The 56234-nt window shown below is 64.5% G+C and carries 57 protein-coding genes (2 of these 57 running past the window's edge); 19 read left to right on the forward strand and 38 right to left on the reverse strand.

Annotation, left to right across the window (positions count from 1 at the left end):
* The 7 genes from ubiE to dapF form a co-directional block, all read right to left on the reverse strand.
* A protein-coding gene (gene ubiE / locus ACLF6L_RS15360; protein ID WP_008930785.1) for a bifunctional demethylmenaquinone methyltransferase/2-methoxy-6-polyprenyl-1,4-benzoquinol methylase UbiE crosses the window boundary here: on the reverse strand, nt 1-32 show its start. It extends 718 nt beyond the left edge of the window; 32 of the gene's 750 nt are visible here — the first part of the coding sequence; the start codon lies at nt 30-32; its stop codon lies beyond the left edge, outside the window.
* Nucleotides 33-46: 14 nt separating this feature from the next.
* Entirely contained in the window at nt 47-358 is a 312-nt protein-coding gene (locus ACLF6L_RS15365; RefSeq protein WP_050814180.1) for a gamma-butyrobetaine hydroxylase-like domain-containing protein, read from the reverse strand.
* A gap of 66 nt (nt 359-424) precedes the next feature.
* Nucleotides 425-1765, reverse strand: a complete 1341-nt coding sequence (gene hslU / locus ACLF6L_RS15370) for an ATP-dependent protease ATPase subunit HslU (RefSeq protein ID WP_008930783.1) — start codon at nt 1763-1765, stop codon at nt 425-427.
* A 44-nt stretch (nt 1766-1809) separates the two neighbouring features.
* On the reverse strand, nt 1810-2343 hold the full coding sequence (gene hslV / locus ACLF6L_RS15375; protein ID WP_238617100.1) for an ATP-dependent protease subunit HslV: 534 nt from the start codon (nt 2341-2343) through the stop codon (nt 1810-1812).
* A gap of 78 nt (nt 2344-2421) precedes the next feature.
* Nucleotides 2422-3348 carry a tyrosine recombinase XerC gene (gene xerC, locus ACLF6L_RS15380; RefSeq protein WP_050814178.1) on the reverse strand — a complete coding sequence of 309 codons (927 nt, stop codon included), beginning with the start codon at nt 3346-3348 and terminating at the stop codon, nt 2422-2424.
* Nucleotides 3345-4043, reverse strand: a complete 699-nt coding sequence (locus ACLF6L_RS15385) for a DUF484 family protein (protein ID WP_238617101.1) — start codon at nt 4041-4043, stop codon at nt 3345-3347. The genes xerC and ACLF6L_RS15385 overlap by 4 nt, the downstream gene beginning before the upstream one ends.
* Nucleotides 4040-4876: a diaminopimelate epimerase gene (gene dapF, locus ACLF6L_RS15390; RefSeq protein ID WP_238617102.1), complete on the reverse strand. Its 837-nt coding sequence runs from the start codon at nt 4874-4876 to the stop codon at nt 4040-4042. The genes ACLF6L_RS15385 and dapF overlap by 4 nt, the downstream gene beginning before the upstream one ends.
* A 116-nt stretch (nt 4877-4992) precedes the next feature.
* On the opposite strand from dapF, the gene ACLF6L_RS15395 reads away from it, so the two are divergent.
* From ACLF6L_RS15395 to ACLF6L_RS15420, 6 genes are all read left to right on the forward strand, one after another.
* Nucleotides 4993-5997: an amidoligase family protein gene (locus ACLF6L_RS15395; protein WP_008930778.1), complete on the forward strand. Its 1005-nt coding sequence runs from the start codon at nt 4993-4995 to the stop codon at nt 5995-5997.
* Complete coding sequence (locus ACLF6L_RS15400; RefSeq protein ID WP_412852049.1) at nt 5994-6776, forward strand: gamma-glutamyl-gamma-aminobutyrate hydrolase family protein; 783 nt, start codon at nt 5994-5996, stop codon at nt 6774-6776. The genes ACLF6L_RS15395 and ACLF6L_RS15400 overlap by 4 nt, the downstream gene beginning before the upstream one ends.
* A 78-nt stretch (nt 6777-6854) precedes the next feature.
* A complete protein-coding gene (locus ACLF6L_RS15405; RefSeq protein WP_008930776.1) occupies nt 6855-7307 on the forward strand; it encodes a hypothetical protein in 453 nt (150 codons plus the stop codon).
* 9 nt (nt 7308-7316) lie between these two features.
* Nucleotides 7317-8441 (forward strand): hypothetical protein, encoded by a 1125-nt coding sequence (locus ACLF6L_RS15410; RefSeq protein ID WP_412852050.1) that lies wholly within the window; start codon nt 7317-7319, stop codon nt 8439-8441.
* Nucleotides 8431-9309 carry a DUF2169 domain-containing protein gene (locus tag ACLF6L_RS15415; RefSeq protein ID WP_412852051.1) on the forward strand — a complete coding sequence of 293 codons (879 nt, stop codon included), beginning with the start codon at nt 8431-8433 and terminating at the stop codon, nt 9307-9309. Before ACLF6L_RS15410 ends, ACLF6L_RS15415 begins: the two co-directional genes overlap by 11 nt.
* On the forward strand, nt 9306-10385 hold the full coding sequence (locus ACLF6L_RS15420) for a hypothetical protein (RefSeq protein ID WP_412852052.1): 1080 nt from the start codon (nt 9306-9308) through the stop codon (nt 10383-10385). The genes ACLF6L_RS15415 and ACLF6L_RS15420 overlap by 4 nt, the downstream gene beginning before the upstream one ends.
* Here the strand turns inward: ACLF6L_RS15420 and msrA are convergent.
* From msrA to ACLF6L_RS15450, 6 genes are all read right to left on the reverse strand, one after another.
* Complete coding sequence (msrA, locus tag ACLF6L_RS15425) at nt 10382-11047, reverse strand: peptide-methionine (S)-S-oxide reductase MsrA (protein ID WP_238617245.1); 666 nt, start codon at nt 11045-11047, stop codon at nt 10382-10384. The two genes, ACLF6L_RS15420 and msrA, sit on opposite strands and share 4 nt — an antisense overlap.
* A 66-nt stretch (nt 11048-11113) precedes the next feature.
* Nucleotides 11114-11665, reverse strand: a complete 552-nt coding sequence (locus tag ACLF6L_RS15430; protein WP_238617107.1) for a hypothetical protein — start codon at nt 11663-11665, stop codon at nt 11114-11116.
* Between the two features lie 94 nt (nt 11666-11759).
* Nucleotides 11760-13919: a TRAP transporter permease gene (locus ACLF6L_RS15435; RefSeq protein ID WP_412852053.1), complete on the reverse strand. Its 2160-nt coding sequence runs from the start codon at nt 13917-13919 to the stop codon at nt 11760-11762.
* A 117-nt stretch (nt 13920-14036) separates the two neighbouring features.
* The gene (locus tag ACLF6L_RS15440; protein WP_412852054.1) at nt 14037-15035 is read right to left on the reverse strand and encodes a TAXI family TRAP transporter solute-binding subunit; all 999 of its coding nucleotides are present in this window, start codon (nt 15033-15035) and stop codon (nt 14037-14039) included.
* A gap of 258 nt (nt 15036-15293) precedes the next feature.
* A complete protein-coding gene (locus ACLF6L_RS15445; protein ID WP_412852055.1) occupies nt 15294-15995 on the reverse strand; it encodes a M48 family metallopeptidase in 702 nt (233 codons plus the stop codon).
* Entirely contained in the window at nt 15992-19357 is a 3366-nt protein-coding gene (locus ACLF6L_RS15450) for a type I restriction endonuclease subunit R (RefSeq protein WP_412852056.1), read from the reverse strand. Before ACLF6L_RS15450 ends, ACLF6L_RS15445 begins: the two co-directional genes overlap by 4 nt.
* An 89-nt stretch (nt 19358-19446) precedes the next feature.
* Here ACLF6L_RS15450 and ACLF6L_RS15455 point away from each other — a divergent pair, with 89 nt between their 5' ends.
* Entirely contained in the window at nt 19447-19611 is a 165-nt protein-coding gene (locus ACLF6L_RS15455) for a hypothetical protein (protein WP_169738292.1), read from the forward strand.
* Here the strand turns inward: ACLF6L_RS15455 and ACLF6L_RS15460 are convergent.
* From ACLF6L_RS15460 to ACLF6L_RS15485, 6 genes are all read right to left on the reverse strand, one after another.
* Entirely contained in the window at nt 19589-20203 is a 615-nt protein-coding gene (locus tag ACLF6L_RS15460) for a Fic/DOC family protein (protein ID WP_412852057.1), read from the reverse strand. The genes ACLF6L_RS15455 and ACLF6L_RS15460 overlap by 23 nt on opposite strands.
* A 103-nt stretch (nt 20204-20306) precedes the next feature.
* Complete coding sequence (locus tag ACLF6L_RS15465) at nt 20307-22139, reverse strand: DUF262 domain-containing protein (RefSeq protein ID WP_412852058.1); 1833 nt, start codon at nt 22137-22139, stop codon at nt 20307-20309.
* A gap of 47 nt (nt 22140-22186) precedes the next feature.
* A complete protein-coding gene (locus tag ACLF6L_RS15470) occupies nt 22187-23521 on the reverse strand; it encodes a restriction endonuclease subunit S (RefSeq protein WP_412852059.1) in 1335 nt (444 codons plus the stop codon).
* Nucleotides 23514-25937 carry an N-6 DNA methylase gene (locus ACLF6L_RS15475; RefSeq protein ID WP_412852060.1) on the reverse strand — a complete coding sequence of 808 codons (2424 nt, stop codon included), beginning with the start codon at nt 25935-25937 and terminating at the stop codon, nt 23514-23516. Before ACLF6L_RS15475 ends, ACLF6L_RS15470 begins: the two co-directional genes overlap by 8 nt.
* Before the next feature lie 122 nt (nt 25938-26059).
* The gene (locus ACLF6L_RS15480; RefSeq protein ID WP_412852061.1) at nt 26060-27061 is read right to left on the reverse strand and encodes a CHAD domain-containing protein; all 1002 of its coding nucleotides are present in this window, start codon (nt 27059-27061) and stop codon (nt 26060-26062) included.
* A 159-nt stretch (nt 27062-27220) separates the two neighbouring features.
* Nucleotides 27221-27664, reverse strand: coding sequence for a DoxX family protein (locus tag ACLF6L_RS15485; RefSeq protein WP_238617111.1), 444 nt, complete (start codon nt 27662-27664; stop codon nt 27221-27223).
* Nucleotides 27665-27901: 237 nt separating this feature from the next.
* Between ACLF6L_RS15485 and ACLF6L_RS15490 the strand changes: the two genes are divergently transcribed.
* Nucleotides 27902-28564 (forward strand): hypothetical protein, encoded by a 663-nt coding sequence (locus tag ACLF6L_RS15490; protein ID WP_412852062.1) that lies wholly within the window; start codon nt 27902-27904, stop codon nt 28562-28564.
* Between the two features lie 26 nt (nt 28565-28590).
* Here ACLF6L_RS15490 and nfi read toward each other — a convergent pair whose 3' ends face one another.
* The 6 genes from nfi to greB form a co-directional block, all read right to left on the reverse strand.
* Entirely contained in the window at nt 28591-29280 is a 690-nt protein-coding gene (nfi, locus tag ACLF6L_RS15495) for a deoxyribonuclease V (RefSeq protein ID WP_238617113.1), read from the reverse strand.
* Nucleotides 29264-31324, reverse strand: a complete 2061-nt coding sequence (recG, locus tag ACLF6L_RS15500) for an ATP-dependent DNA helicase RecG (RefSeq protein WP_238617114.1) — start codon at nt 31322-31324, stop codon at nt 29264-29266. Before recG ends, nfi begins: the two co-directional genes overlap by 17 nt.
* 92 nt (nt 31325-31416) lie before the next feature.
* On the reverse strand, nt 31417-31800 hold the full coding sequence (locus tag ACLF6L_RS15505) for a RidA family protein (RefSeq protein ID WP_238617115.1): 384 nt from the start codon (nt 31798-31800) through the stop codon (nt 31417-31419).
* A 32-nt stretch (nt 31801-31832) separates the two neighbouring features.
* Nucleotides 31833-33080, reverse strand: coding sequence for a diaminopimelate decarboxylase (lysA, locus tag ACLF6L_RS15510; RefSeq protein WP_238617116.1), 1248 nt, complete (start codon nt 33078-33080; stop codon nt 31833-31835).
* A gap of 57 nt (nt 33081-33137) precedes the next feature.
* Entirely contained in the window at nt 33138-33269 is a 132-nt protein-coding gene (gene lptM, locus ACLF6L_RS15515) for an LPS translocon maturation chaperone LptM (protein ID WP_008932911.1), read from the reverse strand.
* Between the two features lie 53 nt (nt 33270-33322).
* Nucleotides 33323-33823 (reverse strand): transcription elongation factor GreB, encoded by a 501-nt coding sequence (gene greB, locus ACLF6L_RS15520; RefSeq protein WP_008932910.1) that lies wholly within the window; start codon nt 33821-33823, stop codon nt 33323-33325.
* Between the two features lie 251 nt (nt 33824-34074).
* On the opposite strand from greB, the gene ACLF6L_RS15525 reads away from it, so the two are divergent.
* Genes ACLF6L_RS15525 through ACLF6L_RS15535 form a run of 3 tightly spaced genes read left to right on the forward strand, consistent with a single transcriptional unit; the run spans nt 34075 to nt 37907 of the window.
* Nucleotides 34075-36360, forward strand: coding sequence for a diguanylate cyclase (locus ACLF6L_RS15525; protein WP_238617117.1), 2286 nt, complete (start codon nt 34075-34077; stop codon nt 36358-36360).
* A 40-nt stretch (nt 36361-36400) separates the two neighbouring features.
* Nucleotides 36401-37555, forward strand: a complete 1155-nt coding sequence (locus ACLF6L_RS15530) for an alkaline phosphatase family protein (protein WP_412852063.1) — start codon at nt 36401-36403, stop codon at nt 37553-37555.
* Nucleotides 37556-37607: 52 nt separating this feature from the next.
* Nucleotides 37608-37907: a hypothetical protein gene (locus tag ACLF6L_RS15535; protein WP_238617119.1), complete on the forward strand. Its 300-nt coding sequence runs from the start codon at nt 37608-37610 to the stop codon at nt 37905-37907.
* Between the two features lie 37 nt (nt 37908-37944).
* Here the strand turns inward: ACLF6L_RS15535 and ACLF6L_RS15540 are convergent, their stop codons facing one another.
* The 4 genes from ACLF6L_RS15540 to ACLF6L_RS15555 all read right to left on the reverse strand — a co-directional run bounded on the left by ACLF6L_RS15540 (nt 37945) and on the right by ACLF6L_RS15555 (nt 40714).
* The gene (locus ACLF6L_RS15540; protein WP_238617120.1) at nt 37945-39231 is read right to left on the reverse strand and encodes an ATP-binding protein; all 1287 of its coding nucleotides are present in this window, start codon (nt 39229-39231) and stop codon (nt 37945-37947) included.
* A complete protein-coding gene (locus ACLF6L_RS15545; RefSeq protein WP_008932906.1) occupies nt 39228-39911 on the reverse strand; it encodes a response regulator transcription factor in 684 nt (227 codons plus the stop codon). The genes ACLF6L_RS15540 and ACLF6L_RS15545 overlap by 4 nt, the downstream gene beginning before the upstream one ends.
* A 5-nt stretch (nt 39912-39916) precedes the next feature.
* Entirely contained in the window at nt 39917-40249 is a 333-nt protein-coding gene (locus ACLF6L_RS15550) for a PepSY domain-containing protein (RefSeq protein WP_412852064.1), read from the reverse strand.
* 84 nt (nt 40250-40333) lie between these two features.
* On the reverse strand, nt 40334-40714 hold the full coding sequence (locus ACLF6L_RS15555; RefSeq protein WP_238617122.1) for a hypothetical protein: 381 nt from the start codon (nt 40712-40714) through the stop codon (nt 40334-40336).
* Between the two features lie 156 nt (nt 40715-40870).
* Here ACLF6L_RS15555 and ACLF6L_RS15560 point away from each other — a divergent pair, with 156 nt between their 5' ends.
* The 5 genes from ACLF6L_RS15560 to ACLF6L_RS15580 all read left to right on the forward strand — a co-directional run bounded on the left by ACLF6L_RS15560 (nt 40871) and on the right by ACLF6L_RS15580 (nt 43595).
* Complete coding sequence (locus ACLF6L_RS15560) at nt 40871-41260, forward strand: thioredoxin family protein (protein WP_238617123.1); 390 nt, start codon at nt 40871-40873, stop codon at nt 41258-41260.
* Between the two features lie 27 nt (nt 41261-41287).
* Nucleotides 41288-41590, forward strand: a complete 303-nt coding sequence (locus ACLF6L_RS15565; protein ID WP_008932903.1) for a DUF2288 domain-containing protein — start codon at nt 41288-41290, stop codon at nt 41588-41590.
* Between the two features lie 77 nt (nt 41591-41667).
* A complete protein-coding gene (locus tag ACLF6L_RS15570) occupies nt 41668-42060 on the forward strand; it encodes a DUF3775 domain-containing protein (RefSeq protein ID WP_008932902.1) in 393 nt (130 codons plus the stop codon).
* A 14-nt stretch (nt 42061-42074) separates the two neighbouring features.
* On the forward strand, nt 42075-42581 hold the full coding sequence (locus ACLF6L_RS15575) for a DinB family protein (protein WP_008932901.1): 507 nt from the start codon (nt 42075-42077) through the stop codon (nt 42579-42581).
* A 33-nt stretch (nt 42582-42614) separates the two neighbouring features.
* Nucleotides 42615-43595, forward strand: coding sequence for a succinylglutamate desuccinylase/aspartoacylase family protein (locus tag ACLF6L_RS15580; RefSeq protein ID WP_238617124.1), 981 nt, complete (start codon nt 42615-42617; stop codon nt 43593-43595).
* Here the strand turns inward: ACLF6L_RS15580 and ACLF6L_RS15585 are convergent.
* Nucleotides 43592-44056 (reverse strand): F0F1 ATP synthase subunit epsilon, encoded by a 465-nt coding sequence (locus tag ACLF6L_RS15585; protein ID WP_338081479.1) that lies wholly within the window; start codon nt 44054-44056, stop codon nt 43592-43594. The genes ACLF6L_RS15580 and ACLF6L_RS15585 overlap by 4 nt on opposite strands.
* Nucleotides 44053-44766, reverse strand: coding sequence for an AAA family ATPase (locus tag ACLF6L_RS15590; RefSeq protein WP_238617125.1), 714 nt, complete (start codon nt 44764-44766; stop codon nt 44053-44055). Before ACLF6L_RS15590 ends, ACLF6L_RS15585 begins: the two co-directional genes overlap by 4 nt.
* Nucleotides 44767-44968: 202 nt before the next feature.
* Between ACLF6L_RS15590 and ACLF6L_RS15595 the strand changes: the two genes are divergently transcribed.
* From ACLF6L_RS15595 to ACLF6L_RS15605, 3 genes are read left to right on the forward strand one after another with little or no spacing between them, the layout of a single operon-like run.
* On the forward strand, nt 44969-46411 hold the full coding sequence (locus ACLF6L_RS15595; protein WP_238617126.1) for a DUF294 nucleotidyltransferase-like domain-containing protein: 1443 nt from the start codon (nt 44969-44971) through the stop codon (nt 46409-46411).
* 16 nt (nt 46412-46427) lie between these two features.
* Nucleotides 46428-47372 carry a DUF1028 domain-containing protein gene (locus ACLF6L_RS15600; RefSeq protein WP_412852065.1) on the forward strand — a complete coding sequence of 315 codons (945 nt, stop codon included), beginning with the start codon at nt 46428-46430 and terminating at the stop codon, nt 47370-47372.
* A 53-nt stretch (nt 47373-47425) separates the two neighbouring features.
* Nucleotides 47426-48184: a sulfite exporter TauE/SafE family protein gene (locus tag ACLF6L_RS15605; RefSeq protein ID WP_008932895.1), complete on the forward strand. Its 759-nt coding sequence runs from the start codon at nt 47426-47428 to the stop codon at nt 48182-48184.
* 57 nt (nt 48185-48241) lie between these two features.
* Here the strand turns inward: ACLF6L_RS15605 and phaP are convergent, their stop codons facing one another.
* The 7 genes from phaP to tssB all read right to left on the reverse strand — a co-directional run.
* Nucleotides 48242-48718, reverse strand: coding sequence for a TIGR01841 family phasin (gene phaP, locus ACLF6L_RS15610; protein ID WP_238617128.1), 477 nt, complete (start codon nt 48716-48718; stop codon nt 48242-48244).
* A 375-nt stretch (nt 48719-49093) separates the two neighbouring features.
* Nucleotides 49094-51148 carry a type VI secretion system Vgr family protein gene (locus tag ACLF6L_RS15615; RefSeq protein WP_412852066.1) on the reverse strand — a complete coding sequence of 685 codons (2055 nt, stop codon included), beginning with the start codon at nt 51146-51148 and terminating at the stop codon, nt 49094-49096.
* 14 nt (nt 51149-51162) lie between these two features.
* Nucleotides 51163-52023: a type VI secretion system baseplate subunit TssG gene (locus tag ACLF6L_RS15620; RefSeq protein ID WP_412852067.1), complete on the reverse strand. Its 861-nt coding sequence runs from the start codon at nt 52021-52023 to the stop codon at nt 51163-51165.
* On the reverse strand, nt 52020-53807 hold the full coding sequence (gene tssF, locus ACLF6L_RS15625) for a type VI secretion system baseplate subunit TssF (protein ID WP_412852068.1): 1788 nt from the start codon (nt 53805-53807) through the stop codon (nt 52020-52022). Before tssF ends, ACLF6L_RS15620 begins: the two co-directional genes overlap by 4 nt.
* 71 nt (nt 53808-53878) lie before the next feature.
* On the reverse strand, nt 53879-54364 hold the full coding sequence (locus ACLF6L_RS15630; RefSeq protein ID WP_412852069.1) for an Hcp family type VI secretion system effector: 486 nt from the start codon (nt 54362-54364) through the stop codon (nt 53879-53881).
* A 51-nt stretch (nt 54365-54415) separates the two neighbouring features.
* Nucleotides 54416-55933 carry a type VI secretion system contractile sheath large subunit gene (tssC, locus tag ACLF6L_RS15635; protein ID WP_412852070.1) on the reverse strand — a complete coding sequence of 506 codons (1518 nt, stop codon included), beginning with the start codon at nt 55931-55933 and terminating at the stop codon, nt 54416-54418.
* Nucleotides 55930-56234 carry the 3' portion of a type VI secretion system contractile sheath small subunit gene (tssB, locus tag ACLF6L_RS15640; protein WP_008932888.1) on the reverse strand. The gene runs 232 nt beyond the window's last position, so 305 of the gene's 537 nt are visible here — the last part of the coding sequence; the start codon falls outside the window, past its right edge; its stop codon occupies nt 55930-55932. The genes tssC and tssB overlap by 4 nt, the downstream gene beginning before the upstream one ends.

Here is a 56234-nt window from a genome sequence, read left to right on the forward strand (position 1 = left end):
TAGCCGAAATCAGTGGTTTTGTCGTCGGACATGCATGCTCCAGTTATCAGCCCTGGCGCTGGTGGCCGGCGGCCTCCAGTCGCTCCAGATAGGTTTGCCACAGCCGGGCCTGATCGACGCCCAACCGGTAAAGATATTCCCAATCGTAGATGCCGGTATCGTGCCCATCGGAGAACACCAGCTTGATGCCGTAGTTGCCCACCGGCTCGATGCCGGTGATGGTCACGGCTTCCTTGCCCACCTGCAGCACTTCCTGGCCGGGACCATGGCCGGTCACCTCGGCGGAAGGGGAGTAAACCCGCAGGAATTCGCAGCTGAGCCGGTGGCTCTCACCGTCGGCGTAGACCATTTCCAGCATCCGCGCCTGACGGTGCAGGCGGATGTCGGTGGGGCGATGTTTCACGGCACGTTCCTCCCGCGGGGTTCACAGGATGTAGCGGCTCAGATCCTCGTCCTGCACCAGTTCGCCCAGACGCTCGCTCACATAGGCGGCATCGATGACCAGGGGGCTGCTGCAGTCGGGGGCCTCGTAGGAGATCTTCTCCAGCACCCGCTCCATGACCGTATGCAGGCGCCGGGCACCGATGTTCTCGGTACGCTCGTTCACCTGGAAGGCGATCTCGCCCAGACGGCGCACACCGTCCTCGGTGAATTCCACGGTAACGCCCTCGGTGGCCAGCAGGGCCGCATACTGTTCGGTTAGGGAGGCACGGGGTTCGGTGAGGATGCGCACGAAATCCTCGGCGGTGAGGGCCTCCAGTTCCACCCGGATGGGCAAACGACCCTGCAGTTCCGGGATCAGATCCGAGGGCTTGGCCAGGTGGAAGGCACCGGAAGCGATGAACAGGATGTGGTCGGTATGCACGGAGCCGAACTTGGTGGAGACGGTGCAACCTTCCACCAAGGGCAACAGATCCCGCTGCACCCCTTCCCGGGAGACGTCGGCGCCGCTGTATTCACCGCGACGAACCACCTTGTCGATCTCATCGAGGAAGACGATGCCGTTCTGCTCCACATGGGAGACGGCCCGCAGCTTGATGTCATCCTCGTTCACCAGGCGGGCGGCCTCCTCGTCGGTGATCAGCTTGAAGGCCTCGGCGATCTTCAACTTGCGGGTGCGGGTACGCTGCCCGCCCAGGTTCTGGAACAGGCCCTGCAGCTGACTGGCCATGTCCTCCATCCCCGGCGGGGTCATGATCTCCACGCCCGGCGGCAGGGCCTGAACCTGGATCTCGATCTCCTTGTCATCCAGCTTGCCTTCCCGCAGGCGCTTGCGGAATTTCTGCCGGGTCTCGGAATCGGCGCCCCGGGACGGGGTATCGTCGGCCATGAAGCCGCCGCTGCCGCGCGGCGGCGGCAGCAGGGCATCCAGGATGCGTTCCTCGGCGGCCTCCTCGGCCCGGTGGCGCATCTTGTCCATCTCCTGCTCCCGCAGCATCTTGACGGCGGCATCCACCAGATCCCGGATGATGGATTCCACGTCCCGGCCCACATAGCCCACCTCGGTGAACTTGGTGGCCTCCACCTTGATGAAGGGGGCATTGGCCAGGCGAGCCAGGCGGCGGGCGATCTCGGTCTTGCCCACGCCGGTGGGGCCGATCATGAGGATGTTCTTGGGCGTGACCTCGCGGGCCAGGGCCGCGGGCAACTGCTGGCGGCGCCAGCGGTTGCGCAGGGCAATGGCCACCGCCTTCTTGGCGGCATCCTGACCGACGATGAAACGGTCCAGCTCCTGAACGATTTCGCGGGGAGTCATTTCAGTCATGGCACATCTCTTTACGCTGACACGGGGGCTGCGATCCACCGGGATCACAGTTCCTCGATGGTCAGGTGATGATTGGTGTAGATGCAGATGTCGGCGGCGATGTTGAGGGATTTTTCGGTGATCTCCCGAGCCGACAACTCGGTGTTCTCGTACAGGGCACGGGCGGCGGACTGGGCGAATGGACCGCCGGAGCCGATGGCGATGATGCCGTCTTCCGGCTCGATCACGTCACCGTTGCCGGAAATGATCAGGGAGTTGTCCTTGTCGGCCACCGCCAGCAGGGCCTCCAGGCGGCGCAGGGAACGTTCGGTGCGCCAGTCCTTGGCCAGTTCCACGGCGGCACGCAGCAGGTTGCCGCTGTATTTTTCCAGCTTGCCCTCGAAGCGCTCGAACAGGGTGAAGGCATCGGCGGTGCCCCCGGCAAAACCGGCCACCACCCGATCATGGTGCAGACGCCGGACCTTGCGGGCATTGCCCTTCATGATGGTATTGCCCAGAGAAACCTGCCCGTCCCCACCGAGGGCGACCTGCCCGTTGCGGCGCACGGAGACGATGGTGGTACCACGGAACTGTTCCAAGGGGAGACTCCTCACGTCTTGATGCCGACGACTGAGGGGGCATTGTAACGGAACTGGGGCACGAGGGGAGAAGGGCGGTCAGGAGTTTTGCTTTTGCCGCCGCGCTCGGGGATGGGCGGCATCATAGACCCGGGCCAGGTGCTGGTAATCCAGATGGGTATAGATCTGCGTGGTACCGATGTCCGCATGCCCCAGCAGTTCCTGCACCGCGCGCAGATCCTGGGACGATTCCAGGATGTGGCTGGCAAAGGAATGGCGCAGCAGGTGGGGGTGCACATGCCGCTCCAGTCCCTGGCTCAGGGCGCGGCGTGCCATCCGCTGCTGGATGGTACGGGGCGTCAGGCGCCGTCCATGACGGGCCACGAACAGGGCCGGTTCGTCCACCGCGGCCCACTGGGAGCGCACCCGCAACCAAGCCGCCAACGCCTCCCGCGCCTTGCGGCCCACCGGCACCTGGCGCACCTTGCGACCCTTGCCCAGCACCCGCACCATGCCGTCCTCCAGATCCAGTTGGGTACAGTCCAGGGCGGTCAATTCCGACAGGCGCAGCCCCGAGGAATAGAACAGCTCAAGCACCGCCCGGTCACGCACCGCCGGCAGGCTGTCGCCGGGAATCTCCAGCAATCGCCCCACCTCCTCCACATCCAGCACTTCGGGCAACTTGCGGGGGGTCTTGGGCGCCCTCACCCCCTGGGCCGGATTGGCCCCCACCACGCCCTCGCGGATGAGGAAATTGAAAAATCCCCGCACGGCGGACAGCAGACGTTGCAGACTGCGCCCGGAGGCACCGGCCCGGTGACGGGCCGCCACCAGGGCGCGAATGTCATGGACGGTCACGCGGGACCAGTCCGGCTCGGCACCGGGGAGCAGGACATGACCGCGCAGGGCGATCAGGTCCCGCCGGTAATTGCTCACCGTATGGGGAGAGCAGGCCCGCTCACGGGCCAGATGGTTCAGATAGGCCTGGATGCGGCCATCCATGGGAGCGGTATCGGGCGTGTTCATCCCGCGGCCAGACGATGACCCACCGCGTGGGAGAGGATCTCGCCCAGATAATCCAGGAACAGGGTACCCATGCCGGGATGGAAACGGGCGCCATCCCGGCTGCCCAGCCCCAGCACCCCCAGGGGACGGGTCCCTTCCAGCAGGGGTACGGCAACGGCGGAATGCAGCGACTTGCCCTCGTCCTCGGGGAACAGGGCCTTGAACTGGACGGCGGACAGCCGTCCGCACAGGGGACGACGGGTTTCGAAGAGCTTGTCGAAACTGCGCATGGCCGGGTCATCGGGGGCGGTGAAGTGAAGGCCCCTTTGCGGATCTCCGCACAGGCGCACCACCACCGCGTCGGCCCGGAATTCGTTGCGCAACTGTTCCTGAGTGGTGGCCAGCACCGCATCCAGGCTGTCCGCCTCCATCAGCCCCAGGGCCAGCTGATGCAGGCGCTGGCTCAGGCGCTCGTTCTCCCGCGCCACCTGCACCAGATCCATCAGCTTGCGCTCCAGACCCCGGTTGCGTTCCCGCAGGAGCCCGATCTGACGCTCGATCAGGGACACCGCGTCACCGCAGGGATGGGGCACCCGCATCACCTCCAGCAGGGGAAGATGACGTTCGAAGAAATCGGGATGGGCTCGCAGGTAGGATTCCACGGCCGTTTCGGAGAGGGTCTCGTCCGCGAGAGCCCCCTTGTCGGATATGCTCATAGTTCGATGGTCCCCGTAAAGACCGAGGTGGCGGGACCGGTCATGAAGACCGGGTCGTCTTCGCGACCCGCCCACTGTATCACAAGCCGGCCACCCGGCAGATCCACGTTCACCCGGTCTTCCAGCAGCCCCTGAATCCGGCCGGCGACGACGGCGGCGCAGGCCCCCGTGCCACAAGCCAGGGTCTCGCCGGCACCGCGCTCATAGACCCGCAGACGGATATGAGTGGGAGACACCACCTCCATGAAACCGGCGTTCACCCGCCGGGGAAAACGGGGATGCCCCTCGATGGCCGGCCCCAGGCGGGCCACCTCGGCAGTCTGCACGTTATCCACCCGCAGCACCGCATGGGGGTTGCCCATGGAGACGGCACCGATTTCCAGGGCCTGATCATTCACCATCAGGGTGTACCAGGGTGCCGCCTTGTCGGCCTCGAAAGGGATCTCCCAGGGGGTCAGCCGGGGCGGACCCATGTCGACGGTCACCTGCCCGTCCGCCTCCACCTGCAGGGTGATGAGTCCGGCGGCGGTTTCCACGGGGATCCGGGTCTCTCCGGTCAACCCCTGATCCCGGACGAACACGGCAAAGCAGCGGGCGCCGTTGCCGCACTGCTCCACCTCGTTGCCGTCGGCATTGAAGATGCGATAGCGAAAGGCCGCCCGGGAGGGATCGGTGGGCGGCTCCACCATGAGCACCTGATCGCAGCCGACCCCCAGGCGCCGATGGGCCAGGAACCGGACGTGGTCCGGGGTGAGACGGACCTGGCGACGCACGCCGTCGATGACGACGAAGTCGTTGCCCAGGCCGTGCATTTTCGTGAATCGGATCATCATGGCAGGGAGATTAAAGGCTTGGCGGGCTGCTGGGAAGCACTTGAGCAGGGCAAAAAGATGACGACCGCGCCCAATTTTGTCACCCTGTGAACAGGCCCCGACCAAGGGAGCATCCCATGACTGCATTCGCCCCCCTGCCCCAACCCCGCACCACCGACGGCAGCCTGCGCCGGGTCGGCGTGGAAATGGAGATGGCCGACATCTCCCTGGACGCCATCGCCGGGATCATCATCGACGGTTTCGGCGGCGAGCAGCAACGTCTATCCCCATTCGAGCAGACAATCACCGGTACCCGTTTCGGTGATTTTCAGCTGGAACTGGACAGCAGCCTGCTCAAGCGCCGTGAGTATCTGGATTATCTGGAAAGCATGGGCGTCACGGTGGACCGGGAGGCGGAACCGGGCACCCTGGAACGCGCCCTGGCGGAAGTGGCGGGGCTGATCGTCCCCCACGAAGTGGTGGCCCCGCCCATTCCCCATGACGCCCTGCCGGAACTGGACCAGCTGCGGGCACGCCTGCGGGCAGCCGGCGCCAGGGGCACTCACGCCTCCCTGGTCTATGCCTTCGGCCTGCAGCTCAATCTGGAGCTGGCCCGGCAGGATGTCGATTCCATCCTGCGGCACCTGCAAGCCTTCCTGCTGCTCCATGACTGGCTGCTGGAAGAGGCACAGACGGACCTGTCACGGCGACTGACACCCTTCGTGGAGCCCTTCCCTCCCAGCTGGGAGCAACGCATCCTGCAACCGGACTATGCCCCGGATCTGGAACGGCTCATCGACGACTACCTGACCGACAACCCCACCCGCAATCGCCCCCTCGACATGCTGCCCCTGTTCGCCCATCTGTCCCCCGGGCAGATCGAGGCGGCACCGGTGGAACATCACCTGATCCGCCCCCGGCCCACCTTCCACTATCGCCTGCCGGACTGCCGGATCGACGAGCCGGACTGGGACCTGAGCGTGCCCTGGAACGGCTGGGTGGCGGTGGAGCGTCTGGCGGAGGATCCTCCACGGCTGGCGGCCATGGCCCATGCCTACCTGAACCGGCCCGAGGAAACCCTGCTGGACAAGGGACGCCGATGGGCTGCCCAGGTGAGTGACTGGCTACGGAGCGGAACATGACACACAGACCTCGTATCGGCGTCACCGGCCCCGACCAGGGGGGCATGGCGGCCTGGCTGATGACCGCCTGGTGCATCCTGCGGGCCGGGGGTATACCACTGCGGATCACCCCCGCCCGTCCCCATGACGGCACCGGCCTGGATGGCCTGGTGATCGGCGGCGGCGCCGACGTGGACCCTGCCCTCTACGGCCAGGACCCGCTGAGCCTGATCCGGGAGATCGAGGCCACCGAGCGCGGCGGCCGGCAACGACTGCTAGGGTTCGTGTTCTACCCCCTGCTATGGCTGCTGCGACGGACCCTTTTCACCCGCCTGGAAGGCGAGGATCAGGGCCGGGACCGACTGGAAGAAGCCTTGATCCGCACCGCCCGGGAACACAATCTGCCGGTGCTGGGCATCTGCCGGGGCATGCAGCTGCTGAACGTGGTGCATGGCGGCACGCTGCATCAGGAACTGAGCGGTTTCTACCGGGAATGTCCTCAGGTACGCAGCATTCTGCCTCGCAAGCAGGTGACGCTGGAACCGGACTGCCGCCTGGCCCAACTGGTGGGGCCGGAACCCCTGGCAGTGAATGCCCTGCACAACCAGGCGGTGGATCGCCTGGGAGAAGGGGTCGTCATCGCCGGTCGGGAGCCCAGCGGCGTGGTCCAGGCCATCGAGGTCCGGGACGGCGCGATGGCCATCGGGGTGCAGTGGCATCCGGAGTTCCTGCCCCACAAGGCACGACATCAGGCCCTGTTTCGGGGCTTGGTGGCGGCAGCCAGGGCGGGCAGCTCTTGATCTTGGCCGATACCGGGTCCAAGATTGAACCCATGGATGCTTTCGGCGGCGTGACCGCCATCACAGGGAGAAGATGCCATGGAGGCAGCTCAGGTGAAACCCGTCCGGCCCGTGTCGCCGGACCCGATGATACAGACCGGCCCCTTCACCCTGGCCCGGGTCCTGGAGGCTCAGGCCGGCGAGGCCCGCTGGGTGGAGTGTCCCGACGGCGCCACCCTGGCCCCCATGGCCCATGCCCAGGGCGTACCGGCCCTGCGTCCGGGGGACCGGGTCCTGCTCCTGACTCAGGCCGCCACCGGCCCCATCGTCCTGGACCGCCTGCGACACCACGGGGAAGCCCCACCCTGCACCGCCCTCACGGAACGGGACGGCCGGGTCCATCTGCGCGCGGAACAGGGGCTCTACCTGCGCTGCGGTGCCTCCTCCATCAGCCTTGACCCGGAAGGTCGCATGGAGATGCGCGGCCGGGAACTGCACGGCATCATGGCGCGGGTGATGCATTTCCTGGCGGCCCGCATCCATTTCAACTGAGGTGGCACCATGATCCTCCCCCTGTGGCGTGATCATGAACGGCTGGCCGTCCAATGTTATCGGATGCTGCGCCATCACCATGCCCTTGCCCTCGGCCCGGCCACGCCCCTGGCCCGCCTGGAACGGCGACTGCTGGCGCACTGGCTGATCCTGGCGCGGGACCCCGCGTCGGTCTGCCCGGATGACGGCGGCGACCTGATTCACGTCACCCGCTGCGCGGCTCGGTGGCTCTCGACCCGGCCGCCCGCGCCCGAGGAAGTCCGTGATTGCCTGCGGGAGCATCCCGGGCATCCCTGGGGCTGGTTGCTGGAACATCTGCCGCCCGAACACCCCCAACCCTGGCTTGAGGCCCTGACCCCATGCCCGACCCTGGCCCCATGGCGGTGGCGGATGCTTGCACACCTGGCCGTGCCGGCCCCGGAAATCTGCCCGGCCCATGTCCCGGCGGCACCGGATGAGGCCCTGGCGGCCCTGCGCTGGGGTGCCGATGTCCCATGGGCACCGGCCGACTGGTTCAGGCACCCGGACCCGACCTTGCCCCCCGAGGCCCTGGGCTGGCAACTGCGGGGCGGCCTGGTGCGCGGCCTGCTCCCACCATCGCGGATTCAGCGCCATGAAGCGTCCCTGGCCGGATCCGCCCAGGGACTGCGCCTGCTGGGCGCCACCGGTCTGCCGCAGGTCCTGCCCAGGCTGCTGGATGCCCTGCCCGAACACCCGGCCGCCGCCTGGGGGCTGGCATTGCACGGCACCCGCGCCGCCACCGACATCCTCATCGGCGCCCTTGCCGATCCTCGCGCCCTGCCCCATGCACTGCCGGCCTTCGAGGCAGTGAGCGGCCTGACGCTACCCGGAATCCAGGGGCCGCGCCCCCTGTCGGTACCGTCCCCCCAGGAACAGGCCATGGTCTGGTGGCGACGGGTCCAGCGCGACGGCCTGGGTACAATCCCCTTGTGGCAGGGGCGGCCCCGCGGCCACGGGACCCTGCTGAACTGGCTCGAAGCCCATGCCGGACAGGACACCGACGGCCCGCAACTGCTGCTTTCCCTGGGCCTGGGGCGCCCCTTGGGCATCCCGCCCGGCGCTTGGCAGAATCGGCGCCACCCAGCCCTGAGACAGCTGCGCCATGACACTTGAACTGTACAATCGCAGCCCCTGGTCCGTGGGCCTGTTTTCCGGCCGGGCACGGGATGGAACGCCCCGATACACCCTGGTCGTCAAGCGCACACACCGGTTTGTACCTTCACGGGAAGACCCGGAACCCCTGCATCCCTGCGCCCCCCTGATCACCGCGGACACCTATCAGGACGAACCGGGCGACAGCCCCCTGCTGCGGGCCACGGAAACCGTCCCTTTCAAGCAGGGGGCCGATGTCCTGATCACCGGCCTGGACGGACTCATGGACGGCCTGGATGCACGCACACTGAAACTGACCCTGTGCCGTGAAGGCCGGATACTGCTGGACAAGATCCTGCACCGGCAAGGCGTCACATCCCGGCGACGGGGCTGGCCGCGGCCCTGGGCCGGCCCCATGTCCCGGCGCATGGGATCGGGACCCGTGCCCGGCCATGCCGCCCCCCAGACCCGAAGGCTGCTCGGCCTGGCACCGCTGCCCACGCGACTCATGACCCTGCCCTTCCAGGAGTCCCTGCCCGCCGACGCCTTCAACCAGTCCCCCCCTGATCAGCGACTGGCGGAGCCGCTGGCGGGCCATGAAATCCTGAGCCTGCAACCCATGTCCGGCCGCCCAGGGGCGGAGCCCCTTCGACTCAGGCTGCCGGCCGAACCCATCACGGCATGGTGCCGGATCCGGGGTCAGCAGATGAAACCCCTGACCCCGGTCTGCGATACCCTCTGGCTGGAAGGGGATACCGGCCTGCTGCACCACATTCATCGGGCCGGGATACCCGCCACGGCCGATACCCGGGGACAAGGCTGGGTCATCGTGGAAGACCGGCGCCAGGCCATGGCCCGGATACCCGTTACGGAACCACTTGCGACATGACCATGCCCCTGCATCTGCATGGCCCACGGCTGTGGACGGCCGTTGGCGGAGATCCGTCGGCCCTGTGGGCGGCGGCCCAGACCGGAATGGGGACACAGCAGTTTTCCGATCACCTGGCGGCGCTCATCGCCGGCGCAAACCACAGCCAGGGGCGGATGCGGGTATCCCCGGCCCTTGAGGATATCCCGGACGGCCGTGACCGTGTCCGGCGGGTGCTGGAGCAGGCATTGCAAACCCCGCTGCCGGCAGACTGCACGGTACTCTGGCCCTGCCGGCCCGACACCCTGGAACACCCCTGGCTGGCACCCGAACGGATCTGGGACTGGATGGGGAGAACGGGACTCCGGCATCATCGAGCCCGGCTGCGGATCGAGGTACAGGACGGGTCCGCCGTGGCACTCATGGACAGGGCGCTAGAGGCCCTGCAGGAACAGCCCGCACAGCACTGGATGCTGGGTTGCGTGGACAGTCTGCTGATACCGGAGGTCTTGTCCACGCTGGCGGCGGAGGGGCCGGGGCCGGCCTGGGATGAAGATGACGGCCTGGTGCCCGGAGAAGCGGCCATCTTCATGTCCGTCTCCCTGTCCGGCACCGGTCCGCGCATCCGTGCCTGGGATGCATGCCCGGAACCCCGTCATGCCGATCCATCGGGTGGCGAGTACCTGGCCTGGGCCATGGCCCTGCGGGGCAGCCTGGATCAGGCGGGCCTGGATGCCTTCGATCTGGACGGCGTGGTGCTGCCGGGCAATCCGGGGTGGGATGCCGCCATGGAATGGTACGGATGCCACGCCAGGATCTGGCCGCTACGGGATGGCGACACCCCCACCCTGGCCGACACGCACCCTCCCGCCATGGACCTGAGGGGCGTGCTGGGAGATGCGGGCGCGGCCGGGTATCTGCTGCAACTGGCGCTGGGCATGGGCTGGATGGAGGGGGGTCGGCGACTGGCTGCCCGGGGGTGCGGCAGAGGACCGCGAACGGTGGCGATCCTGGATCGTCCCCTGGCGGCGGAACGGGGTGCCGCAATCCTGGAAATGGCGGAACCGGATCCGCTCCACGGACGGCCCGAGTCCTAGAGCGCCCGCTCCAGATCGGGGGATTCCCAACGGGGACAGACCACGCCGGTACCACCCAGACCGCAATACCCGTCGGGATTCTTGGCCAGATACTGCTGATGGTAGGCCTCGGCATAGTAAAAGACCGGGGCCGGCAGGATCTCGGTGGTGATATCGCCCAGGGCGCGGGTCTTGAGCGCCGCCTGGAACGCGGATCGGGACTGTTCCGCCTGCGCCGCCTGTTGGGCGCCATGGGTATAGATACCCGAGCGATACTGGGTACCCACATCATTGCCCTGGCGCATGCCCTGGGTGGGATCGTGGGACTCCCAGAAGGTCCTGAGCAGATCGGCATAACGGATCCGGGCGGGATCAAACACCACCTGGACCACTTCGTTGTGACCCGTCATGCCGCTACAGACCTCCCGGTAAGTGGGATTGGGTGTGAAGCCACCGGCATAGCCCACCGCCGTGCTGTAAACACCGGCCAGCCCCCAGAACCGCCGCTCCGCGCCCCAGAAACAGCCCATCCCGAACAGGGCCGTCTCCATGCCCTCGGCAAAGGGAGGCTTGAGGGGGGTACCCAGGACATAATGGTGTTCGGGAACCGGCATGGCGTCCTGCCGCCCGGGCAGGGCCTGTTCCGGCGTAGGCATGGCGGTCTTGCGCAGGAAGGAAAACATCACGTCATACCTCTGGGATGGGGTATGACACATCATAGTTGATTTCTTTACTCGGGAAAACGGTGGCTACCGGTTCCATCCGTGATGATGATCCTGAAATGACGCCATCGGGTCGGATTCCGGTTTCGGGTCGGGCCCGGGGGTCAGGCTCAGATGACGGATATCGATCCTCGGTTCCGGCACTTCCCGGTGCTCACCCAGGGTGACCCCCGGTTCCGCCAGGGTCAGGCCGGACAGATCCACTTCCAGATCGGGAGGCGGCACCCGGTCACTCAGATCAGCCCCCGGCGGTGCCAGGGTCAGATCCGGTGCCGCGCCGACACCACCATCGGACTCGGCTATCGCGGCAGGGGCGGCATCCTGCCCTTCGGTGGTCGGTTCGGCGGCGCAGGCCATGATCCGTGCCACCACCCCGGCCTCTCGCAGCAGCTGAAGGTAACGGCGTGCGGTCGCCTCGTCCACTCCCTTTTTGACCACCACCGGCTTACCGGCCAGCATCCCTTCCACGCGGGTTTCCGGCACCCGGAACAGGGTCGCCAGTCGGGCTCTGGCAGTGGCCACATCCACACCGTCCAAGGGTGTACCGGTCACGGCCACCAGATAGGCCTTGTCCGTCATCTCATGCCTCCTTTTCGATTCGGATTCGATTCGGAGCGACACCTTCAGTGCCCGGTCCGGCCCCGCAACGGGGCCGGACCGTCGGCGACATGGCTCAGGAACCAGTGGCCGGCGCCGGCTTGCTCCCGGCCATCTTGCGCTGCCACAGGAACAGGATCACCGCCAGCCCCAGACCCAGCAGGTCGGTGAGCAGATCCCCGGAAATGGCCATCAGCGCACCGACGAACAGCAGTACGCGGATGGGCCATCCCGCCGCCCCGAAGAACCAGCCCTGGGCCGCACCCGCGAGCATGAAGACGCCGATCATGGCGGTGGCAAAGCTCTGGGCGATCTCGGTCCATTCACCTTCCATCAGCAGGGCCGGATGATAGAAGAAGATGAACGGCACGATGAACGCCGCCAGGCCCACCTTGAAGGCGGTCACCGAGGTGCGCATGGGTTCGGAACCCGCAATCGCCGCGCCCGCGTAAGCCGCCAGGGCCACCGGCGGGGTGATGGCGGAGATCACCGCAAAGTAGAACACGAAGAAGTGTGCCACCAGCGGGGCCACGCCCATCTGGATCAGGCCCGGCGCCACCACCGAGGCCGCCACCGCATAGGCCGCCGTGGTGGGCATGCCCATGCCCAGCAGCACGGAGATGCACATGGCAAACAGCAGGGCCAACAGCTGGCTGTTCTCCGCCACGCCCAGGAGCAGGGAGGAGAAGCGCAGACCCACCCCGGTCAGGCCGATCACACCCACGATGATCCCGGCACAGGCACAGACGGCGATCAGCTGGATGGACATGCGTGCCGCCAGTTCCAGGGCGCGGGCAGACCCGAACAGCCCGAGACGGAACGGCGTCAGCCAGCTCACCACCACGGCACTCATCAGGGCCACCGTACCGGCGCGAATGACCGAGTAACCCATGAACAGGGCGCCGATGAGGATGATGATGGGGGCGAACAGATAGACCTGACGCAGCAGCTTGCCGATCTGGGGCAGCTCCTTGGAGGGCAGCCCCTTCATGCCGGTCTTGGCCGCCTCCATGTCCACCATGAAGTAGACGGAGGCAAAGTACAGCAGGGCCGGGATCAAGGCGGCAATGATCAGGTCGGTATAGGGAATCCCCGTCACCTCCGCCATGATGAAGGCACCCGCCCCCATCACCGGGGGCATGATCTGCCCGCCGGTGGAAGCCGCCGCCTCGATGGCGCCGGCGCTGCGGGGCTTGTACCCCACCCGCTTCATGAGGGGGATGGTCAGAGAACCGGTGGCCACCACGTTACCCGCGGAGGTGCCGTTGATCATGCCCATCAGGCCGCTGGCAAACACCGCCACCTTGGCCGGACCGCCGCGGGCGCGACCGGCGGCGGCAAAGGCGAAGTTGACGAAGTAGTCACCCACCTTGGAGGCCTGCAGGAAGGCGGCAAAGGCGATGAACAGCACGATGTAGGTGGAGGATACCGCCGTGGTGGGACCGAGGATGCCGTTGTCCGTGTAGATGTAGGTGATGAAGCGGTCGGCATCATAGCCGCTGTGCTCCAGCACACCCGGCAGCCAGGGACCGACGAAACCGTAAATGATGAAAATGCCGGCGATCACCACCAGGGCCATCCCGGCTACCCGCCGGGTCAGCTCCAGAATCAGCAGGATACCGGCCGTGGCCACCCAGAAATCGGTCTGGGCGGGCATCACGCCCATGCGGAACTGCAACACATCCAGGTTGAACAGCAGATAGGCACAGACCGATATGCTCGCCGCCATCAGGGACCAGTCATACCAGCCGATGCGATCGGAACGGGGCTTGAACATCCAGGCAAAGACAATCCCCAGCACGACGCTGGCCAACAGGGCCCAACTGAAGGTATGGAATATCCATTCCGGCAGGCTGTAGGTGTCATGACCCAGGCGCAGCTTCATGTACAACGCAATGGCCATGGCCGCCAGCGCATAGAGGGCCAATCCCACGGTGAGCACCATGGGCAGCAACTCCAGAACCCATCGTCGTCTTCGCGGATCCGCCGGTGGCACACAGGCGGCCACGATGGCAAAACCGATCACCAGGGCACCCGCCACGTGGACGATGCGGAAAGCCCAGGTTTCCATGGGAATGACGTTGAGGACCAGGAGGTGGAAACTGGTATAGGTCAGGCCGAGGAAGAACAGCAGCACCTTTTGCCAGCGGGTGAGATTCCGCTGTGATGACATGCCCTCTTCGGCATCGGCAAGGGACGCGGCATCAATGGGGCCCGATTTTTCGGAGCTCGTCATGGGAGGATCTTCTGAACGTACAGGTTGAGTCAGCCGGTTTTCCGGATAAAACACTTTGGGCCGCGCTCAGCGCGGCCCAAAGCAGCGAACCTTTCCGGGTTCTCGATCAGTCCTCGATCAGTCCTTGTACTCGGGCGGAATCAGGTGCTCGGGCACCTCGATGCCCCGCTCCTTGTAGTAACGCACCGCACCCGGATGGAACCACATGAAGGTGTTGTGGACCATGTTCTCGGCCAGGGTTTCCTCGGCGGAGCGGTGGATGGTCACCATGCGATCGTTGTTGTCCAGCACCGCCTTCATGATCTCGTAGACGAAGGACTCCGGCATGTTCTTGTTGGCAATGGCGAAGTTCCACAGGGCCACGGTCGGCTGCTCTTCAGCCACGGTGCGGTAGGTGTTGGCGGGGATGACGAAGCGGCTCACCGGGTGATTCTCGGTGATCTTGGCGATCTCTTCCTCATTGAGGGAGAAGATGTTCACCGGCTGCTGGGCCTCGATCTGGCTGAAGGCGGAGATGGGTACGCCGGCGGCGAAGGCGAAGGCATCCAGCATGCCGTCCTGCACCTGACCCACCTGGTCGGCGGCACCGCCGTAGCGGACACGCACGTTCAGGCCCAGATCGCTGAAGAAGCGGGGCCAGAACACGCTGGCGGTACCGCCGCGGGGACCCACGCCGACGCGCTTGCCGTCCAGGTCGGAGATGCTGCTGATACCGGAGCGCTTCAGTGCCACCACCTGCAGGGGGGTCTGGTACATGGGGAAAAGGGCACGCACGTCGCGGGTCTGCAGACCGCGGGCCACTTCCAGTTCACCATCCCAGCCTTCGCGGGCGGGACCCATGGTGGTCATGCCGAATTCCAGACGACCCTGATGCACCAGCACCATGTTCTGGGTCGGACCGCCGGTGACCTCGGCGGAGGCATTGACGCCCACCATTTCCTGGATCAGGCCGCCCCAACCGGCGCCGTAGATGAAGTAAGTCCCACCCTGGGATGCCGTACCGATGTTGACCGAATTCGGCCACCCGGTACGATCCTGTGCCGACGCCGCCCCCGCGGTCATCAGCATGCAGCTCAGGGCGGCAACACCCGCCCAGCGGAAACAACTTCTCAACATGGCAACACTCCTCCTGGGAGTACGGGCAACCATCGAGGGTTGCCTGGGATGTCTTGATGGTTTCGGATCTTCTGGGCAACCCCGAGAGACTGCCATGTCCCAGACGGCCAAGCCCGTTGCCGAAGATAGCATAGACTGCGGGAGGATTTTCATGCGGGTGTAAGATTCCATTGACACGGATCGGTATCGGCGCCGTCCAGGGGGGTGGCGGAACGCGTATGGAAGGTGCTGGGGAAGCCGTTCTGAAACGGCTCACCTTCAAACCCCCTCCACCTCGATCCCATGCCGGGCCAGCCAGCCCTTGCGCTGCTCATAATCCGGCATGGCCCGCTCCAGGCGACGCCAGAACGCAGGGGTGTGATGGGGTTCGTGCAGGTGAACCAGTTCATGCACCACCACATACTCGGCGATAGGGCGGGGCAACAGGATGGTCTTCCAGTGAAAGTAGACCCGGTTTCCCTTGCCGCAGGAGCCCCAGCGATAGCCCAGGTCCTGGACCTTCACGCCCGCCGGCTCCACCCCCATGCGCCGGGCCTGCGCCTTCACCCTGGCGGTCAGCCAGTCCGTGGCGCGGGCGCTGTACCAGCGGATGAAGTGTTCCCGGGCATTGGGCAGGGCGTCCTCGCGAAGCTGGAAGCGCCCCGCCACGAACTTGAGCGGGGCGTCCTGGGCATCATCGGGTACGCGCTTGAGCCGGTAGCTGCGGCCCAGGTAGAGGAATCCCTCGCCGTTGACGTACTGCTTTTGCGGCAACCGGCGGCGGCTCTCGGCCTTCTCCGCCAGCTTTCGGTAGATCCACAGCCGCTTTTCCACCACGAAGTCGCGCAGGTGCTGCTCATCGGTGCCCGAAGGCGCCGAAATGATCAGCTCGCCCCCCCGGTCCACGGTGATCTCCAGGGTCTTGCGGCGTGCGCTTTCCCGTACCTCGAAGGTGAGATCATCCACGGACAACCGGATCATGCGTTCGCCAGCTTGTCGTGATTGCTCCGGGCCAGGTCCAGCAACCGCTGCGACACCTCGCTGGCACGGTCGAAGGGAACCAGCCGCCGGATCATCAGCGTGGTGAACAGGTGCTGACGCAGGGCTTCCTGATCCGGAATGTGCGAGGGCTTCCAGAAGTCGGGGATGGTGATGTCCTGCTGGATCCGGGCCACCAGTTCCTCGGTGGCTTCCAGCAGCCTGTTGGCCTGGGCCGCGTCCAGGGACTCCGGTGTCAGGCCGCTACTGGCCACCAGCTCCCGCCAGAAGGGCTCGGCATGGGTGGGCATGTCCGGGATCGCCTCGCCGTCGATGACGGCACCCTCCCGCAGCTGATGGATCAGCCCCTCCAGGGCAGTCACCTGTTCGGCCCACTGCCCATCCAGTTGCTGAAGCAGTGCCTCAAGGCGCTCACTGAGGCGACCATACTTCACCGGATCCTCGTCCATGTGCTTGCGCACATGGGCGCGCACCGCATGGGCCATCTCCGATGCCTTGGCACGATCCCCCACCTGGCGGCCCAGGTGGGCATCGAACTCGGCATCGGTGAGTTGCACCGGCGGGATGCGCGGGTCGATGCCCAGGGAGATCACATAATCATCAATCAGCCGGCGCACCTTGTTGCCGATATCCTGGCCCAGTTCCGGGATGTCCTTGTAACGATTGCGCGCCAGGGCGTGGATATAGGCCAGCTGTTTGGCGTCGTTCACGAAGGCCAGCCCCTCGGGGCGCGGCAGCACATCGTCCAGGCCGCGGCTGAAGGCCTTGAGCTTGACCATGAACTCCGCCCGCACCCGCTCGTCGGCCAGCGCCTGAACCGCTTCCTCGGTATCGTTCAGATCATCCACTCCCTGCCCGCGCAGCACATCAATCACCCGCAGATGTCGGTCCCGCAGCAGGGGGATTTCGTCCTTGAGGCTCCGCAGGGCACCCTCGATGTCCTCCTCGCTGTAGGCGGCCAGGGCCTCCTTGAGGTGGTTGGCCACGCCAAAGTAGTCCACCACAATGCCGTGGGACTTGCCGTGGCCGGTGCGGTTGACCCGGGCAATGGCCTGCAGCAACTCCGCCTCCCGCAGGGACCGGTCCAGGTACATCACCCCCTCGATGGGGGCATCGAAACCGGTGAGCAACATGCTCTTGACGATCAAAAAGGCCAGCGGATCGTGCCTGGAGGCATCGGTGGGCGGCGTGCCGTCCAGCGGCGGCAGGGGCTTCTTGAAGCGCTGGATATGGCGCTCGACGGCGGCCCGGTCGCTCCACCTGGCCCAGGCGGGGTCATCGTTGTTGCCGCTGCTGAACACCACGGCGAAGGCCAACTGGCGCAGCACCTGACGATGGCGCCAGGCCTGGATCGCCGCCTTCACCCGTGGGGGTCGCGTGAGCAGTTGGGTGTCATCCAGCGCCTTGTCCTCGGGGGAGAGTGCCAGGGCTTCCGCCAGCAGTTCGGCGCGGGCCGTCTCCAGGGCTTCAACGTAGCGCAACGCGGCGCGGCGGCTGTAGGCCACCAGTTGGGCCTTGTAGCCGTTGGGCAGGATATGGGTGACGTAGTGACGCAGGATGTCCTGGGCCTTTTCCCGGACCAGTTGTGGTGCCTCGAAGATCTGTCCCTTGGTGGCGTACTTCTTCTTGATCGCCTCCAATTCTTCCGGGCTATGGTCCCGGAACAGGTCCTCGAACAAACCATCCAGGCTGGCGCCGTCCTTGATCGCCCCCTTGGCGGTGCGTCCCTCATAGAGAATGGGCACGGTGGCGCCGTCCTGCTCCGCCTCCTGAATGGTGTAGCGGTCGATGTACTCGCCGAAGATGTCGTGGGTGCGTTTCTTGTCGCCCATGATGATGGGCGTGCCGGTGAAGCCGATGCGGGCCGCGTTGGGCAGGGCGCGCATCATGTTGGCGTGCAGGTCGCCGGCCTGGGTGCGGTGGGCCTCGTCCACCAGGATCAGGATGTCCTCACTGGTGTTGAGCACCTCGAAGGGCGCGCTCAGGGCGGGTTTCTTCTGGGTACGGCCGCCGCTCAAGGGATCGGGCTCGGCCACATCCCGTTGCGCCCAGTCCAGCCCCCTGCCCTCGGGGATCTCATAGGCATCGCCCTCCCCTTCGGCATCCGGGTCGCGGTATTTCTGAATGGTGCCGAACACCAGACCGGGGCCATCCCGGGCCAGCAGTGTCTTGAGTTCGGCGGTGTTGCCTGCTTTCTCCACGCTCTCGCCGGTGAGTCGGGCGGTATCGGAAAGCTGGGTCTGCAAATCCTTGCGGTCGGTGATCACCACCACCTTGAAGCGGCGCAGGGCGGGGTCGGTGCGTAGCTTACGGACCAAGAATACCATGGACAGGCTCTTGCCGCTGCCCTGGGTGTGCCAGACGATGCCGCCACGGCGATCCGCTTCTCCATCCTGTCGCCGGGTCTTGCCCTGTTTCAGCCGCTCCACGGCCCGGGTCACCCCACGGAACTGCTGGTAGCGGCAGACCAGCTTGATGGTCTGGCCGCCCAGGTTCATGAACAGGGTGTAATGGCGCACGATATCCAGCAGGTTGGCCCGGGTCAGCATCCCGGCGATCAGGCGTTGCTGGGCGGAAAGATCCGCCACGCCCAGGTCCAGGGCCACCTCCGCTTCCCGCCGGGGTGCCACCGTCTTCCAGCTCAGGTAGTGGGCAAAGCGGGCACCGACGGTGCCCACCCTGGCATCGTCGAAGTTGCTGGCCACCAGGCACTGGGTGGTGGCAAACAGGGCCGGCGCCCCCTCGTGCTCTCCCACTTCTCCGTCCAGCCAGCGCTGATCATGGTAGCGACGCAACTGGTCCACCGCCTGACTGATCCCCTCCGGCACACTGCGACTCTTGCACTCCACCACCACCAGCGGGATGCCGTTGACGAACAGCACCAGGTCGGGGATCACATGGCCCTTGGCGCCATCGTGGCCGGGCGGGCACTTCACCTTGAACTGGTTGACCACGGTGAAGACGTTGTTGGCAGGTTCATCCCAGTCAATGTATCGCAGCGTCTGGCCACGGCCCCCGTCCCACCCTTCCAGGCCCTCCACCGACAGACCATTGAGCAGCAGATCGGTGGCCTGCTGATTCGCCTCCAGCACCTTGCCGGCGGGGAGCCGGGTGATGGCCGCCACGGCCTGATCCAACCGCCCCTCATCGAGCCAGAGCTTGCCGTCGCGCAGGTTGATGGCGCGCAACTGCTCCCGCAGCAGCGGCTCCATCACGACCTGGGCGAAGCTGTCCCGGTGGGTCACGGCGGGATCGTCCACCGAGCCGGCCAGAAACACCCAGCCCTGCCCCACCAGCTGGTCGATGAAGGGCTTTTCGACATCCGTATATTCGGGACCTGCCATGCCGTGGCTGCTCCGTGCTGCTGTAGGGTTTTTGATGCAGGGGGCGCGGTATGCGCGTAAAATGAGCATACCAGCCAGGAGAGACTGACATGATCACATCCCGCTCCCCCAAGAAGCGCCGCATTGTGAGCCGTGACGCCCTCCTGAAGAGCGTTGCCTCCTCCACCGCCGTGGAGACCGGCGAGGCCAGCCGCAGCATCGAAACCAGGCTGCGCTCCGGCAAGTCCCGATTCAAGTCCCTACCGCTTGCCTGACCCGCTCCACCATCGGCTTGTAGTCACCAGCCAGTCCAGCATGGATCGCGTGGATGTAATCGTCCTTGTTTACCTTCCAGTCATCATAATTCAGCAGTCCCAGCCCCGCCTGGTAGGCCATGGCATCGGCGAGCAGGCGGGCGATGCGGCCGTTTCCCTCTCTGAAAGGATGCACCAGAACCAGCTCGACATGCACCTGAGCGATGGCCCCTATCGCTTTCTCGCGACTCATGCCGTTGCAGGGCGTCAATCGACTTAACCACTTCTGATCCAGCTCCCGCAGTAGAAAGGGCAGCTGTCTCGCGGCGGCAAACGGGAAACCGTCTTTTTCCAAATTGACCTGTCGTTCCTCGCCCGCCCAGTCGTAGAGGCTGCCGAGCCAGCGGTGATGCCAGTGCTTGAGCAGCGCAGTATCAAGCGGCTGGTCTTCCGCTAACGAAGCGAATACCTCCTCGTACAGCTTCAGCAGCAGCTCGGCCTCGGCCTCATCCAGGCTGGCCTGGTCAGTGATGCCGAGCTTGTTGGTCATCACCCGGCCACCTGAGCCGGGTTCGGCGCTGCCCTGAGACCCTGTGGTGCGATACCGATTCATGCAGGTGCTCCTGCGGCTCAAACCTTGTCAATGGCCCATCGCATTCAACTGTGGCCGTAAAGCTTTGGCGACGCAGTCGAGTTTCTGTATCGGCTCCCGGCCTTTACTGGATGAGGGCATCCTCCACCACGTCTCCACCCTCATCCGACCCCACCAGCGACTTCTTGCCCATGGCTTTCTCGATGATCTCCAGCAGACGACGCTTGCGCTGCTGGTAGAAGGCGTCGAAGTCATCGGCGCGCAACGTCTCGGCGGGGATGCGGTGACCCTCCAGGATGGCGTTCATCGCCCCATCGTCAAGCTGGACCTGCTGATGACCCTGTAGACGGGCCAGATAGGCCGAAGGCGCATCACCGCCGATCATGCGGTTGGTCCTGGCGGAGATCGGCGTCTTGTTGATGATGGAATCGTAGACGCGATAGGAGAGGCCCTGGGCCTGGCACCAGGCGCGGGGGAAGATGTGGTGAATATCCAACTCGACGCCCTGGTTGTCGAGATATTGGATATCCCCCTTCCAGAAGAAATCCTCGGCGCCTTCCCGCAGGATCAGCACGTTGATGCCCTTATAGGCGGCGCTGTTACGGCTGCGCAGCGACTCCAGGCGGGTGGGATCGAAAGAGGCATCGATCACGGTGCGTGGCAGTTCGGCATCGTCCTCGAACCAGTTCATCAGTTCCTCCAGGTCCAGGGCGATACGGGTCTCCACGGCGCCGCCGTAAAGCTCCCCCAGCACACCGCTCCAGAACCACCGGGAGAGCTTGGCGTGGATACGCGGCTCCCGCCAGCGCTTGCCCAGCAGGGTCATCACCGCGGCCAAGGGCACCAGCTGGGTGGCATAGGGCAGCTCGCGGCGGCTGTAGAAACACTCGCCCTTGAGGAAGTAGGACGCTTCAATAAAGCCCCTCTCCACGGCATCGGCCCAGCGCCGGTAGGCTTCCAGGGGCAGATCCAGGACGGAGGCACGCTTGGCACTGACCGGGCGGACCTGCTTGCCCGTCTTGCCGGCCCGGAGGTCATCCAGCTTGCGCTCCCGGGTGTGCAGCAGGGTGATGGCCTGAAGCAGGTCGGTGCTCTGCACGTCCCGGAGCAACTCGTGGGCCTCGAAACGGGCCTTGCGGGAGGCCACCTTGCGGATGTCGGAGCCGAACCAGTCGTCGCGCAGGTTATAGCCCTCGGCGGCATAGCTGGCGGTGATCAACTCGAACACTGACAACTGCACACCCCCGGTGTTCACCTTCTCGAACACCAGACAGACCGCCTCCTTGGAGGTCTCCTTTTTCAGTTCGATCACCGGCAACTGATAGGCGGAGAAGGCGCTGATGACTTTTTCCTGGAACTGGAAGTAAGTGCCGATCTCGTCCTTGTTGTACTTGAACAGGTCACCGGCCCAGTCGTTGGGTGACAGCAGCTTGTCGCAGGGGAAGTACAGCTGCTCACACTCCAGCTGGCGGGTGGACAGGTCGATATCCACGTCCCGGCCAAAGTTCTTGCGGGTCTGGCGATGCTCGTCCACCGCGATCACCGCGTCCTCCAGGCGGTCTTCCCCCTCCAGGGCGGTGCGGATATCGAAATAATAATGGCGCTTGATGGGCTTGCCCTTGCTGGTCCGGGTGTTCACCGGGGTGTCCAGGCCCACCGCCTGGGTCAGGCTGGTGAGGCGCTGCTGACCGTCGAGGATCAGCTGGTCCGGGGATTTTGTGACCTTGTCCGGGTCGATGCCCTCCACCGGGCGGGTTTCGAAACGCACCTCGCCACCGGTCTCCATCAGCATCACCGCGCCCACGGGGAAGGAGCGGGCAATGCTGACCAGGAGGCTCTGCACGTGGTCGTCGTCCCACACCCACCCGCGCTGGAAATCGGGGAGCTGGATCTTGCCGGTGGTGATGTCCTTGAGCAGTTCCGGGAGAGAACGCTTGGTGCTGTCGAAGGTGGTCATGGAGGGTTCCCTGAATGGTGTGGTCCTGATGTTGCGGGTGGCTCTGTTTATGCCGGGGTGGGGGTCTCGGCTTGATCGAGTAGCGGGGTGACGCGGACATGGCCGGTGAGGAGGTCGTTCATGAGGCCGGTTTTTTGGGTGATCAACTTATCCAGTAAACTTTTCTCGGACTCCATTTTTGAAGCCATTATCCGTAGCTCTGTCACTATGAGCTCTTGTTCAGCCTTGGCTGGCAGTGGGATCTGAAAATCTTTCAACTGTGTTGAATTTATTGAGGCTAAGTTGGTGCTCTGCTTCGATGATCTAATAAAGTAACTTTTCCCCATCGCCGATGATGAGAAAGCCGTTAGGAAGTGAGGGTTTAATATGCTCGGATTGGCGCGGACACGGAACACATGATTTTGATGGATACAAAGACCTATCTGGCCTTGCCACAGTGACCCCCTACCAAGCTTGTCGAAATCGCCTCCTTCATTCATAAGAACATCACCTGGCAGGAGTCGATACTTTTCAATATCTACAGAACTCACCCTAATTAGCTTTACCTCGGAAAGATCGAAATAGCCATCCTGAACGTTCGCCACCCGCAGGTAAGGCACCAGTGGCCAAGAACTACTTCCTGACTTACCTCCGAGTGTAACCCCGCTAACAATTTCTGACAGATCACCCAACGAGCCAACACCCCACTCCCTCGGAATCAACCCCAGCGGCGAATCCTTGTAAAGCTCCGGCGCCTGCTCGGGGCTGGGGCGGAGCTGGCCGTTCTCGTCGATGCCGCGGGTCAGCAGGTCGTGGAGCAGGCCCTCCTTGACCTTCTCCAGCTTGGCGATCAGCGCCTCGGTTTTCTGGATCTGGGTGTCGAGGGTGTCGAGGATGCAGGCGATTTTTAGCTGTTCAGCATGTGGTGGCGCTGGCACACAGATCTTTCGGAACTGAGAACCGGATATTTCAAGGAAAGTTGTTCCAGATGCGAGGCGCACCAACTCATCTTTTAACTTCGTTGACCAGTGATAATAATAATCAGCACTAAAATCCTTGGTAAAAGCTATGCTCTTGAAGCCTTGATTCGTCGTTGCCGGAGCCGCATTGAGAGCCGCTGCACCTAACGAGGCGCGCGTTGTGATCAGCAGGCTATTGGGCGGCAGCAACTTTGCGCCACTTCGCACCAGACCTTCAGTGGTAATCTTTTCATCCGTTTTCTCCAAGCACTTCCTTCCAAGCCCTGTCACCTCACCAGGAGTGACCCATGGAATCTCACCCCCCCAATACCGGGGATTACTTCGACTAGGGGTGCCGCCGCTGATGACTTCTCCAATCTCCTCGATGAAAAGAATGCTCCAGTCACTTGGCAATTCAGAAAGTAGCTGCGGATAATCAGACATACCCCAACCCCTCCAAATACCCCCGCAACTCCCTCGCAGCCGCATCCCGCTCGGCCTCAATCTCCCCCAGCGTCACCCGATACTTGTCCCACCAGGTCTCGAACGCCGCGATCACCTGCTGGCGCTGCTGGCGGATGTAACGCTCCAGGATGCCCTTGAGATCGTTGTGCAGGATGGTGCCCACCAGTTCGGCGGCGGCCGGCTCGTCCAGGGCGTCCACGGCGGCGTTCAGGTGTGCCTCGAAGCTGGCCACCTTGGCCTTGTGCTGCTTCCTGACCTGGGTGCGCTCGCTCTTCCAGGTCTTGATCTGCTCCGGCGTCGGGGCGTCGTCGTCCTCACTGCCGTCGGATTCCACCTCGTCGCCGTCATCACCGTCGGGCTTGGACTCGGCGGCCTTGATGCGGGCATCCAGTTCCGCCTTGCGGGCAGCCAGCTCTTCCAGTTCCGCCACATAGTCCTCCATCAGGAAGTGGACCAGACGGTGGTCGAGGGGATTGGCCTTGCTCTGCTCGTCTTCCAAAAGGCTCACGATGGCGGTGCGCCAGGCGTCCACCACGCCCAGGCAACCGCGGGCCTGCAGGGTGCGGAACTCGTTCTTATTGTCGAACCAGAAGCCGGCAATGATGCCCCGCACTGCGAAACGGTCCAGCATGGCGGTGGGTTCCAGGGCTGACGAGAAACTGCCCAGCAGTTCGTCCCGCAGTTGGGTGAGGCGGCCCCCATTGCCGGACAGGCCGGTGATGCTGCCACCGTGCTCGGTCCACCAAGCCTCGAAAGCGGCCATCACGCGGGCTTCCTTGGCGGTGAGACCGGCATCGGCCTCGATGGCGGGTTTGAGGTCTCGCTTTTCGGTCAGGGGCTCGGCGAAGTCCACATAGTCGGGGTCATCTGCCCTCGGGGTGAATAGCCCCAGGGGGTCGAGGCCCTGGGCATCAAAAAGCGGGCGCTTGGCGTCGATCTCGGCCACCGGCACACCACCCTTCAGGTGGGCGCGGACATCCTGGGGTTCCGGCGCCGGGGTGTTGTCGGCGTAGCGGCGGATGTTGAGGTTGTAGTCGTTGTCCCGCAACTCCGAAACCGGCACCACCCGGGCGAAGCCGGGCACGTCCTCGAAGGCGTCGTAGGTGCTGGCGATCTTCTCGATGTGCTCCGGCAGCAGATGGTTCTGGGCGCGACCTTCAAAGAATTCCCGGTCGGCGTTGATGAACAGCACCCGGCCCTGGCGTTCGTCGGGCTTGGCCCCCTTGGCCCGCAGCACCAGGATGCTGGCGGGGATGCCGGTGCCGTAAAAGAGATTGGGGGCCAGGCCGATCACGGCTTCCACCAGATCATCCTCCAGCAAACCAGCACGGATGCGCTTCTCGTCACCACCCCGGAACAGCACGCCGTGGGGCATGACGGTGGCCAGGCGGCCATCGGACTTGAGGCAGGCCACCATGTGCTGCAGGAACATCAGGTCAGCCTTCTTGGCCCCCTCCGGCACGCTGCCGTAGTGGAAGCGCTCGGGGAAGTGCGGGCTGGGGGTGTAGCCGATGGAGAACGGCGGATTGGTGAGGATGCGGTCGAAACGCTTGAGTTCGCCGCCCTCCACGTGGGCTGGATCGGTGAGGGTGTCATCGTTGCGCAGGTCGGCGCTGTTCACGCCGTGCAGCAGCATGTTCATCTTGGCGATGGCCCAGACCGAGCCGGAGGCTTCCTGGCCGAACAGGTTGAGAAAGCGCGGATTACCGCCCTGCTCTTCCAGGTACTCCTTGGCATGGATCAACATGCCGCCGGACCCCATGCAAGGGTCATAAACGCTGTGGCCCTCCTGGGGATTCATCAGCCGCACCATCATGCGGACCACCGGGCGGGGGGTGTAGAATTCGCCGCCCTTCTTGCCGGCGGAATCGGCGAAGTCGCGGATCAGGTACTCGTAGGCGGCGCCCAGCAGGTCGGGGAACTCGAAGTCCTCGTTGCGCAGGCGGTATGCGCTGAAATGAACGATCAGGTCCCGGAGCTTCCTGTCCGGCAGGGTGGTGGAGCCCACCTTGCGGGTGAAGTCGATGTGCTCCAGCACCCCCGCCAGGCTGGGGTTGTGTTCTTCCAGGCCGGCCAGCGCCTTGTTGAGGGCGCTGCCCACGCCCTGGTGGGCCTCGTTCAGCAGATGCGACCAGCGGGACTGGGGCGGCACATAGAAGGTGGCGCGGTACCAGTCGGGCATTTCCATCTGCGGGGCCATATCGGCCTCCCCCACCCCCGCCTGCCTGAGTTGGTCACGCACCTCCTCCCGGCGCTGATCGAAGACGTCCGAGCAGCGCTTCAGGAAGAGCATGCCAAAGATGTACTCCTTGAACTCGGAGGCATCCATGCGCCCGCGCAGGATGTCGGCGGCCCTGAACAGGTGCCGCTCAAGCTGGTTGAGGGTGAGGATCATGGGCTGCGAGATGATTACGTTTACGATGAACCGACCGCGTCAGGGCGGCCGTGGCGGCCGGTCAGCGTAGCCGATTTGATTTCGTTTAACAAATCAAGGCATGAACCTTTCCCCGTGGCGGATCAGTCCACGGCGGGGTCGGTACCGACCTGCTGCAACCGGGCCACGCCGGCGGCCAGATGTTCCAGAAAACTGGCCCCCTCGCCTTCCAAAAGCTTTGCCTTCAGCCGGGACATCAGGTGCTCATGCCGATCGTGCAGCTCCCGGGCCAGGCTCATGAGTCCGGCCCGTTCGTCCTGACGGCGGGCGGTTTCCACGTCCGGATGGTCCGGATTCAAGGTGAGAGAAAGGTCGATCAGCCGCCGCAGCCGCTCGGCCCCGGCCTCCTCGGAGGCTTCGCCCAACTCCTGGGCAAAGACCTGGATGTCATGGATTTCCCCCATCAGGTTCTGCATGTCCTTGAGTTCGCGGACCAGCTCCTTGCCTCCTTCCAGTTCCGCCGCCACCGGCTCCAGCAGGTAGCGCAGGCGCTTGCCCGCAATACGGGCCTGATGCACGGCCTCGTCCGCTTCACCGTCATCCCCGACCACACGCTGCAGCTGGTGGCGGAAGTCCTCCGCGGACTCCAGCAGCCGGGCGGCGGTGACGGTACCGAAGGGCGGGCTGTCATCATCCCGAATCAGATCCAGTCGCCCCTGTATGCGCTTGTTCAGGCGCCGGAAGGCATCGGGCAGGGCGTCGTGCAGATCCTGATACTCTTCCCGCAGCCGCAGTTCCAGGCGGGCCATCATCCACTGATAGCCGGGCCGCTGGTGGGATTTCACCTGGCCATGCTGCTGTTTCATCCAGGCAATCTGTACTTCCGTGTCCCGGGCCAGGCCCGTACCGGCGGCCAGTTCCTTCACCCGGCGGCGCAGTTTTTTCGGCAGCCAGGTCTTGACGAAGGTCTTGTGGGCGGCCAGCAGGCTGCGCAAGCGCCGCAGGGCGACCCGAAAATCATGCAGGGCTTCCGTATCCCGGGGGTCTGACAGCCGATGGGCGGCCTGGGCCGCCTGATCGAGATAGTTTCGAGCCAGATCACGCACCACGCGGGCCGCGGGCTGGGTCGCCAGGCTTTCTTTCATGAATCACCGTTCATCCAATGGTCAACAAGCGCCGCCATTAACGCCCATATAGATGACATTTCAATGAACCCGGCGGCAACCCCTCACAAGGCACGGACTCCTGAGACATGGGTTGGCCTGGAAGGGGCCTGCCCGCGAACGGGCAGGCCTCACTATTGGTTACCGCCGAAATACGCTGTCCACACTGTAACGGCCGGCACCGGCAAACAGGAATGCCACCATCACCGCGCCGTAGAGCAAGGACAGCTCCTTGCTGGAGCCACCTGCGGCAAAGATCGGATCACCGCCATGGGCGATGAAGGCCGCCACCATCATGGCACCCAGGATCGCCGCCGCCGAAGCCCGGGTCAGCAGCCCCGCCGCCAGCAGCAGGCCACCCACCGCCTCCGCCAGTCCCGCCAGCCAGGCAAAGAACAGGGGGGATGAAAACCCCAGGCTCTCCACGAACCCCACAAAGCCCGCGGACGGGGGCAATTTGTCCAGGCCATGCCCGAAGGCCATCATCAGGCCGGCCGCCACCCGCAGCACCGTCATGCCCGCATCGGCGAGGGCGGAAGCGGGGGTGGTACCGCCGAAAAGCAGGGTCTGGCTGTTGAACTGCATGAATCTGAGTCTCCTTATTGGATCTTGTGAAGGCATTGACCACGAAACGGCGGGCCAGCGGAACCGACGGACGCATATCACCGACGAATGCCGCCCCCACCGGGTCCGTGGGCACTACACTGCAGGACAGGAAAGATCCACTGAACATCAGGATCCGTTCCTGAAGGGATTTGGTGTCCTTTTGCACCGATTCGTTCCATGCATCCACACAGTCAAAAAGAGATTTGGGGGAAACACATGCACAACCAAGGAATGTCCCGTCCCATCCTGGCCGGCACCCTGGCCATGGCACTGCTCGCCACCGGCACGACGGCCGCGGCCGACTCCCGCTTCGGGATGGCGGCCAAGGTGGGGACTACCGGCCTGGGCCTGGAAGGCACGGTCGGGCTGAGCGAGCGGGTGAACCTGCGAGCCGGCCTGTACGGCTTTGACTACAGCAAGGACTTCGAAGAGGAAGGCATCGACTACGACGGTGACCTGAAACTGCGCAGCGCGGCCCTGCTGGCGGACTGGCATCCCTTCGGCGGCAATTTCCGGGTGAGCGCCGGGGCCTATCACAACGGCAACGAACTCAAGGGGAAGGCGGACGGCAGCCTGGACATCGGTGATAACACTTATGACGCCAGCCTCGACGCCACCATCGACTGGCGTTCCTTTGCCCCCTATGTGGGGATCGGCTACGGCAACGCCATCCGCGGCAGCCGCTGGTCCTTCGCCATGGATGCCGGGGTGATGTTCACAGGATCGCCGGATGTACGGTTGAGGGGGCAGGTCAGTGATCCAGCCTTGGAAGACGCCTTCAACGACGACCTCAAGCGTGAAGAAGACAGCCTCAAGGAAGAACTCAAGGACGTGAAATACTGGCCCGTCCTGAGCCTGGGCGTGTCCTACCGGTTCTAAGCCAACGACAGCCCTTCTCCACCGGATCACCGGTCCCGACGCGAAGCCAGCCGATCCGCCCGGCGGATCGGCTCCGGCAACCGGTAGCGGGGAGCCGCCTCCAGCACCAGCCGGCAGGCCGTCTCCAGACACACACGATGACCGATGGAGACGAATACCGGCTTCACCCCGGTCCGGGTGCGCAGCACCCGGCCGATCACCTCGTCATCCGCCATCAAGGGCGATCCATCACCCCGCTGTTCCCCCGGCATCTCAAACCGTCCCGTCAACCGGGACTTCCCCACCCCCAACGCCGGCAACCCCGTCAGCACACCCAGATGGGCCGCGACGCCCATACGCCGGGGATGGGCAATCCCCTGGCCGTCGCAGAACAGCAGATCCGGCGTCACCGACAATCTCGCCAGGGCCTCCAGCACAGCCGGAATCTCCCGGAAGGACAACAGCCCGGGCACATAGGGAAACACGGTGGGCACCCGTGCCAGCGCATCCTCCAGCGGCACCATGTCCGGCCAGGTCAGCACCGACACCACCGCCCGGGTCAAGCGCCCTTCGTCCTCAAAGCCCACATCCACCCCCGCCACATGACGCAGCGGACCCAGACGGTCTTCCCGAATCACCCGAGGTGCCAGGGAGGCCTGCAGGTCGCGGGCCTGGGCCGGGGTCAGGTCCCAGTGGTGACTGACACCCCCCACATCCGTCTCAACCCACGCGACCATATTCCTCCGCCCCGCTCAGCCAGCGCCGGATCAGCGGCTCCACATGGTCGGGGTAATCCCGCATCAGCCGGGTCGCCGCCGCCTTCACCGTATCCAGCAGATCCTGATCCCGCACGATCTCGGCAATGCGAAACTGCATCATCCCCGTCTGCCGGGTGCCCAGCACCTCCCCCGGCCCCCGCAACTCCAGGTCGATGCGGGCAATCTCGAACCCGTCGGTGGTGGCCCTCAGAGCCTCCAGGCGGCGCTGGGCAGTGTCGGACAGAGGGGGATGATAGAGCAGCACGCAGACGCTTTCCGCCGTTCCCCGCCCCACCCGGCCCCGCAGCTGATGCAGCTGAGCCAGACCCAGGCGCTCCGCGTTCTCGATAATCATGAGGGAGGCATTGGGCACGTCCACCCCCACCTCGATCACCGTGGTGGCCACCAGCAATTGCAGCTCGCCGGCCTTGAAAGCGGCCATCACCGTCTCCTTCTCCCGGGGCTTCATGCGCCCGTGCACCAGCCCCACCCGGATACCGGTCAGGGCCTCCCGCAATAGGGCATGGGTGTCCTCCGCCGCCTGGGCCTGCAGGGCCTCGGACTCCTCGATCAAGGTGCAGACCCAGTAGGCCTGCCGCCCCTGGCCGATGGCATGGTGGATGCGTTCCACCACCTCCGCCCGACGGGCATCACTCACCGCCACCGTCTTCACCGGGGTACGCCCCGGGGGCAACTCGTCAATGACCGAATAGTCCAGGTCGGCGTAGGCGGTCATGGCCAGGGTGCGGGGAATGGGGGTGGCGGTCATGATCAGCTGATGGGGCAGACGGCCGTCCCGGGCACCCTTCTCCCGCAGGGCCATGCGCTGATGCACACCGAATCGGTGCTGTTCGTCCACGATCACCAGGGCCAGGTCCTCGAAGCTCACCTCGTCCTGGAACAGGGCGTGGGTGCCCACCGCCACCCGGGCGGTACCCTCGGCCAGCGCCGCCAGGGACTCCCGGCGGGCGCGCACCCCCTGTCTGCCGGAAAACCAGGCCACCGGAATGTCCAATGGCCCCAGCAGGGCGCGAAAGTTGTGGTGATGCTGTTCCGCCAGGATCTCCGTGGGCGCCATCACCGCGGCCTGATGACCGGCCTCCACCGCGTGCAGGCAGGCGGCCACCGCCACCAGGGTCTTGCCCGAACCCACGTCCCCCTGTACCAGACGCAGCATGGGACTGGGCCGCGCCATGTCCCGTTCCAGTTCCCGGATCACCCGGTCCTGGGCACCGGTCAGGGCAAACGGCAGGGACCGGCGCAGACGACCGAGCAGATTGCCATCCACCCGTATCACCGGGGCGGGCCGGGCGGTGGTGCGGGTTCGCAGGCGGTACAGGCTCAGGTGATGGGCCACCAGTTCCTCGAAGGCCAGACGTCGCTGGGCGGGGTGACGGCCCGCCAGCAGTGCCGCCACGGAGACGTCCGGCGGCGGCCGATGCACGGTGCGCAGGGCCGATTCCAGATCCGGCAGGCCGGCGGGATCCAGTACCCCCGGCGGCAGCCAGTCCGGCAGGTGTTCCAGGCGGGCCAGGGCCTCGTCGGTGAGACGGCGCAGACTGATCTGATGCAGCCCTTCCGTGGTGGGATAGACGGGAGTGAGGCAATCCTCCACCGGAGCCGAGTCATCCTGGATCACCCGGTACTCCGGGTGCACCATCTCCAGCCCCTGCCGGCCGCCGCGCACTTCACCAAAACAGCGCAGCCGCACCCCGCGCACCAGATTGTGCTGCTGGGCGGCGGAGAAATGGAAAAACCGCAGATTGAGGGCGCCGGTGCCGTCGGCCAGGCGCAGGATCAGCATGCGCCGACCGCGGGACTGAACCTCGGCGAGGGCGATCTCCCCTTCCACCACCGCCTCGTCTCCGGGGCGCAGACCGGCAACGGGCAGGACCCGGGTACGGTCCTGGTAACGCAGGGGCAGATGGAACAGCAGGTCGGTCAGGGTATGGATGCCCAGCTTTTCCAGCCGGGCCGCCTGTTTCGGGCCGACGCCCTTGAGAGTGGTGACGGGTTCGGTCATGACGCTATCCGCTTGATTCCTTTCCCGATGATGCCATGTCCCTGGCCATGATGGCCCCTCCCCCCCCCTGGAGGAGGGGCCGCCGGATTCCGTCAGGACAGATCCATGATCCCGTCCATCTCCACCTGGGCGTCCTTGGGCAGGCTGGCAACGCCGATGGCGGCACGGGCCGGATAGGGCTCGTGGAAGTATTCGGCCATGACCTGGTTCACGGTGGGGAAATGGGTCAGGTCGGTGAGGAAGACATTGAGCTTGACCACGTCGTCCAGGGTGCCGCCGGCGGCTTCGGCCACGGCCTGCAGATTGTCGAACACCCGGCGGATCTGGGCCTCGATGGGGCCTTCCACCATATCCATGGTCTCGGGCACCAGGGGGATCTGGCCGGACAGGTAGACGGTGGACCCCACCTTCACGGCCTGGGAATAGGTACCGATGGCCTGCGGAGCCTTGTCGGTGGCGATGATTTCACGGGACATGGGAGATTCCTTCTGGTCGTCGATGTGGAGGATCAACCGGGCAGCAGCGTTTCCCCGGCCAGGAGTTCGTCCAGGGTCTGGCGGCGATGGATCAGCCAGTCCCGGTCCCCGTCCACCATCACCTCCGCGGGCCGGGGACGGGTGTTGTAGTTGGAGCTCATGGTGAAGCCGTAGGCCCCGGCGGATCGCACCGCCAGCAGGTCTCCGGCGGCCAGGTCGAGGGTTCGCTCCTTGCCCAGGAAATCCCCGGTTTCGCAGACCGGACCCACCACGTCGTAGGGGATGCCCTCACCGCCCCGGGGACGCACCGGCACGATGTCCATCCACGCACTGTAGAGGGAGGGCCGGATGAGATCGTTCATGGCCGCGTCCACGATGGCAAAGTGCTTGTGGCGGGTGGGCTTGAGGTATTCCACTCGGGTGAGCAGCACCCCGGCATTGCCGGCGATGGCCCGTCCGGGTTCCACCAGGATCTCGTAATGGGTATCCCGCAGCGCCTCCAGCATGGCCCGGGCATACGCTTCGGGCAGGGGCGGATGCTCGTCCCGGTAACGGATTCCCAGCCCGCCCCCCAGATCCAGATGATGGAGCCGGATGCCCTCGTCCTCCAGGGTCCGGGCCAGGTGCAGGACCCGGTGCAAGGCGTCCACAAAGGGTTCCAGGCGGGTGAGCTGGGAACCGATGTGGCAGTCGATGCCGATGATATTCAGGTGCGGCAGTGCCGCGGCCCGCCGATAGAGATCCAGGGCATCGGCCACGTCCACGCCGAACTTGTTTTCCTTCAGCCCGGTGGAGATGTAGGGATGGGTCTGGGCATCCACGTCCGGATTGACCCGCAGGGACACCGGCGCCGTCACCCCCAGGGCACCGGCCTCGGCATTGAGGCGCTCCAGTTCCGCCGCCGATTCCACGTTGAAGCAGCGGATGCCCAGTTCCAGGGCACGGCGCATCTCGTCGGTCCGCTTGCCCACGCCGGAGAAGACCACCTTGCCCGGATCACCGCCGGCCCGCACCACCCGCTCCAGTTCGCCGACGGAGACGATGTCGAACCCGGATCCGAGCCGGGCCAGCAGGTTGAGTACCGCCAGACTGGAATTGGCCTTCACCGCATAGCACACCAGATGGGGATGATCCCCCAGGGCGCGATCAAACGCGTGCCAGTGACGCTCCAGGGTGGCCCGGGAATAGACGTAAAGCGGCGTTCCGTGACGCTGCGCCAGGTCTTCCAGGCTCAGGTCCTCGGCATGCAGGACCCCGTTGTGATAGTTGAAATGATCCATGGAGGTGTATGTCCGTCGCGACGCGACATGGAATGGAACAAGGTCGGAAACGCGGTCTCAGTCCGCCGCGCGACGCTCTTCCTGGGGCAGGTAGAGGTCGCCTTTCTGGCCGCAACTGGCCAGCATGCTGGCGGTGCCCAGTACCACGACCACGCCGATCAGCATCAGGTTGGACCAGCAAAAGCGCATGGGGGGGTTCCTCATCTTTTCACAGGCAACCCGCATGATAGCATCGGGCGGGATCACCCGGCTTCATAGCGGATCTTCACGATCTCGTAATACTGCTCCCCCGCCGGGGTCTGCACCTTGACCTCGTCATCCAGGGCCTTGCCGAGCAGGGCACGGGCCACGGGAGAATCCAGACTGATCCAGCGCCGGTCCGGATCAAACTCGTCGGCACCCACGATACGGTATTCCACCTCCCGGTCCGACTCGTCCAGCAACGTCACCCAGGCACCGAAATAGACCTTGCCCCGGTCGGCCGGCGGCTCGCGCACCACCTTGAGGCCGGGCAGGCGCTTCTGCAGATAACGGATCCGTCGATCGATCTCCCGCAGTTCCTTCTTCCGATAGATGTATTCCGCGTTTTCCGAGCGGTCGCCTTCCGCGGCGGCGGCGGCCAGATGGCGGGTGACATCGGCCCGGCGAATCCACAGGCCGGACAGCTCCGTATCCAGGGCGGCATAGCCCTGGGGCGTGATATGGGGCGAGGATCGGGGTGCGGGTGGGCGCCAGCGGCTCATGGGATGACACGTCTATGAACACAGGGCATAGCATACAGCAAGGCAATCATCCGGCCACGGGCCACCCACGGCCATGACTCGCACGGGCGGATGGGCGCGATACCGTAAACCTTGGCAAACCCACCATTGCCCACCACAATGGACGAATCCACTTGCATTTCGCCATTTGCCATCATGCTGTCAGGAAGACATCGCTCGTACACATCAGGTACGGGCACGACGGTGTGAGACTGTCATTGGAGGTGGGAGTTTTGAAGTTCTGGCGCAAATTGGCGTTGACCTTCGTGGGCACGGCGGCGGTGATTACCGGCCTGTTCGTCATGGCCAGCTATAACAGCCTGCGCCAAACCCTTCTGGAAGAATCCGATCAGCGCCTGAGAGCGGGGGCCTATGCCGTGCTCGCCTTGCTGCCACCCGATTATCACCAACGGATCAGCGGCCCGGATTCCGTCACCAGTGAGCGCTTTTTGGCCGACATGGCGGTGCTGTCGGACTATGCCGATCATGCCGGCTTTGCCTACGTCTATACGTACATGAAATTCGGTGACCGCATCGTGACCACCGCAAGCTCGGCCACCGTCGACGAACGCCGGCACCTGACCCATGACCGCTTCTTTCAACATTATGACACCGCCCCGCCGGAACTCCATGCCAGCTTTGATGACGGCAGGACCCGCTATCTGGAATACAGCGACGCCTATGGGGAGTTCCGTTCCATTTTTCTCCCCATCCGGATCAATGACGATCGCTACTATGTCATCGGTGTCGATCTGGAGCTGAGCTATCTGCGGGAAAAACTGGCGGCCATGCGCCGGCAATCCATCGGCATAGGCCTGGCCCTGTTTTCCGTCACCCTGCTCTTGCTGCTGAGCGGTTCGCGCACCTTCATTCAGCCCTTGCAGCGCGAGGAGCGCCTCACCGGCATCTTCGACGGGCTCGACACCGTCGTATTTGTCTGTGACCCTGAAAACCGGCACATTCTTTTCGTGAATGCCCACGGTCGACAAGCCCTGGGCATCAGGGAGCATGGAGCCTGTGAACAGGAGGCGATCGCTCCAGGGGAGTGGCGCTGCGCACTTTGCGGCATACACCATCACGGCTCCGATGGGGCAAGTGATCCGTGGATACCGCGTTGGGAAATGCACAGTCGGCGCAACGGCCGCTGGTATGACTGCCAGCGCAAGGTCATGCAATGGAGTGATGGGCGTAACGTGCACCTGCAGATTGCCCACGATATCACCGAGCGCAAGCAGATCGGGCAGCATCTGGAGCGCAGCGAGGCACGCTTTCGTCAGCTATTCGATGAAATGCTGGATGGCTATGCCTTGCATGAAATCCTCTGCGACCCCCGGGGCAAGCCCATTGACTACCGCTATATCGAGGTCAACCCCGCCTTTGAGCGGATGACCGGCCTCAAGGCGGACAACCTGATCGGCCGTCGGGTGCGGGAAGTCCTGCCGGGGACGGAGGACTACTGGATTGACACCTATGGCAAGGTGGCCCTCACCGGCGAGCCGGCGTGCATCGAAAACTATTCCCGGGAGCTGGGCAAATTTTTTGAGGTACGCGCCTATCGGCCGGCCCCGGGCGAATTCGTGGTGGTGTTTGCCGATACCACGCAACGCAAGCGTTCCGAACAGGCCCTGCAACGCAGCGAACAGCATTTCCGCGCACTGTTTACCGACCTTCCGGTACCCATCCTGATTTGCGAGACCGAAACCGCCGACATCATCGACGCCAACCATGCCGCAATGGCGGCCTATCACTGCGACAATCTGGAATCGTTGCAAAAAGGCCAGGCCTGGTATTCGGCACCGCCTTATTCACGCGCCGACGCCGTGCGCTGGCATCACAAGGCCGTTGCCGAAGGACTTCAAGTCTTCGAGTGGTGCTACACCGACCGTGACGGCCAACCGGCCTGGATCATGATCTACCTGAACGTCGCCATGATCCATGGACAGCAGCGGATGCTGGTGATCCAGCTGGATATTACCGAACGCAAGCGCATGGAAGCCGAGCTGCGACGCATTTCCAGCATTGATGCCCTCACCGGGCTGCTCAATCGCGGCCACTTCTTCACACTGGCCGAGCGGGAATATCAGGTTTTTCGGCGCCATCAGCGCCCCCTCTCATTGCTGATGATCGACATCGACCACTTCAAACCGATCAACGACCGCTACGGCCATGGCATCGGCGATCAGGTACTGCGCGCCGTGGCCAACAGGCTACAGGAAAACCTGCGGCAAACCGATCTGCTGGGACGCTATGGCGGAGAGGAGTTCGTGATGTTGCTGCCGGATACCCATGAGGAGATGGCCGTGGTCCTGGCCGAGCGCCTGCGCCAAACCGTCGCGCGGCAACGGATAGAAACCCCGCGCGCGGTACTGTCCGTCACCCTCAGCCTTGGGGTAGCCGTATTGCACAAGGACCGCCCGGCAACCCTGGGTGAACTCATCGAACAAGCCGATCAGGCCTTGTATCGAGCCAAACAGACCGGCCGCAATCAGGTGGCCTGCTGGGTGTGTTCAGACGGCTGACCCGGTCTATCATCAGTCGATATCCATCCGGGACAAATCCATGCAGACACCCGACTACCAGGGTCATTGCCTGGCCAATCTGATGACCTCCCTGATCGGCGGCCTGGGCGGCACGCCCTCCTGTCACGGTCCCCTGCGTGCCCTGCCCCCCGAGGAAGTGAGCCGCCATCGCCACGTGGTCCTGGTGGTGGTGGATGGATTGGGCGACGGGTTCCTGCGGACCCGCCCCGCCCCGTTCCTCAACGGACATCGTCGCGCCGGCATCCATGCCGTCTTTCCCACCACCACGGCCACCGGGATCACCACCTTCATCACCGGCGATGCCCCGGCCCAGCATGGCCTCACCGGCTGGCATGTGCACTTTCGCGAACTGGGGGCGGTACTGGCGGTACTGCCCGGCAAACCCCGCTACGGCGGTAGCGGGTATGACCGGGCGGAAGGCCTGGATGTCCTGCGATGGCTGGGCCATGACGTCACCTTCAATCGCATCCCGGTTTCCAGCACCATGGTGGCCCCCAACAAGATCGCCAATACCCCTTTCAACAAGGCCCACAAAGGCCGGGCCCGGCTACTGCCCTTCAGCGGTCTGCAAGACATGGTGAACCGGGTGGAACAGGCGGTAAAGGGCCGGCACGGCAACCAGTATGTCTATGCCTACTGGTCGGAACTGGACAGCCTGGGCCATTACCACGGCCCCGACTCCCCCCAGACCCGCAAGCACCTGGAAGAGGTCGACCGGGCCCTGGCAAATCTGGCCGCCCGCCTGGCGGGGACCGACACCCTGCTGATCATCACCGCCGACCATGGCATGACGGCGGTGGAACACCGACTGATACTGGCGGACCATCCCGAGATCGCCGACTGCCTGACCCTGCCCCTGTGCGGTGAGCCGCGGGTGGCCTGGGCCTATGTGCGGCACGGCCGGCATGAGCGGTTCGAACGCCTGGTCCGGGAACGGCTGGGGCATGCCTGCACCCTGCGCCCCAGCACGGAACTGCTGGAAGAAGGCTGGTTCGGCCCGGGCACGCCCCACCCCGAGCTGTCCGCGCGGATCGGGGACTATGCCCTGCTGATGCAACCGGGCTGGATCGTCTCGGACCGGTTGCTGACGGAAAAACCCTTCGACATGAAGGGAGTGCACGGGGGCCTGGCGCCCGAGGAACTGGAAATCCCGCTGGTGGTGACGGTCTGCTGAACCGGGGGTCCGTGCTATCATTGCCGGTCACCCACTGGAACAGGACACCGCCATGTCAGAAGCCCACACCCTGTTCGACAGCGCCGCCAGCCAGACCGTGGAACTGGCCAATCGTCTGAGCGACGCCGATCCCCAGGCCGACCTGTGGGAGATTGCCGACGGCCTGCTGGCGGGCGCGGTCCATTACTGGCTCTATACCCGCCAGCCCTGCGGCGACCCCCGCTGCGAGCAGTGCGCCACCATCAGCACGGCCGAGGAGCGCCTTGCGGTCCTGCTCAAGGACCTGGAACAGTACGCCCGGGACAGTGATTACTTCCATTCCCCCACGGATGTGAACGTGGGCAGGGCTTGAAGATGCCGCATGCCCCTCTCCCCGGAGAGGGGCATGATCATCCCGGTAGCCGGATCTCCACCTGGGCGCCCCCCAGGGCCTCCGACGTCCCGATGGTCAGACGCCCCTCGTAGGCACTGACGATCTCGTTCACCACCGCCAGACCGATCCCCTGCCCCGGCACCGCCTCGTCCAGCCGGCCGCCCCGGGCCAGGATGACCGGGACCCGATCCGCCGGGATGCCCGGGCCATCATCCTCCACCCTCAGCACCAGCCAGCGCCCTTCCATCGCCGACGCCACCCCGACCCGACCGCGGCCGTATTTCCAGGCGTTGTCCATGAGGTTGCCCAGCAGTTCCATCAGATCCCCCTCGTTGCCGCGGAAACGACTGTCGGCGGAGACCTCATCGAACAGGACCACCCCCTTGTCCGGGTAGACCTTGTCCAGGGTCCGGCCCAGACGTTGCACCAACGGTGCCACCGCCATGGGCGCGGCCAGGGCCCGGTGACCGGCGGTGGCCGCCCGCTGTAGCTGATAGGCGACGATCCGGTCCATGCGCTCCAGTTGTTCAAGATCCTGCCGGCGGTCTTCATCACGACGGGATTCCAGACTGCCCCGCAGGACCGCCAGCGGTGTCTTGAGGCTATGGGCCAGATCCGCCAGGCCGTCGCGATACCGGGCCAGCTGGGCACGCTCCTGTCGCAACAGGGCATTGAGGTTATCGGTCAGGGCCTTGAGTTCCACCGGATAGCGACCGGTCAGGGCGGATTGCTGTCCCTGCTCCATGGCGCGTAGCTCACGTGCCACCCGCCGCAGCGGAATCAGGCCCAGATACAGGGCCAGGGACTGGGCCGCCAGCAGCAACACCGCCAGCACCGCCAGCCAGCCCCACAGGCTGCGCCGGTAGGTACGCAGTTGAGCCTCCAGACCGGAACGGTCCTCGCTCAGGGTGAAGGTCAGAGGCACCACCCCACCGGGGGTTTCCCAATCCACGGTCATGCGGGCCATGAAGGCGCGCTCGTCCGGTTGCAGTCCATAATGGGTTCCCAGGGCCGAGGGGGACCGCCACAGCGTATTGCCGGCTTCATCACTGATGCGGGCATGGAGTCCCGAGTCCGGCAGCATGAGACGGGATTCGGGCAAGCGTTCCGGCAGGCTGACCCGACCGGCCGGGTCCACCTCGGCCACGCCCATCAGCAGGAACAGCTGGGCCTGCAGGCGTTGTTCCACCGCATAGACGGCACTGTCCCGGAACGCGCGCTCCAGGGCCAGGGCGGTCATGACGGCAAAGACCGCCACCACCAGGGCGGCGATCAGGCCTACCCGCAGGGTCAGGGAGTTCATGCCTGATCGGGGGGCAGGGCCAGACGATATCCCCGTCCCCGCAGGGTCTCGATGGGGCCGAGCCGGCCGTCCGGGTCCAACTTGCGGCGCAGGCGGCCGATGAGCACCTCCAGCACGTTGCTGTCCCGGTCCTCGTCATGGGGGTAGAGATAGTCGGTGAGGCTCTGCTTGGAGATCACCTGTCCGGGATGACGGGCCAGATGTTCCAGCAGACGGTATTCGAAGGTGGTCAGCCCGATCGGCTGTCCGGCCATGGTCACGGTCTGGGCCTGGGTATCAAGCACCAGCGGCCCGAAGGCAAGCCGACCATCCGGTCGCCCCGCGGCCCGCCGCGCCAGTGCCCGGAGACGGGCGATCAGCTCTTCCATGTGAAACGGCTTCACCAGATAGTCATCCGCGCCGGCCTCCAGACCTTCCACCTTTTCCTGCCACTGTCCGCGGGCGGTCAGGATCAGGATGGGCAGTCGCCGTCCCTCGGCGCGCACCTGGCGGATCACCTCCAGGCCGGGCAGACCGGGCAGACCCAGGTCCACCACCGCCGCATCGGCCGGATACTCCAGCAACCGATAAAGACCGTCGCGCCCGTCACCGCTGGTATCCACCATCCAGCCTTCCTGCTCCAGCCTTTCCCTGAGCCGGATCTGCAACGCGGTTTCATCCTCGATGATCACCACGCGCATGGGGCTTACCGCCACTCACCGGTGACGGCATCCACCAGGATGTTCCGCACCCGCTGATCGTCGGTGAGGATGCGGATGCGATGCACCCGGCGACCGTTCTGGATCTGGGTCTCCGCCGACAGGACCCGCCCCCCGATGCCGGCCTGAACCAGGGCCACGGCTTCATCGAGGGACACTTCGCCCGACGGCTCCTGCACCGGAAGCAGCAGGACCGGGTGGGACGGTTCCACGAGGGTGGCGGCACCCACCGGGAACGCCAGCGACAACACCAGGCACAGCCACCATCCCGAACCTTTGGCCGGGATCAGGGCATGGCGATGGCGGTGGCTGTGCTGCATGGATCCGAGTGTACCAGTAGCCGTCGGCAGGGTCAGGTCCCGGGTCAGTCCTGACCCGGGACCTGACCGATACCGAGTGAAGGATCAGAACCGATATCGATAATTGACATTCACGTCCACCCGCCCCCCGGCGTCACGATGATAGGTCGGGCGCGGTGGTGGCGGCGGGGGTGGTTGCCGGTAATGGCTCCGGTAATGGGACGGCCCCCGCTGCTGGGCACGGGCATCCCGGTAACCTTGGCGATAGCCGTCCTGATAACCGGCGCCATACCCCTGCCGGTAGCCATGGGCGGGGGCCCAAGGGGGAGGACCGCCTCTGGACACGGGTTGCACGTGGGGCGACGGCACCTGATGACCGGGGTGCCAGGGTTGCCCCCACCCCGGGCCTGCCTGCGCGATCATGGGCACCAGCAGCAGGCTGCCGACGGCGCCCAGGAACCACATTCCGCGAATGAAGGGTTTCATGATCGTGATCTCCTTGACTGGAGGGTTACGGACCGGTCCCGTGCATGGGGATCGGCCACCGCCGCCATCCGGCGATGATGTCATTGATACTCCCCCGCCCCTGAATGGCGCCTGAACCCCTCGTCATGAGGCCGTGAATCAGGTATACAAAGGGGCATGGATAGCATCGGCTGGATCATCATCAGTCTCATCACCCTGTTCCTGCTGGGACAGTTCGCCCTCGTCTATCGCACCCGAGGCATGCAGGGGCGACCGGCCCCGGACCTGAGCGATCTGATCAGCGAGGAGCAAAAGGCCCACGAGACCCTGTATTTCTACTTCCACAGCCCCCGCTGCGGCATGTGCAGGGAGGTGTCCGCCGTTCTGGACCCCCTCATGTCCGAGCGCACCGACATCATCGGCATCGACGTGAGCCGTCGCCCGGACATGGCCCGGCGGTTCAAGGTCATGGGCACCCCCACCCTCATGCGGGTACGGGACGGCCGGATCGAGAAGGTGCTCATGGGTACCCGTAACGAAGACGTCGTGCGCGCCTTCATCGGCTGAGCGCGCCCCGGCGCAGGAATCCTCCTCATGCAACAAGATCCCGCGGCCCTGCGCGCCCATCTGCAAGGCGAAATGGGCGTCATTACCTGGCCCGAACTGCAGACCCACTTCGCCCGTGGCGCCCTGCTGGCGGTCACCGATTCCCTGGATCTACTGGATGTCGCCATGGCCCTGGTCCGGGATGACCGGGATACCGTCGAGGACTGGCTCAGGTCCGGTACCCTGCGGCAGCCCGGCATCGAGCATGCCCGCGACTGGGAAACCCGTCGCCCCCGGTTCCAGGCCGTGGTGGTGGCGCCCTGGGTGCTGGTCAAGGAATCCGCCCACTGACGGCTCGGCCCTCCTGCGGTCCCCCCCGTGATCCGTTATCATCAGGGTTTGTAACCTCTTTGAAGGAGGAGGCAACCATGATGCAACTCAGCCCCCGCTTCGTCTGCGGGATCATCAGCCATGCCCGGGAATTCCATGCCCAGGAAGACGTGATGCTGCCCGAGGAACCGGACAACCAGAACGACGGCTGGATCGACGAGGCCCTGGCGGAACACGCGGACAATCCGGTGTACCTGGAGATCAAGAACACCATCGACGAGCTGGAGCCGGAACTGCAGGCCAATCTGGTGGCCCTCATGTGGCTGGGCCGCGGGGACTATACCGAGGACGAATGGGACGCCGCCCTGGAAGAGGCCAAGGACAACTGGACCCCCCGTACCGCCGACTATCTGCTGGCCACCCCCATGGGGGCCGACTACCTGGCAGAGGGGCTGGCCATGCTGGGCCATTCCTGCGAGGACGACGAATAAGACCCCGTCTGAACATGGACATCCTCTACAGCATGCGCCTGCAGGCACGCTTCAACCGCTGGTCCAACAGCCGGATCCTGGAATGCTGTGACGACCTGCGGGACACGGAGCGCAAGCAGGAGATCCCGGGACCGCAGGCCTGGTCGATCCACGGCCTGCTCAACCAGATGCTGCTGCAGGACCGGATCTGGCTGGGGCGCATGCTGAACAAGCCCTATGTGTACCGCTCCCTCGACCAGGTGCTCTATACCGAATATGCCCTGCTGCGCACCGAACGCCTGCGCACCGACAGCGAGATCATGAATTTCGTGCAGAACCTGGCCTATCCCAACCTGGACCGGCAAATCAGCTTCCGCCACGAGCGCAGCCAGCGGGAATGCACCCTGCTGCTGGGGGATTGTCTGCTCGGCATGCTCCACCACCAGTCCCTGCAGCGGGGGCGGATGACCGTCCTGCTGTCCCAGCTTGGCGTGTCCATGGCCCCGCTGAACATGAGTGCCATGCCCGGCATCGTCGAGTAACCCCTTTCACACCCCCCTTTTCAGGTACCCTCCATGACCAACCACCCGACCCTGATCCGCTCCGTCACCTATCATGGCCTGGAGCCGGGTGCGCGGCTCATCGTGCTGGGCGCCGTGCATGGCAACGAGACCTGCGGCACCCGGGGCATCGAGCGGGTGATGGCGGAACTGGACTGTGGACAGCTGACCCTGAACCGTGGCCTGGTGACTTTCGTGCCCGTCACCAATCCCCTGGCCTTCAGGCTGGGGCAGCGCATGGGGGAACGCAACCTCAACCGCAACTTCCGCATCAGCGACACGCCGCTGGATTTCGAGGATCGCATCGCCAACCGCCTGGGGCCATTGCTGGCCCAACATGAGGTGCTGCTGGACCTGCATTCATTCCATACCCCGGGGGAGCCCTTCGTCATGCTCGGCCCCCGGGACAACGACGGCGAGCTGGAGCCCTTCACCCACGCCGCCGCCGAGGAGGCCCTGGCCCGACGCCTGGGGGCACGTCGCATCGTCGAAGGCTGGCTGGATACCTATGCCCGGGGCGTGGCCCGGCGCCTGCGCAATCCCAATGCGGACCTACGCGCACAGATGCTCAGCACCGACCCCAGCTACGGTATCGGCACCACGGAGTTCATGCGCGCCCGGGGCGGTTATGCCCTCACCCTGGAATGCGGCCAGCACGAGGCCCCGGAGGCGCCCGCGGTGGCCTACCAGGCCATCCTCAATACCCTGGCCCATCTGCGGCTGGTGGACAGTCTGCCGGCACCCGCCCCGAGGCAGGATCCGGAGGTGCTCAGGTTGGTGGACGTGATCGACCGGGACCATCCGGAAGACCACTTCAGCCGCCAGTGGACCAGCTTCGACCCCATCCGCAAGGGAGACGAGATCGGCCGGCGCCACGACGGAACTCCGGTGCTCGCACCCGCGGATGGCTTCATCGTCTTCCCCAACCCCAATGCCCTGCCGGGCAACGAGTGGTTCTACCTGGCCGAAGCCAGTGAACGGATGAACACGGTCTAACCGCCGTTACGCTTGCCCCGCTTCTTGCGCGCCTTCTCCACCACCGCCAGCTGGGCCATGGCCTGCAACAGGACGGCGTGGGCCTCGTCACGGTCGGTGTAGAGCACGCTGTCGCGCATCACGTCTTCCGCCCGGCGCTTGGCCTCCCGGGCGGCCTCCTCATCGATGTCCTCACAGCGCATGGCCGTGTCCGCCAGCACGATCACCCCGGCGGGCTGGACTTCCAGCATGCCTCCGGAGACATACAGGTAGTCTTCCTCGTCGGAGCCGGCCGGGATGAAGCGCACGACACCGGGACGGATGGAGGTCAACAGGGCGGAGTGGCGGGGAAAGATGCCCAGCTCACCATTGGCTCCGGTGATGCAGACCTGGTGGACCTCTCCGGAATAGAGCCGCTCCTCGGCACTGACGATATCCAGCACCATGGTGGCGCCGGTACGCGGCATTCTCGACACGGTCACGGTCTGCTGCTCCCTCTGGACAGGTGTTCGGATCGGGCAAGGCCTGCCTCCTTCATCGCCGACAGGATCATGGCGGCGACCTTGTCCCAGTCATGAAGCTTGTCGGTGTTGATGGTCAGGTCGAACTGGGTCGGATCGTTGGTACGTCTCTGGATCAGGCTCCAGAGAAACTGCTGGCGCTGCTGGTTGATGGTCTCCACCTTCTCCCTTGCCTCGTCCTCGGACAAACCTTCCTTGGCGGCCACCCGCCGGGCGCAATGCAGCGGAGAGCCGCAGATCCGTATCCGGAAAGCCCCCCGGTCGCGCAGGAACACATGTCCGCCCCGCCCCATGATCACCCCGCCCTCCGCGCTGATGGCCAGCAGGACGTTCACCAGGGCCTTGCGATAGGTCGTCATGAAATAGGCATCCCCGGACAGGACCGAGTAAACCCATGTGCTCTTCCAGGCCGACACCTTTTCATCCAGTTCCCGTAGCAGTTCCCGGTCCTGCTCGGTATGCTTGGCCAGCCGCTCCAGCAACACCTCGTCGAAATAGGATACCTTGAGCTCACGGGCCAGTATCGCGGCAATTTCCTCCCCTCCGGCGCCGTAGTCACGGGCCATGGTGACCAGGGGCATGGGCCTGGAAGCCTCCCGACCCGAAGTATCCTTGCCATAGGTCTGCGACCGGATGTATCGCTGGATGAGATCATTCACATCATGATGCATGGGGCACCTTAGTCTGACTCCGGATGTCCTTCCATGTTACTCAGCCTGGCATGAACAACACCATCCTCCCGGCCATGTCATCCGCGCGCGGCACGCGGACCGGGCGGGCCGGGCATCACTTCCAATCAACCGCGGGCAACCCCTCCCACGGTGTTTATCGACCCAGAATGCCGGTCAGGATTCCGGCAAAGGACAGTCAAGCATGAACGACGAGAACCAATTCTTTCGCCCCGTGGGCGAGATCTGCCAGCGCCAGGTCGTGACCTGCCGGCCCGGCGAAGGGCTCGTTGATGTGGTAAAAGTAATGAAGGAGAAGAACATCTCCAGCGTGGTGGTCTGCGATGACGCCGGTGCCCCCATCGGCATCATCACCGACCGGGACCTGAGGAACAAGGTGGTGCCGTCGGGACGGGACCCGGGTTCCTTCAAGGTGGCGGACGTGATGAACAGTCCCCTGACCACCATCCGTGAAGAAGACGTGCTCTACGAGGCGCTGTACCGGATGTCGCGGCAACACATCCACCGTCTGGTGGTGGTGTCCGAGGACGGCGCCCTCAACGGGATCATCACCGACACGGACATCCTGCGCATGCAGAATCATTCGCCCCATCAATTGGTGCGGGACATCGAGAAGGCCGGCACCCCCGAGGATCTCAAGGTCCTGCATGCCCGCATTCAGGATCTGGTGGTACGACTCAGCGGCACCACCACCGGGATCCAGGATCTGGTCAAGCTCATTGCCCATCTCAATGACCAGATCCTGCTGCGCCTGATCCATCTGGTCCGGGAGACCCGCTTCCCCGACCTGCCCCGGGGTTTTGCCTTTGTGGTGATGGGCAGCGAGGGACGCAGCGAGCAGACCCTCTCCACCGACCAGGATAATGCCATCGTCTACGCCGATGATCTGTCCGAGGATGACATCAGGAAGATCGAGGCCTTTTCCAAGGAGCTCATCGAGCATCTCATCGAGATCGGCGTCCCTCCCTGCCCCGGTGGCATCATGGCCAGCAATCCCGCCTGGCGACGCAGTCTTTCCGGCTGGTACAAGGAGCTGGATCAGTGGCTCACCACACCCAGCCCGAAAAACATCCCCAATGTGAGCATGTTCGCCGACATCCGCACCCTTTACGGCGATGCCTCCCTGGAACGCAAGCTCAAGGCCCATATCTACCACCGCCTGGCGGAAAACCGGCTGTTCATCATGCGCATGGCGGAAAACATGCTGCGCTTCACCCCGCCCCTGGGCTGGCTGGGCAAGATCAAGACCGGTACCCAGGGCGCCCCCCGGGGGGAAGTGGACCTGAAGAAAGGCGGTATTTTCGCCCTCACCGACGGCATCAAGGCCCTGGCCCTGGAACTGAACGCCCTGGACGGGGGCACCCACCAACGTCTCCAGGCCCTGGTGAAACAGGGGGTGCTGAAGCAGGATCAGGCCGGCGATCTACAGGAAAGCTTTGATTTTCTGGTGCTGATGCGTCTGCGAGCCCAGGTCCGCTCCGTGGAGCAGGGGAAAAAACCGGACAATTGCGCAGCCCTGGAGCAACTGAGCCAGATGGAACAGGTGAAACTCAAGATCGCCTTCGAGGATGTGACCAAGTTCCAGAGCTTCATCAGCGGTCACTTCAACCTCAGCCTGTTGCGCTGATTGCAAGGCAGACCGGATGCCAACCCAGCCCCCCGCCCAACTCCCCGTCGCCACCTATTCCATCGTGGCCCGGGACCCTGCCAGCGGTCACCTGGGCGTGGCAGTCCAGTCCCATCACTTTGCCGTGGGCAGCGTTGCTCCGTTTGCCCGGGCGGGCGTGGGAGCCGGCACCATCCAGTCCTTCGCCAAGCTCATTTATGCCACCGAAGGCCTGCGCCTGATGCGGGACGGCGCCAGTGCCGGCGAGGCACTGCGCCGCCTGCTGGCCCGGGATCACCACATGGATTACCGCCAGGCCGCCATGATCGACACCCAGGGAGACGTGGTGGCCCATACCGGCCGCCTGTGCATCGACGAGGCCGGTCACTGCCTAGGGGATGAGTACGCATGCCTTGGCAACATGCTGCTCAATGACGGCACCTGGGAAGCCATGGGACGGGCCTACGAGGCCGCCGAAGGTGATTTTCCCCATCGCCTGATCAGTGCCCTGGAAGCCGCCCAGGCCCAAGGCGGCGATCTGCGGGGACGACGCTCCGCCGCCATGATGGTGGTCAGCGGCAGGGCCACCGGAGACCCGGCCCAGGACACCCTTCTGGATCTGCGGGTGGAGGACCACCCCACCCCGGTCCGGGAGCTGAAGCGCCTTGTCATCCTCAAGGAGGCCTACGAATTCAATACCCTGGGCGGGCATCATCTGCGGCATGGTGAATACGACAAGGCCATTCAGGCCTTCACCCGTGCCGAAACACTGGCCCCGGAAGAGGATGAACTCATCTTCTGGCGATCCGTGGCCCTGATCAATGCGGGCCATGAAGCCGAAGCCCGCGCACTGCTCGGGGCGCTGTTCCAACGCGCTCCCCACTGGTCCCTGCTCCTGAAGAGGGTGGCAAAAAGCCGATTTTTGCCCGATGATCCGGCGTTGATCCAGCGGCTGCTCCAGCCGCAATCCGGCACATCCTGAATCCTCCCCTGACCCAGTTCTCCCCCCTCACCACATTCCGGGCAATACACGGCATGACGTTCGGTACTGAAGAGATCCTCATCGGCCTGCTGGTCACTCTGATCGCCGGCCTGGTCCACGGCGCCTTCGGGCTGGGTTTCCCGATGATCGCCACCCCCATCCTGGCGCTGATCACCGACGTCAAGACGGCCATTCTGCTCACCCTGGCCCCCAATATCGCAGTCAACGTCTGGAGCCTGATCCGGGGCGGCAACTGGCTCGGCAGTGTGGCCCGTTTCTGGCCGGTGGCGGTATGGATGCTGGTGGGATCGGCCCTGGGCACCCTGGTGCTGGTGGCCATGGACCCTAATCCCTTCCGTCTGCTGCTGGCCGCCACGGTGGTGCTCTACCTGATGTCCGACCGCATCAAACGCATCGACTGGAGTTGGATCGGCCGCCATCCCCGTCCCAGCGGTGCCGGGGCCGGTCTGCTGGGAGGCCTGCTGGGGGGGACCGTGAACGTGGGCGGCCCGGTGATGATGATCTATTTCCTGGAACTGCGACTGGCCCCCGTGGTCCTCGTCCAGGCCATCAACCTGTGCTTCCTGCTGGGCAAGGGGACCCAGGCCATCACCTTTGCCTTCCTCGGCATGCTGGGACTGGACCTGCTGCTGATTTCCCTGCCCCTGGGCATCGCCGCCCTGATCGGACTGCGCGGGGGTATGTGGATCCGGGAGCGGGTGGCCGCGGACACCTATCGGGGCTGGCTCAAGGGTCTGCTGTGGATCCTGTGCATCCTGCTGGTGGTGCAGTTCTTCCGTGAACTGGGATGACGGCGGGACGGTCCCGGAAGCGACAGGCAACCCGCTCCGGGACCATCGTGACGCGGATCAGGCCTTTTCCTGATCCTTTTTGGCGGACATATCCTTGAGTTCCTGCAGCAATTCCCGGAAACGCTGATCCAGTCGCTCCATGGCCGCTTCCTGGGCCAGTCGCATGGATTCAAAGGTCTCCCGGGTATGGCTGCTCATGCGATCGTAGACCTTGCCCACCATTTCCACCTGTCTGGCCGGCAACTCGTCCTGTTTTGCCTCCCCCATGGCACGGGTCATCTCCGTGGCCTCATTCATTGCCTGGCTCAGCACCTCCGTCTGACGCTTCATCAGGGCCTCGCTGCTTTCCATCATCGCCCGGTTGGCGGCCATCATGGCCTCCACGTTCTTCTTTTGTACTTCCATCAATGCGGACATATCCATGTGCGGGATCTTGAACTGCTTCATGAACTCGTTCATCTGATCCATGTAGCGCTGAGGATCCATCAGTTTCATCAGTTCGGACATGTCGAACGGATTTTTCTCTTGCGGCATGGCTGCGATCTCCTTCTCTGGTTACAGGGGAATACGGGATTGATCCTCCAGTGGTAGAGCTTAGTCCAATGGACAGGACTCGCCTGCGCACGGGCCCCCATTTTCAAGGAAATACAGGCTATCATCAGCCCGTGACAACCCTGTGGATAAACTGTTTCGAAACCGTGGGTAAGATTTTCCCACAGATTTATCCACAATCCTCGCACAATTTCCCGTTAGGTTACCCGCAGATTTCCTCACATGTTGAAATGTGAATAACTTGTTGAAATTAAAAATTTTTAAAATTCTTTTCCCCAGGCGAAGCGTGCCCTTATTACAGTCATTAAAAAGATTTTAAAAAGATAGTCATCGTACAGAAACCGCGTCATCCACAGCTCAGGTGCCGTTTTGGGTAATGCGATTCGCCTTCAGGCGGATGGTTTCCGCTTCAATCCGGACCTCGCGCCCCTGGATCACCAGATCACCGTTGGCATCGATCAAAATGCAGGCCCTGTCGTCACCGATACGTATCCCCCCGGCCGTGGTTTTCCACAACATACCCCCCGCGACATGAAATTCCGCGTCACCGCGAGGAACGCGGCAGTGCAAATGACCCTGTTCCGATATCAACGCCAGATCGGCGCCGGCATTGAGTGTCATCGCGCCTTCACTGTGCTGCAGCATGTCCCCCCGACGGGTTCGCAGTTGCAGGGCTTCTCCGGCTTCCAGCAACAGGTCTCTCGCCGCCTGCTGACGGATGTCTCCGGACTCCGTGATCAACAGGACATCACCTCGAACCCTGACTCCCTGGTCACCGCCGATCTCCACTTGCTGATCGGTGCCGATATCCAGGTGCATGGCTCGCCCTGATTGCCATGCCATCTCGCCATGGCGGGTCTCCAGGATCAGCCTGTGGGTATCTTGTGCGGCATCCAGAGTGAGATGCAGATCCGCGTCATGGGCCGCCAACCTGAGCTGTTCCCTGCCGGCACGGTCATCCATGCACAGTTCATGGCCTGCCGGCGTGCGCAGTAGGTTCTGACCGGCATTGTCGGCATTGACGGGCGATGGCTGATCACGATTGGGCAGAGCACCCAGGATCAGCGGACGATGGGGATCGCCGTTTTCAAATCCCACCAGCACTTCGGTACCGGGATGAAGCGGAAAATGAAAACCGCCCCCGGGGGCCGCATAGGGGGTGAGTAGTCGTACCGGAGCACTGGCACGGCCGATGGGATGAGGAGTATCGTCAAAATCGAATCGCAGCCGGTAGCGTCCCTGTTCATCCAGCATGGGTCCTTCTTCCGGATCGCCATCCACCCTTGCCACCAGGCGCCCGTGGACACGGTGCGGGCGATAGCGGGGTCGAAACGGCTGCTCCACCGGCAGCAGGTCCACCCTGACTCTTGGCCCCGGTCGGTGCTCGCAAGCTCCCCCCATGGGCATGGCATGGGCCTGCGAGGCTTCCATGTCCACGCGCACGACCACATAGGTGTGATTGAAATCGGAACAGGGATGTCCTTTCAGGGACAGCCGCTGGCCGGGTTCCAGATCCGTACAGTGGGTATGGATCCGTATCTGCCGACGCTCACAGTCCAGGGCCTGCAGGCGGAGCCATGCAAGCCGCTCGCCTTCCTTGATGTCCCGGAATCCGGCACCCCAATGCTCTTCCGTGCCCTGGCCCGGGATACTGTCCACGGTGACGGCATGAACCGGCGCCAGTGATTCCGGCCGCTCCGGGTCATGATCCCGCAGTGTGACCCTCTCCGGCAGCAGTCTGGCCGCGGCGGTGAGTCGGTGGAAGCCGTGCAGGTCACGGACTCCGCCTCTGAGAGGCTCGTAGCGCAGCGTTCCCGTCCCGTCGTCAACCGCGCTAAGGGAATCGTCCTGAATCACCAGCACGGGCTTCTCAGGCCCCTGCTCGAAGCGGTAATGCAGTCCTTCAAAGGCCAGCAGGCGTGAGATGAAGGCAAGGTCGTCCTCTTCCAGCTGGGCGATGAAGGGATGAACGGGGCATTCGCCGGTACAGGCAACGCGCCAGTCGCCCTGTTGCCAGCCATGACCGGCCAGGACACGTTCCAGGATCCGCGGGACATCGAGTCGGGTGAAGACCCGCTGATGGCGGGAGCGGGCCAGAGGACCCAGAGGGGATTCCAGGGACAGGCGCAGGTAATGACCGGCCGGGCCCCTCTCCAGATCCACCACCCCGGTGATGATGCCGTGAACAGGGCGTCTCCTGCCGGCCACCAGCAGGGTCGCGTGGCATCCCGGCACCCATGGCGCGGCCATCGGTGTCGACGTCACGCAGTCCACGGTGATCCGATAGGATCTGGACAGACCGTAATCCCGCCAGTGAAAACCGACCACCTCCGGCTGTGGTACGGGGTGCCCCCGGATCTGCAGCCGGTGACGGGATGTGTGTCTTGAATGGGGCATGGTGCCGGTGGGCATCGTTTCTGACTCCCTCAGGGGCGTGTGAGTGGGTGCGGTGCCAGGCTGATCACCGGGGGTGCATCGGTACCGGCACCCTCGCCCAGGATCGAGTTCAAGCCGAGGCCCAGATTCTCACTCCCCAGGCCCTCCGGGGATGTCGGCGTGAGTCGAAGTGCCACCTCGAACGGGGTGGAGGGTCCCAGGTAGTCCCGTATTTCCCGGGTGAGCGACGCGGCGACGTCATGCCATGTCGTGATCCCGCACGGCGGCAGGGGGCCGATGTCGATGCGTAGGCCTTCGGGGACGCGGGCTTCCTCGCCCAGAGCCGCATCTCGGCCCAGGCAGGCCCCGGTGTGACGGCCCAGGCGGGTCGGTTCCGGTAATGGACGGCGACAGTACCAACCAAGATGGATGGTCACTTCAAGACCTGGCATCTCCATGTCTTCCAGCCGGCGCTTGATCCTGACCTTCAGTCCCGCGGCGGTGGGGAGACCGGTGGGTTTGAGTGCGTTCAGATAGCGCAGCAAGGGAGGCGGTCCATCTCCACCGGCCGGAAGATGGGGGCGTGACGCCAGACAGGCCCGGAGCATCTGCCCCTGAAGGGGGCGGTCAAGGAGATCCAGAAAGGCCCTCAGGGTCTCGGCATCGGGATCCTCGCGACAGAGTGCTTCCAGGTCTTCCAGGGGCAACGGGGAATGGGCGCCCCGCAGCCCCGGCAGCGAGGTTTCCATCCTGTCCCCTGCCTCGAGCCGACGGACCCTCGCGACGGGGCCGGCGGGAAAATCCAGGTCGGCGGACGGGACGAGGGTCGGCAACCCGGCTCCGGCGGCGGCCAGTTTCACCGACAGTTCCAACAGGCCGAATGCATGGGCGGGATGGGATGGGAGGTTCATTGCGGCATGAGGGGATGATCCGGGAGAACGGGCCAGCCGATGTCCTGCCCCCCGGGGTGGGCCTTGAGCCGCAGGCGGAGACACTGATGAATGGGGGTCTGCATTGACAGGCTACAGGCCAGTATCTGCCCGAGCAGGGCGGCCTCCCCTCGACCGGCAAAGACGCCCAGGTCGAGGGTCACGCAGACCGTCTGGCCAGCGCGCAAGATACCCTGGTGCCATTGGGTCATGGGGATCGTTTCCAGGGTCAGGATGCCGGTCGACAGGTGCGGGCGGGCGGGACTCCGGCTCCAGTCCGCCAGGCTCAACCATTGGCGCAGGTCGGTCGCGGATGCAAAGCCGCCCCGTTGCATCGAGACATGCTGGATCAGGGTCCAGCGCCAGTCACCCCGTGTTGGCGCGGGATAGAGCCGGCCCGGTCTGGACAGCAGGGAGATGCTCAGGGCATTGCCCGGATCCCGGACGGCTTCCAGTGCGGTTCCGGCAGCGAGATGATCATGGGGGTAATGCCCGTTATGGGCCAGCACCCGGCAGGACAGGGTTTCGTGGCGAGGGGCCTGTACCGGGTCCAGCCCAAGCCAAAGTCGTGAACGGCCGCTCACGTCGGGGCGCGTCAGGGGTTCGTATCCGGCCTGGGCACCGTCCGTCGTGGTTGTCGAGAACAACAGCGGATACCGCCGCTGTCGGCCGCTGACGGTATCCAGCCCCTGCACCCTTTCCACCCGGTAGATCTGCAGGGATTCCTGGCGGCGGTTGTCCACGGTCAGCGGATATTCGGCCCGCCGGGGGTCCCGTACCAGGGGTTCCGCATCCTGTTCGAAGAGATTGACCGCCGCCACGCAGTGAAGGCGCAGGGCGTCACGATAGCGAGAGGTGGCCGCGGACAGCCTACGCCCGAGGGTGATTCCGAGGCGGAATCGGCGGGTGCGGCGCGGCAGTTGCCAGTGGTTTCCAAGGAACAGGGTGATGAAACGGAAGCGGTCCCTGAAATGGAAAAAGTCCTGCAGCAGATTGAAGCCCGGTGAATCCGTCTCCCGATATTCGGGCCTGACCCCGTACTGCCAGAGGGAATAGGCGGGACGGATGCCCACCGCGTCGCCCAGGGCCGTCTCACGGATGCCCTGGGCAGGGTCTTCCAGCAGATGCACCGGTCCGGTGGCGGTCAGCAGATGATCCAGCAGGGACATGTCCGGATCGCTGTCCGCGGTGACATGCAGATCCAGCGCGGTGGGCAGCGGATGTGCCGGGTCATGGGGTTCGTGAAGTTCCAGGTCCAGCATCAGCACACCCCCCGGAGCGCCTGCCCGGCGGTAATCGATCCCCGCAAGCCGCAACGGTTGCAAGGTAGCCGGCCACAGGGTCTGAAAGCGGCAACGTGTCTGCTCCGCACCCACCGGCGGACTCTGCACCAGGGTACCGGCCGGAAGCGTGAATGCCTGTCGGCGGGGGTGTCGTTGAGTCAGGTCCAGTATCGTGCAGGCCGGATAGGGCCGCAGGGCCTCGGGCCTGAGGCGGGTCAGCAGGCCGGCACAGATATCGGGTTGATCCTCCTCCATGCGCCGGTTTGCAAGGGCACTGAGAAAGGCCATGCCCTGAAACAGTCGCTCTACCCGGGGATCACGGCCTCGGGGATCCTCCAGGGCCAGGGCGTCGGCCTGCTGGGGGTGGGCCCGGGCGAACTCGGCAGCCGCCCGGTTCAGGCTCAGTAGCGCTTCGTCGTAATGTTCCCCGAGATCCCGGTCGGAGGCGGTCAATGGGGCAAACAGGTCCTGCAAGCTGTCCATGGCGTTTCCCTGCCGGTGCCGTCGTCGTGCCCGGATCCGGGACATGCCGGATCCGGGCGGCCTGATGCCGATCAGCGATTTTCCACCCAGGAATCCTGGAACTCGATGTTGCCGTCCACGTAGGTCCAGGTGATGCGCCCGTACCGCAGGGCGACCTGTTCCAGGTGGGGGTAGCGTTCCTTGTCCAGATCCTTGACGTTGTGCATCACCGGCTTGACCGAGGTCACCTTCACGTCTTCAAGGCGGTGGCGGAAGTACTCCCGTTCGGTACCGCTGTCGTCGATGCGATACCAGTGGATGACCACCTCCTTAAGGGTCTGCCCATTGCTGCAGGCCTTGTAGAGATAGGGGGAGACCTTGTCGAAGGTCTTGGTGAAGCGCAGGGGTTCATGCTTGCGGGTGCCGGTCAGGGCACCCGTATCCGAATCGGTGGGGATACGGATCTCGTGATCGAGCTGCAGCACTTCCACGGTATGGCGTCGGCCGGAGATCTGCACCGGACCTTCCACGGGGGCTCCCTGGTCGTCACGCAGGCTCATGTAGGCGGGAATCGGCATCTTTCAGGGTCTCCTTGTCAGGGGAATGGGCGATCCATGGCAACGGGATGTTCAGTCCCGGGATCGGGGCATCTGGGCCAGCAGGGAGAGGCGCACGTCCACCCCCTCGATCTGGAAGTGGGGCATGACCTGGAGGGTCACGGCGTAGAAGCCGGGATTCTCGGGTATTTCCGCTACCGTCACCCGGCCGTCCCGCAGGGGATGGGTGGCCACCAGGGTCGGGTCAGGATCGCGCATGCGGGTCACCAGCCCCTGCAGCCACTGGTTCAGCTCGTCTTCCAGGGTTTGCCTGGACTTGGCGGCACCGATGTTTTCCCGTTGCAGGATCTTCAGGTAATGGGAGATCCGGGAGACCAGGAAGACATAGGGCAGACGGGCATTGATGCGACTGTTGGCGGTGGCTTCGGCAGCGGGATATTCCATGGGCTTCTGCACCGAACTGGCGGAGAAAAAACAGGCAAAATCCCGATTCTTGTAATAACTCAAGGGGATGAAGCCAAGTTTTGCATATTCCATTTCACGGGTTTCCGAGATCAGGAACTCCGTGGGCATGCGGGTCTGCAGACCGTGCCCCAGGTCCACCTGGTGCAGGGGCAGATCACGGACCCGTCCCCCTGATTCGGGCCCCCGGATGTTCACCGCCCAACCATGCAGCCGGAAGCTCTCCGCCATGTTGGCGCCGAAGGCAAAGGCGGCGTTGCCCCAGAGATACTTGCCGGCATCCTCGCCACTGACGTCTTCCCGGTAGCACAGACCACGGACCGGATGATCATTGCCCCAGGGCAGACGCAGCAGGAAGCGCGGCAGGGTCAGCCCCACGTAGCGGGCATCCTCCGTTTCGCGAAAGGCATTCCAGCGAATGAATGCGGCCTGCTCCATGTAGCTGGAAAGATCCTGAATGCGGGGCAGATCCGACACCTGTTGCTTGCCGAAGAAGGTAGGCCCCACCGCGGCAATGAAGGGGCAGTGGCAAGCGGCGCAGACTCGCGAGATCTCCCGCAGCAGGCCGATGTCCCGTGCGGTATTGTCAAACTGGTAGTCGGCGATGATGGTGGAGACGGGCTCGCCGCCGGGGGTATCGTACTCCTGCACGTAGAGCTGACGATAAAGACCGCTGCGGCTGGTATCCGGAGCGTCCTCGAAGTCTTCCTGGAGGGCTTCCTTGCTCAGGTCCATCAGCTCCACTTTCACGTTGGCCCGGCGATCACAGCGATCCAGCAGGAACTGAAGACTGAGCCAGGCCGATTCCAGGGCCTGGAATTCGGGATGATGCAGGATCTCGTCCAGTTGGTGACCGATCCGCTCGTCCAGACGGGCGATCAGGGCGTCCACCAGGGTCTTGTCGATACCCTGCTCGCCCGGCGTCGGATCTTCCAGCAACTGCAGCAGCACCCCCAGGGCCGCGGTCAGCCGGTCACCGGCCGAAGTCTCACTCAGGTGCGGGTCATCACTGAAATGGTCCAGGTTGACTGCCTGCCGCAGGGGTTCCACATCCACGATCCGGCACAGGCGCTGGTAGGGACCGGTCTGTTCCCGGGCATGTTGATCGACGGCTTCCATGACACTCATGACCGACCTCCCTGTGACGGCATCGGATCTTCTCCATCGCCGGCGGCTGCCAGCAGCGACTGCAGATCCCTGTTCAGGTGCTCAAGATCCTGACGATCCTGGAGGATGCGTTCCAGTTCACGACGAAAGCCGGCATTGTCCAGCATGCTGGCCTTGAGTTCCCGGAGCAGGTTGCGCATCGCCACCAGTCTGGCCAGGGGCTTGATGCGGCCGGCAACCGCTTCGGGACGAAAATCCCGCAGGCTTTGAAAGCACAGGGAGACGGGGATGTCGCCACCCTGTGAATCGATCCGGTTGGGCA

The organism is Ectothiorhodospira shaposhnikovii (assembly GCF_047222355.1).
Taxonomy (GTDB): Bacteria; Pseudomonadota; Gammaproteobacteria; order Ectothiorhodospirales; family Ectothiorhodospiraceae; genus Ectothiorhodospira.

Coding starts and splice junctions, on each gene's coding strand:
- ACLF6L_RS15365 (WP_050814180.1), bottom strand. CDS start 358: ATGCTGGAAATGGTCTACGCCGACGGTGAGAGCCACCGGCTCAGCTGC.
- hslU (WP_008930783.1), bottom strand. CDS start 1,765: ATGACTGAAATGACTCCCCGCGAAATCGTTCAGGAGCTGGACCGTTTC.
- xerC (WP_050814178.1), bottom strand. CDS start 3,348: ATGAACACGCCCGATACCGCTCCCATGGATGGCCGCATCCAGGCCTAT.
- ACLF6L_RS15385 (WP_238617101.1), bottom strand. CDS start 4,043: ATGAGCATATCCGACAAGGGGGCTCTCGCGGACGAGACCCTCTCCGAA.
- dapF (WP_238617102.1), bottom strand. CDS start 4,876: ATGATGATCCGATTCACGAAAATGCACGGCCTGGGCAACGACTTCGTC.
- ACLF6L_RS15395 (WP_008930778.1), top strand. CDS start 4,993: ATGACTGCATTCGCCCCCCTGCCCCAACCCCGCACCACCGACGGCAGC.
- ACLF6L_RS15400 (WP_412852049.1), top strand. CDS start 5,994: ATGACACACAGACCTCGTATCGGCGTCACCGGCCCCGACCAGGGGGGC.
- ACLF6L_RS15405 (WP_008930776.1), top strand. CDS start 6,855: ATGGAGGCAGCTCAGGTGAAACCCGTCCGGCCCGTGTCGCCGGACCCG.
- ACLF6L_RS15410 (WP_412852050.1), top strand. CDS start 7,317: ATGATCCTCCCCCTGTGGCGTGATCATGAACGGCTGGCCGTCCAATGT.
- ACLF6L_RS15415 (WP_412852051.1), top strand. CDS start 8,431: ATGACACTTGAACTGTACAATCGCAGCCCCTGGTCCGTGGGCCTGTTT.
- ACLF6L_RS15420 (WP_412852052.1), top strand. CDS start 9,306: ATGACCATGCCCCTGCATCTGCATGGCCCACGGCTGTGGACGGCCGTT.
- msrA (WP_238617245.1), bottom strand. CDS start 11,047: ATGTTTTCCTTCCTGCGCAAGACCGCCATGCCTACGCCGGAACAGGCC.
- ACLF6L_RS15430 (WP_238617107.1), bottom strand. CDS start 11,665: ATGACGGACAAGGCCTATCTGGTGGCCGTGACCGGTACACCCTTGGAC.
- ACLF6L_RS15435 (WP_412852053.1), bottom strand. CDS start 13,919: ATGACGAGCTCCGAAAAATCGGGCCCCATTGATGCCGCGTCCCTTGCC.
- ACLF6L_RS15440 (WP_412852054.1), bottom strand. CDS start 15,035: ATGTTGAGAAGTTGTTTCCGCTGGGCGGGTGTTGCCGCCCTGAGCTGC.
- ACLF6L_RS15445 (WP_412852055.1), bottom strand. CDS start 15,995: ATGATCCGGTTGTCCGTGGATGATCTCACCTTCGAGGTACGGGAAAGC.
- ACLF6L_RS15450 (WP_412852056.1), bottom strand. CDS start 19,357: ATGGCAGGTCCCGAATATACGGATGTCGAAAAGCCCTTCATCGACCAG.
- ACLF6L_RS15455 (WP_169738292.1), top strand. CDS start 19,447: ATGATCACATCCCGCTCCCCCAAGAAGCGCCGCATTGTGAGCCGTGAC.
- ACLF6L_RS15460 (WP_412852057.1), bottom strand. CDS start 20,203: ATGAATCGGTATCGCACCACAGGGTCTCAGGGCAGCGCCGAACCCGGC.
- ACLF6L_RS15465 (WP_412852058.1), bottom strand. CDS start 22,139: ATGACCACCTTCGACAGCACCAAGCGTTCTCTCCCGGAACTGCTCAAG.
- ACLF6L_RS15470 (WP_412852059.1), bottom strand. CDS start 23,521: ATGTCTGATTATCCGCAGCTACTTTCTGAATTGCCAAGTGACTGGAGC.
- ACLF6L_RS15475 (WP_412852060.1), bottom strand. CDS start 25,937: ATGATCCTCACCCTCAACCAGCTTGAGCGGCACCTGTTCAGGGCCGCC.
- ACLF6L_RS15480 (WP_412852061.1), bottom strand. CDS start 27,061: ATGAAAGAAAGCCTGGCGACCCAGCCCGCGGCCCGCGTGGTGCGTGAT.
- ACLF6L_RS15485 (WP_238617111.1), bottom strand. CDS start 27,664: ATGCAGTTCAACAGCCAGACCCTGCTTTTCGGCGGTACCACCCCCGCT.
- ACLF6L_RS15490 (WP_412852062.1), top strand. CDS start 27,902: ATGCACAACCAAGGAATGTCCCGTCCCATCCTGGCCGGCACCCTGGCC.
- nfi (WP_238617113.1), bottom strand. CDS start 29,280: ATGGTCGCGTGGGTTGAGACGGATGTGGGGGGTGTCAGTCACCACTGG.
- recG (WP_238617114.1), bottom strand. CDS start 31,324: ATGACCGAACCCGTCACCACTCTCAAGGGCGTCGGCCCGAAACAGGCG.
- ACLF6L_RS15505 (WP_238617115.1), bottom strand. CDS start 31,800: ATGTCCCGTGAAATCATCGCCACCGACAAGGCTCCGCAGGCCATCGGT.
- lysA (WP_238617116.1), bottom strand. CDS start 33,080: ATGGATCATTTCAACTATCACAACGGGGTCCTGCATGCCGAGGACCTG.
- lptM (WP_008932911.1), bottom strand. CDS start 33,269: ATGCGCTTTTGCTGGTCCAACCTGATGCTGATCGGCGTGGTCGTGGTA.
- greB (WP_008932910.1), bottom strand. CDS start 33,823: ATGAGCCGCTGGCGCCCACCCGCACCCCGATCCTCGCCCCATATCACG.
- ACLF6L_RS15530 (WP_412852063.1), top strand. CDS start 36,401: ATGCAGACACCCGACTACCAGGGTCATTGCCTGGCCAATCTGATGACC.
- ACLF6L_RS15535 (WP_238617119.1), top strand. CDS start 37,608: ATGTCAGAAGCCCACACCCTGTTCGACAGCGCCGCCAGCCAGACCGTG.
- ACLF6L_RS15540 (WP_238617120.1), bottom strand. CDS start 39,231: ATGAACTCCCTGACCCTGCGGGTAGGCCTGATCGCCGCCCTGGTGGTG.
- ACLF6L_RS15545 (WP_008932906.1), bottom strand. CDS start 39,911: ATGCGCGTGGTGATCATCGAGGATGAAACCGCGTTGCAGATCCGGCTC.
- ACLF6L_RS15550 (WP_412852064.1), bottom strand. CDS start 40,249: ATGCAGCACAGCCACCGCCATCGCCATGCCCTGATCCCGGCCAAAGGT.
- ACLF6L_RS15555 (WP_238617122.1), bottom strand. CDS start 40,714: ATGAAACCCTTCATTCGCGGAATGTGGTTCCTGGGCGCCGTCGGCAGC.
- ACLF6L_RS15560 (WP_238617123.1), top strand. CDS start 40,871: ATGGATAGCATCGGCTGGATCATCATCAGTCTCATCACCCTGTTCCTG.
- ACLF6L_RS15565 (WP_008932903.1), top strand. CDS start 41,288: ATGCAACAAGATCCCGCGGCCCTGCGCGCCCATCTGCAAGGCGAAATG.
- ACLF6L_RS15570 (WP_008932902.1), top strand. CDS start 41,668: ATGATGCAACTCAGCCCCCGCTTCGTCTGCGGGATCATCAGCCATGCC.
- ACLF6L_RS15575 (WP_008932901.1), top strand. CDS start 42,075: ATGGACATCCTCTACAGCATGCGCCTGCAGGCACGCTTCAACCGCTGG.
- ACLF6L_RS15580 (WP_238617124.1), top strand. CDS start 42,615: ATGACCAACCACCCGACCCTGATCCGCTCCGTCACCTATCATGGCCTG.
- ACLF6L_RS15590 (WP_238617125.1), bottom strand. CDS start 44,766: ATGCATCATGATGTGAATGATCTCATCCAGCGATACATCCGGTCGCAG.
- ACLF6L_RS15595 (WP_238617126.1), top strand. CDS start 44,969: ATGAACGACGAGAACCAATTCTTTCGCCCCGTGGGCGAGATCTGCCAG.
- ACLF6L_RS15600 (WP_412852065.1), top strand. CDS start 46,428: ATGCCAACCCAGCCCCCCGCCCAACTCCCCGTCGCCACCTATTCCATC.
- ACLF6L_RS15605 (WP_008932895.1), top strand. CDS start 47,426: ATGACGTTCGGTACTGAAGAGATCCTCATCGGCCTGCTGGTCACTCTG.
- phaP (WP_238617128.1), bottom strand. CDS start 48,718: ATGCCGCAAGAGAAAAATCCGTTCGACATGTCCGAACTGATGAAACTG.
- ACLF6L_RS15615 (WP_412852066.1), bottom strand. CDS start 51,148: ATGCCCACCGGCACCATGCCCCATTCAAGACACACATCCCGTCACCGG.
- ACLF6L_RS15620 (WP_412852067.1), bottom strand. CDS start 52,023: ATGAACCTCCCATCCCATCCCGCCCATGCATTCGGCCTGTTGGAACTG.
- tssF (WP_412852068.1), bottom strand. CDS start 53,807: ATGGACAGCTTGCAGGACCTGTTTGCCCCATTGACCGCCTCCGACCGG.
- ACLF6L_RS15630 (WP_412852069.1), bottom strand. CDS start 54,364: ATGCCGATTCCCGCCTACATGAGCCTGCGTGACGACCAGGGAGCCCCC.
- tssC (WP_412852070.1), bottom strand. CDS start 55,933: ATGAGTGTCATGGAAGCCGTCGATCAACATGCCCGGGAACAGACCGGT.